The organism is Brevibacillus reuszeri (genome assembly GCF_001187725.1).
GTDB lineage: Bacteria > Bacillota > Bacilli > Brevibacillales > Brevibacillaceae > Brevibacillus > Brevibacillus reuszeri.
In genome coordinates this window covers 1,722,507-1,780,177 of record NZ_LGIQ01000009.1, presented here as the reverse complement: position 1 = coordinate 1,780,177, position 57,671 = coordinate 1,722,507, and the positions used below count along the sequence as shown (strand labels likewise).

49 protein-coding genes (1 of these 49 only partly in view) are annotated in these 57,671 nt (G+C 48.1%); 18 read left to right on the top strand and 31 right to left on the bottom strand.

The annotated features are described in order from the left end of the window. The first annotated feature begins 75 nt into the window (after positions 1–75). The 6 genes from ADS79_RS35740 to ADS79_RS22780 all read left to right on the top strand — a co-directional run bounded on the left by ADS79_RS35740 (position 76) and on the right by ADS79_RS22780 (position 10,541). Positions 76–225 (top strand): hypothetical protein, encoded by a 150-nt coding sequence (locus tag ADS79_RS35740; protein ID WP_162839546.1) that lies wholly within the window; start codon positions 76–78, stop codon positions 223–225. Then, positions 222–1,160 carry a hypothetical protein gene (locus ADS79_RS22800; protein ID WP_049740639.1) on the top strand — a complete coding sequence of 313 codons (939 nt, stop codon included), beginning with the start codon at positions 222–224 and terminating at the stop codon, positions 1,158–1,160. The genes ADS79_RS35740 and ADS79_RS22800 overlap by 4 nt, the downstream gene beginning before the upstream one ends. A gap of 11 nt (positions 1,161–1,171) precedes the next feature. Beyond that, a complete protein-coding gene (locus tag ADS79_RS22795; protein ID WP_049740638.1) occupies positions 1,172–2,938 on the top strand; it encodes an SH3 domain-containing protein in 1,767 nt (588 codons plus the stop codon). Positions 2,939–3,081: 143 nt separating this feature from the next. Further along, a complete protein-coding gene (locus tag ADS79_RS22790; protein ID WP_049740637.1) occupies positions 3,082–3,723 on the top strand; it encodes a YHYH domain-containing protein in 642 nt (213 codons plus the stop codon). A 434-nt stretch (positions 3,724–4,157) separates the two neighbouring features. After that, positions 4,158–4,766, top strand: a complete 609-nt coding sequence (locus ADS79_RS22785) for a class D sortase (RefSeq protein ID WP_049740636.1) — start codon at positions 4,158–4,160, stop codon at positions 4,764–4,766. Between the two features lie 81 nt (positions 4,767–4,847). Then, a complete protein-coding gene (locus tag ADS79_RS22780; RefSeq protein WP_049740635.1) occupies positions 4,848–10,541 on the top strand; it encodes a SpaA isopeptide-forming pilin-related protein in 5,694 nt (1,897 codons plus the stop codon). A gap of 106 nt (positions 10,542–10,647) precedes the next feature. Here ADS79_RS22780 and ADS79_RS22775 read toward each other — a convergent pair whose 3' ends face one another. Then, positions 10,648–11,601: an esterase/lipase family protein gene (locus ADS79_RS22775; protein ID WP_049740634.1), complete on the bottom strand. Its 954-nt coding sequence runs from the start codon at positions 11,599–11,601 to the stop codon at positions 10,648–10,650. Between the two features lie 196 nt (positions 11,602–11,797). On the opposite strand from ADS79_RS22775, the gene ADS79_RS22770 reads away from it, so the two are divergent. Beyond that, entirely contained in the window at positions 11,798–13,456 is a 1,659-nt protein-coding gene (locus ADS79_RS22770; RefSeq protein WP_049740633.1) for a family 10 glycosylhydrolase, read from the top strand. 106 nt (positions 13,457–13,562) lie between these two features. On the opposite strand, the gene ADS79_RS22765 is transcribed toward ADS79_RS22770, so the two are convergent. The 3 genes from ADS79_RS22765 to ADS79_RS22755 all read right to left on the bottom strand — a co-directional run bounded on the left by ADS79_RS22765 (position 13,563) and on the right by ADS79_RS22755 (position 16,258). Continuing rightward, entirely contained in the window at positions 13,563–14,498 is a 936-nt protein-coding gene (locus tag ADS79_RS22765) for a hypothetical protein (RefSeq protein ID WP_049740632.1), read from the bottom strand. After that, entirely contained in the window at positions 14,464–15,048 is a 585-nt protein-coding gene (locus ADS79_RS22760; RefSeq protein WP_049740631.1) for an RNA polymerase sigma factor, read from the bottom strand. The genes ADS79_RS22765 and ADS79_RS22760 overlap by 35 nt, the downstream gene beginning before the upstream one ends. A gap of 115 nt (positions 15,049–15,163) precedes the next feature. Beyond that, positions 15,164–16,258, bottom strand: a complete 1,095-nt coding sequence (locus ADS79_RS22755; RefSeq protein ID WP_049740630.1) for a nitric oxide synthase oxygenase — start codon at positions 16,256–16,258, stop codon at positions 15,164–15,166. Between the two features lie 178 nt (positions 16,259–16,436). Here ADS79_RS22755 and ADS79_RS22750 point away from each other — a divergent pair, with 178 nt between their 5' ends. Beyond that, on the top strand, positions 16,437–16,814 hold the full coding sequence (locus ADS79_RS22750; protein WP_049740629.1) for a response regulator: 378 nt from the start codon (positions 16,437–16,439) through the stop codon (positions 16,812–16,814). 126 nt (positions 16,815–16,940) lie between these two features. Here ADS79_RS22750 and ADS79_RS22745 read toward each other — a convergent pair whose 3' ends face one another. The 20 genes from ADS79_RS22745 to ADS79_RS22650 form a co-directional block, all read right to left on the bottom strand. Then, entirely contained in the window at positions 16,941–17,309 is a 369-nt protein-coding gene (locus ADS79_RS22745; protein WP_049740628.1) for a response regulator, read from the bottom strand. Beyond that, positions 17,302–19,023, bottom strand: coding sequence for a hybrid sensor histidine kinase/response regulator (locus tag ADS79_RS22740; protein WP_049740627.1), 1,722 nt, complete (start codon positions 19,021–19,023; stop codon positions 17,302–17,304). Before ADS79_RS22740 ends, ADS79_RS22745 begins: the two co-directional genes overlap by 8 nt. A 4-nt stretch (positions 19,024–19,027) precedes the next feature. After that, positions 19,028–19,558, bottom strand: coding sequence for a heme NO-binding domain-containing protein (locus ADS79_RS22735; RefSeq protein WP_236700089.1), 531 nt, complete (start codon positions 19,556–19,558; stop codon positions 19,028–19,030). Between the two features lie 5 nt (positions 19,559–19,563). Continuing rightward, positions 19,564–20,637, bottom strand: a complete 1,074-nt coding sequence (locus tag ADS79_RS22730; RefSeq protein WP_049740625.1) for an HD domain-containing phosphohydrolase — start codon at positions 20,635–20,637, stop codon at positions 19,564–19,566. Positions 20,638–20,837: 200 nt separating this feature from the next. Then, on the bottom strand, positions 20,838–22,889 hold the full coding sequence (locus tag ADS79_RS22725) for an ATP-binding protein (RefSeq protein WP_049740624.1): 2,052 nt from the start codon (positions 22,887–22,889) through the stop codon (positions 20,838–20,840). A 331-nt stretch (positions 22,890–23,220) separates the two neighbouring features. Further along, the gene (locus ADS79_RS22720; RefSeq protein ID WP_049740623.1) at positions 23,221–23,559 is read right to left on the bottom strand and encodes a cupin domain-containing protein; all 339 of its coding nucleotides are present in this window, start codon (positions 23,557–23,559) and stop codon (positions 23,221–23,223) included. Positions 23,560–23,599: 40 nt separating this feature from the next. Then, on the bottom strand, positions 23,600–24,592 hold the full coding sequence (locus ADS79_RS22715) for an ABC transporter ATP-binding protein (RefSeq protein WP_276525294.1): 993 nt from the start codon (positions 24,590–24,592) through the stop codon (positions 23,600–23,602). Further along, positions 24,585–25,580, bottom strand: a complete 996-nt coding sequence (locus ADS79_RS22710) for an ABC transporter ATP-binding protein (protein WP_049740622.1) — start codon at positions 25,578–25,580, stop codon at positions 24,585–24,587. The genes ADS79_RS22715 and ADS79_RS22710 overlap by 8 nt, the downstream gene beginning before the upstream one ends. 13 nt (positions 25,581–25,593) lie before the next feature. Continuing rightward, positions 25,594–26,913 carry an aspartate aminotransferase family protein gene (locus ADS79_RS22705; RefSeq protein WP_049740621.1) on the bottom strand — a complete coding sequence of 440 codons (1,320 nt, stop codon included), beginning with the start codon at positions 26,911–26,913 and terminating at the stop codon, positions 25,594–25,596. 13 nt (positions 26,914–26,926) lie between these two features. After that, positions 26,927–28,114, bottom strand: coding sequence for a hypothetical protein (locus tag ADS79_RS22700; RefSeq protein ID WP_049740620.1), 1,188 nt, complete (start codon positions 28,112–28,114; stop codon positions 26,927–26,929). A gap of 6 nt (positions 28,115–28,120) precedes the next feature. Continuing rightward, complete coding sequence (locus ADS79_RS22695) at positions 28,121–29,056, bottom strand: succinylglutamate desuccinylase/aspartoacylase family protein (protein WP_049740619.1); 936 nt, start codon at positions 29,054–29,056, stop codon at positions 28,121–28,123. 16 nt (positions 29,057–29,072) lie between these two features. Then, a complete protein-coding gene (gene nikC / locus ADS79_RS22690) occupies positions 29,073–29,912 on the bottom strand; it encodes a nickel transporter permease (protein ID WP_049740618.1) in 840 nt (279 codons plus the stop codon). A 12-nt stretch (positions 29,913–29,924) separates the two neighbouring features. Continuing rightward, complete coding sequence (locus tag ADS79_RS22685; RefSeq protein WP_049740617.1) at positions 29,925–30,908, bottom strand: ABC transporter permease; 984 nt, start codon at positions 30,906–30,908, stop codon at positions 29,925–29,927. 54 nt (positions 30,909–30,962) lie between these two features. Continuing rightward, on the bottom strand, positions 30,963–32,579 hold the full coding sequence (locus tag ADS79_RS22680) for an ABC transporter substrate-binding protein (protein ID WP_049740616.1): 1,617 nt from the start codon (positions 32,577–32,579) through the stop codon (positions 30,963–30,965). 48 nt (positions 32,580–32,627) lie between these two features. Further along, positions 32,628–33,725 carry a M24 family metallopeptidase gene (locus tag ADS79_RS22675; RefSeq protein WP_049740615.1) on the bottom strand — a complete coding sequence of 366 codons (1,098 nt, stop codon included), beginning with the start codon at positions 33,723–33,725 and terminating at the stop codon, positions 32,628–32,630. A 308-nt stretch (positions 33,726–34,033) separates the two neighbouring features. Continuing rightward, a complete protein-coding gene (locus ADS79_RS22670) occupies positions 34,034–35,221 on the bottom strand; it encodes a M24 family metallopeptidase (protein ID WP_049741113.1) in 1,188 nt (395 codons plus the stop codon). 225 nt (positions 35,222–35,446) lie between these two features. Further along, positions 35,447–35,797, bottom strand: a complete 351-nt coding sequence (locus ADS79_RS22665) for a DUF3870 domain-containing protein (protein ID WP_049740614.1) — start codon at positions 35,795–35,797, stop codon at positions 35,447–35,449. 238 nt (positions 35,798–36,035) lie between these two features. Next, entirely contained in the window at positions 36,036–39,128 is a 3,093-nt protein-coding gene (locus ADS79_RS22660) for an efflux RND transporter permease subunit (RefSeq protein WP_049740613.1), read from the bottom strand. Then, positions 39,125–40,360: an efflux RND transporter periplasmic adaptor subunit gene (locus ADS79_RS22655; protein WP_049740612.1), complete on the bottom strand. Its 1,236-nt coding sequence runs from the start codon at positions 40,358–40,360 to the stop codon at positions 39,125–39,127. Before ADS79_RS22655 ends, ADS79_RS22660 begins: the two co-directional genes overlap by 4 nt. A 315-nt stretch (positions 40,361–40,675) precedes the next feature. Beyond that, entirely contained in the window at positions 40,676–41,269 is a 594-nt protein-coding gene (locus ADS79_RS22650; RefSeq protein ID WP_049740611.1) for a TetR/AcrR family transcriptional regulator, read from the bottom strand. Between the two features lie 217 nt (positions 41,270–41,486). Here ADS79_RS22650 and ADS79_RS22645 point away from each other — a divergent pair, with 217 nt between their 5' ends. From ADS79_RS22645 to ADS79_RS22600, 10 genes are all read left to right on the top strand, one after another. After that, positions 41,487–42,293, top strand: coding sequence for an SDR family NAD(P)-dependent oxidoreductase (locus ADS79_RS22645; protein ID WP_049740610.1), 807 nt, complete (start codon positions 41,487–41,489; stop codon positions 42,291–42,293). Positions 42,294–42,319: 26 nt separating this feature from the next. Next, the gene (locus tag ADS79_RS22640; protein ID WP_049740609.1) at positions 42,320–43,075 is read left to right on the top strand and encodes an SDR family NAD(P)-dependent oxidoreductase; all 756 of its coding nucleotides are present in this window, start codon (positions 42,320–42,322) and stop codon (positions 43,073–43,075) included. A 173-nt stretch (positions 43,076–43,248) separates the two neighbouring features. Then, positions 43,249–43,989: a (Fe-S)-binding protein gene (locus ADS79_RS22635; RefSeq protein WP_049740608.1), complete on the top strand. Its 741-nt coding sequence runs from the start codon at positions 43,249–43,251 to the stop codon at positions 43,987–43,989. Then, the gene (locus tag ADS79_RS22630; protein ID WP_049740607.1) at positions 43,976–45,484 is read left to right on the top strand and encodes a LutB/LldF family L-lactate oxidation iron-sulfur protein; all 1,509 of its coding nucleotides are present in this window, start codon (positions 43,976–43,978) and stop codon (positions 45,482–45,484) included. The genes ADS79_RS22635 and ADS79_RS22630 overlap by 14 nt, the downstream gene beginning before the upstream one ends. Beyond that, positions 45,477–46,157: a LutC/YkgG family protein gene (locus tag ADS79_RS22625; protein ID WP_049740606.1), complete on the top strand. Its 681-nt coding sequence runs from the start codon at positions 45,477–45,479 to the stop codon at positions 46,155–46,157. The genes ADS79_RS22630 and ADS79_RS22625 overlap by 8 nt, the downstream gene beginning before the upstream one ends. Before the next feature lie 77 nt (positions 46,158–46,234). Next, positions 46,235–46,951 carry a FadR/GntR family transcriptional regulator gene (locus tag ADS79_RS22620; protein WP_049740605.1) on the top strand — a complete coding sequence of 239 codons (717 nt, stop codon included), beginning with the start codon at positions 46,235–46,237 and terminating at the stop codon, positions 46,949–46,951. A gap of 189 nt (positions 46,952–47,140) precedes the next feature. Next, a complete protein-coding gene (gene efeO / locus ADS79_RS22615) occupies positions 47,141–48,034 on the top strand; it encodes an iron uptake system protein EfeO (protein ID WP_049740604.1) in 894 nt (297 codons plus the stop codon). A gap of 5 nt (positions 48,035–48,039) precedes the next feature. Beyond that, the gene (gene efeB, locus ADS79_RS22610) at positions 48,040–49,317 is read left to right on the top strand and encodes an iron uptake transporter deferrochelatase/peroxidase subunit (protein WP_049740603.1); all 1,278 of its coding nucleotides are present in this window, start codon (positions 48,040–48,042) and stop codon (positions 49,315–49,317) included. Between the two features lie 30 nt (positions 49,318–49,347). After that, positions 49,348–51,135 carry an FTR1 family iron permease gene (locus tag ADS79_RS22605; protein ID WP_049740602.1) on the top strand — a complete coding sequence of 596 codons (1,788 nt, stop codon included), beginning with the start codon at positions 49,348–49,350 and terminating at the stop codon, positions 51,133–51,135. A 254-nt stretch (positions 51,136–51,389) separates the two neighbouring features. Next, complete coding sequence (locus ADS79_RS22600; protein WP_049740601.1) at positions 51,390–52,439, top strand: alpha-helical endospore appendage domain-containing protein; 1,050 nt, start codon at positions 51,390–51,392, stop codon at positions 52,437–52,439. Here ADS79_RS22600 and ADS79_RS22595 read toward each other — a convergent pair. The 7 genes from ADS79_RS22595 to ADS79_RS22565 form a co-directional block, all read right to left on the bottom strand. Then, positions 52,436–53,113: a hypothetical protein gene (locus ADS79_RS22595; protein ID WP_049740600.1), complete on the bottom strand. Its 678-nt coding sequence runs from the start codon at positions 53,111–53,113 to the stop codon at positions 52,436–52,438. The two genes, ADS79_RS22600 and ADS79_RS22595, sit on opposite strands and share 4 nt — an antisense overlap. 87 nt (positions 53,114–53,200) lie before the next feature. Then, positions 53,201–53,587, bottom strand: coding sequence for a DUF5071 domain-containing protein (locus ADS79_RS22590; RefSeq protein ID WP_236700088.1), 387 nt, complete (start codon positions 53,585–53,587; stop codon positions 53,201–53,203). A 63-nt stretch (positions 53,588–53,650) separates the two neighbouring features. Continuing rightward, positions 53,651–54,442 carry a VanW family protein gene (locus ADS79_RS22585; RefSeq protein WP_049740598.1) on the bottom strand — a complete coding sequence of 264 codons (792 nt, stop codon included), beginning with the start codon at positions 54,440–54,442 and terminating at the stop codon, positions 53,651–53,653. 277 nt (positions 54,443–54,719) lie between these two features. Further along, entirely contained in the window at positions 54,720–55,193 is a 474-nt protein-coding gene (locus ADS79_RS22580; protein ID WP_049740597.1) for a 23S rRNA (pseudouridine(1915)-N(3))-methyltransferase RlmH, read from the bottom strand. A 19-nt stretch (positions 55,194–55,212) separates the two neighbouring features. Further along, complete coding sequence (locus ADS79_RS22575; RefSeq protein WP_049740596.1) at positions 55,213–55,992, bottom strand: AfsR/SARP family transcriptional regulator; 780 nt, start codon at positions 55,990–55,992, stop codon at positions 55,213–55,215. 117 nt (positions 55,993–56,109) lie between these two features. Continuing rightward, a complete protein-coding gene (locus ADS79_RS22570; RefSeq protein ID WP_049740595.1) occupies positions 56,110–57,219 on the bottom strand; it encodes a response regulator in 1,110 nt (369 codons plus the stop codon). Further along, positions 57,212–57,671 carry the end of a hybrid sensor histidine kinase/response regulator gene (locus ADS79_RS22565; protein WP_307725591.1) on the bottom strand. It continues 2,624 nt past the right edge of the window, so 460 of the gene's 3,084 nt are visible here — the last part of the coding sequence; the start codon falls outside the window, past its right edge; it ends in the stop codon at positions 57,212–57,214. Before ADS79_RS22565 ends, ADS79_RS22570 begins: the two co-directional genes overlap by 8 nt.

Genomic DNA, 57,671 nt, shown 5'->3' with positions numbered 1-57,671 from the left:
ATTGCCCCTACACCTAATACGATACCACATGATTCTTTGTTACAGGTTTCGACACTTTCAATTGGGAGAAATTTTATGTTAACTTACTTTCTTCTTTTTGCTGCTTTCGTACTAGTAGCCATCCGCTTCTTCAAGCTGCTTCGACTGAAAAGACGCAATCTCTCCAATGCCGAAATCGACCAGCACCTTCATGTCCTGTTGAATGAAAAGAGGGATCGGCCATGAGAAAAAGAGTCGGTGTCCAATTTCGCAAAAGCCGCAAAACAACCTATACATTCGAACGAATTCAAGGCTGCAAGCGATGCCATACCTACCATGTACTTTGGGACACACATTGCGAGAATTGCGGGAGAGCATACACGCCAATTCGACAACTCTCGACAGCGGTAACTCGCCGTTATGTGCAGACCCGTTTTCTGTTGCTCGGATTGTTCGTCTGTCTTGCCATTCTCTCTGCTGATACAATCTTGCAGCTTGCTCTCGCATTCGGGATTGGCATTCTCTTGTTTGCCCTGTTTTTTGTCATTCAAAAACGGTACGGCTCCTATGAAAAAGACGCGCAATTTGTACGCTTTCTTACATCTGAAAGAGAGACAATCAAACAGTCACTGGTCCATCATCTGGAAGACATCGGTGCTGATGTGAAGGCCGAACGAATCAAGGATGCTTATGAGAAAACAAGAGAAATCGGGCATTTCATCGAATCGGATACGATTAAGATTCGCAAAATCATGTTTTTGAACCACTATGTGCTGCGCAAGGACATGGAGCTGGAGCTGGATACCCTGATTCCGAAGACGTATGACAAGGATTTTATGGAGTATTTGCGTGAAGTCATCAAGGTGCAGCCTTGGCTTGTGAAAAAAGCCGTACTGGATTATGTGAAGCGCTACAAGGCACAGATTCTGCTTTTGGAAAACGGCGAGCAGCTGATTGGACAAGTAGCAGGTGCTGCGCTGCGCATGAAAACGTATGTGGAGCAGTATCAGGAGCTCATTATTGAGTTTATCGATTATTTGCCGCGCGAACGATTGCTGCGCCTGGCGAAAATGGCAAGTACACACCGTCACGATGGCTGGGATCGACTCTATGAAGCTGTGAAGCAGCGAGTTGATACCCACTACGCCTTTGATCCTGACTTTAAAGGTTTGTTCAATTAGGAGGACCTCTGATGATAATCTCTTCCTATCAAAAATCACTCTGGGTCCGTAATGCCTTGCTCGTGCTCTGCTCGCTTGCTTTCCTTGCCGTTTTGGCAAAAGCGGGCCTTAGCTATCAAAAAGTGACTTTATATGAAAAGGCGCATGCTTCTTACTCCGCTCATGATCTGATCAAAGCCGAGGAGCTGTTTGCCAAAGCTGCTGACATCACGGTCATTTCTTATGGCGACGAGCAATGGAATTCCTTGATGCAAGAACTTACGGCCACGCGTCAAGAAATGGAATCGATTCAACTCCAGGCGCGATCAGCCATTTCCCAAAACCAGGACGCGCAGGTGCTGGAGACATACGAACGCTATCAAGCCATGCGTCAGAAATACACGCAGCAAGGGGAACAAGCAGCATTTTTTCAGCAGCTTTCGAGCCATCTTGGCATGGAAAAAGAATGGGCGGAATATTATACTGCCGCTCTCCAGGAAGCGAAGGATCAATCCAAAGCGAACCTGGCACAAGAGTCATATCAGAACGAGACGTTTATTCGTACACTCGTGACCATCCCGGATGAATATTTCGGAGGAGGGCAGCAAAAGCAGAGCGAGCTCGCTGCCTTGTTCCAACACTATGAAAAAACCAAGCTCCGCTCGCTGACATCCTCTGCTCCGTTCGAAGACGTGGTCGCACGCACGGCCAAAAGCTTGCGGATATACCGGGAAATTGGCATGAACGCTGATTGGCTGATCTCGCAGCTGGAAAAATATGCACAAGGCGAGATTAATCTATCTATTCGCCAAAAAGATCTGACTGCCTTTATTTCACAGTCAATCGCTTATCGAAAAATCGAGGACGTGCTTCCTCGCGATTCCTCTGTACTTGCAGCAATCACGCGCCACCTGGAGAGTCGGGTCAAGCAAGCAGAGCAGTACATCCAGTCTCGTCAATTTACGAAGGCCACTCGGCTTTATCAGGAACTGAACGCGCTCATGGACACCACTTCACTGATTGCTACTGCTGAAGAGAGGTGGCTAGATTACGATCCGACACGTCTGCTTAATGTGAAATACCCGGATAAAAAATTCCGCTCCGTCTTCACTGGTACGGACCGTTGGGGAACAAAGCTCTACGCTTTCGGCTTGGAGGAATCTGAGCAGCGTCTCTATTTTGCAGCAAAAAAAGAGGATGATTCTCTGACTTATTTGGAGCTGGGACTAGACGATGTGGACATGAAGTCTGCAAAAATCAGCCTGTCTGATCTGCTAGGCAATAAAGAGGCTCCACTCATTATCATTGAAGCTTCTGGCAAGGAACGTCCGTTTTCTTATACGGGACTGCTGCCAGTACCTTCCGAAAACGTGATCCATAAACGATTTGCCATTGAGGCAGACGAGTTCTCGATTGAAGACTCCACGCACATCATCGTCAAAAATGCTCGGGGCAAAGGTGAACAGGAATTCGCCCTCTTTCAGCTCGATGACACTGGACTGGTATATGATAGAAAGGTTGCCGATACTGTTACCTCTTCGGAGGAGGAAGCAACTGATCCAGAGCAATCGAATCAAGGTGAGTATCCATCAGATCTACCGCCCGATATACCGTACGAACAGAGTGGGCAAAAGCCTCACAAAATCGCTGTGTACGCAGGTCCTGGAGAAGAATACGATCGAATTGGCCAAATCTCTTCAAATAGCTCTATTCAAGTAGTGACTGATCTAAACGGCTGGTATCAAATTATATTTGCAGGCAAAGAAGGCTGGATACGCGCACCACAACCAGCACCGTAAATGAAGAGCTCCCACGTAGCGAGAGTTTTACACTCTCTACGGGAGCTTTTCCTTTTGGATTTCGCTAGACAACCAAACATTACGCTTACAGAAATGGGATGGATTGGTATAATCGGTGGATATCTTGCTAAAGGAGGATGTCCATGAAAAGAATCACCAGCTTACTTGTACTTATGCTCTTTCTATTCCTAGTACCTATTCAAACGATTGATGCTCATCCTGGTAGAACCGACGCAAACGGCGGTCATACCTGTAGAACCAATTGCGAGAAATGGGGGTTACAGTACGGACAATATCACTACCATAATGGTGGTGGAGGCTCTTCTACGAGCACTCGTACGACCTCTTCTCCTGCAAAGACTTCAGCTCCGAAAGCACAGCAAAAAGCTGCTCCTGTTATCCAGAAGAAGGTCATCGTCGCTGTGGATAGTGCGAATGTGTTCTCTGCCCCTTCTGCCGATTCATCCGTTGCTGCTACATTATGGTACGGCTTTGAGATCAAGGATTCCGGGATGCATTCAGATTTTGCATCGATTGACAAAGGGTTTGTTTCAAAGAGCTTGCTTGTAACGTTCACTCCCATTACACCCAAGACTGTAAAGATTCAAGCGGAGAAGGGCTACTTCTTCTCTACAGCTTCCTCTGAAAGTACTGGCAGAGGCTTCGCTGCCAAGAATTCCTTGGTTCAAGTCGTGGGAGAGAGTGGAGACTGGTATTATGGCTCCACTAAAGATTCCAATGGCAAAGTACTCGTTGGCTTTGTTTCCAAAACAGTTGCCTATTAACGATCTTTTTCTGTGAAAAACGACTCGACGCTTTTCATATAAGTGGATGTGATCGCTTGCGGTCAAACAAAAAAGTCACGACCATTTTGTTTATTTATCAATCAAGACTATTTGCGGTGAATCTCCGCAGGTAGTCTTTTTTCATTTTTGAAGAAAAACTCCATTCTCCCCTATTTTCTTGTAGTTTCCTGTCAAAAATCCGATGCTGATGCTCTATATGCTGTCGAATTTGTTCAGAAGTTGTTCAGAAGGATTTCGTACACTAGGGGTCGGCATCTCTCACCCAAGGGACGAGTATCCGTAGGGGCGTTGATACTTATAAAAACAGCTGGACATAGAGATCATGCCGCGACATTTTTCATACGCATAAAATCTAGGGGAGATAAGAGAGGAGAAGTGATCAACAACCAAGCCAAAAGAAGGGGGATAGTAGATTGCGAATTGCCTGGAGCATAGGTTTTATACTGATTGGCTTACTTTTGCTCTCCTATCCTCAAATCGAAAAGAAAGTTTCGGACGCGAAGCAAGAGAAGCTGATCGAAGCCTTCGAGCAATTAGGGAACTTAAGCGAGCAGCTTGAAGCTATGCCAACGACTACTGTAGATCCAATCCCGCCAGCACCTGAACAACTCACGATACTGGATGGAGCACGCGGCGTCATCCGCATACCAAAAATCGATCTGCAAATGATGATTTTTGAAGGCTCCACAGAGACGTCATTAAGTAAAGGTGTCGGTATGATTGAGCCGAAAAAACAATTTGGAATCAATAACGTTGGTCTGGCAGGGCATCGGGCTATTGCTTACGGCAAGCAATTTAATCGGCTAGATGAGCTAGCTCCTGACGATGAAATCGAGATCAAGACAAAAACAGATACATACGAATTCGTCGTTGTGGAGACGTTTGTTGTAAACCGTACGGAGGTTGAGGTCCTTTCCGACAGCAAAGAACCTCTCCTCACATTGGTCACCTGTACGCCAATCGGATCAAAGGATCCTGTGGATCGATTGATCGTGCAGGCAAAGTTAAAACCAAAAAGCTAGGGAGAACCCCTAGCTAAAGCAAATTAGTTTGCAAGTTTTTAGTAAGAAAACCTCTATCGAGGCTTGCTCAAGGAGGAGCATATGAAAAGAAAAGTAAGTTTGCTGATTTTTGCCCTCTTGCTGATCATGCAGAGCTTTTCCGGATTATTACCTAGTTCACACGCGGAAACGAACGATCCAGCAGGTGTGACAGATAATGGCGGAAACACTCCCGGCTCGGGAACGCAAGATGACGGCGCAGGGGCTAACCCGGACCCGGGTACTACACCGGATCCAGGTACTACACCGGATCCAGGCACTACACCGGATCCAGGCACCACCCCGGATCCAGGCACCACACCGGATCCAGGCACCACACCGGATCCAGGCACTACACCAGATCCAGGCACTACACCGGATCCAGGCACTACACCGGATCCAGGCACTACACCGGATCCAGGCACCACACCGGATCCAGGCACCACCCCGGATCCAGGCACTACACCGGATCCAGGCACTACACCGGATCCAGGCACTACACCGGATCCAGGCACTACACCGGATCCAGGCACGAATCCCAATCCCGGAACTCCGGCTCCTGGTACAACACCAAATCCCGTTCCAGCACCGTTACCTGCTCCTGGGGACAACACCATCTCAGAGAACATCATCACTGAAGTCGTCATTACAGATGAAGACGGGAATAACATTTCAGAAAATGACATTCGTACTGATCAAGGCGCGCGTGTCCAGATTGACTTTAAATGGGTTCTAGAAGCTGGACACAGCTATACCGACGGTGCGACATTTACCTTTGAGCTGCCGAAAAAGTTTCAATTGTCGAAAGAAGAATCTGATGAACTTACTGGTGGGGTAGGGACATGGGAAGTAACGAAAGACGGGACCGTTACTCTAAAATTTAACGACGATATTGAGGGTGGCGCAAGAGTCGAAGGAACTTTCTTTGTATGGAGATCCTTTGATGAAGGGAAATTTAATGGGGGTACAAAACAGGATGTTAAATTCGATCTCGACGGAATCGCTCCCATTAAGGTTCATTTTAAAAGCAAAAACAACAACGACCTAACAAAAAGCGGTGCAGCTAACAAGATTTTCAATCCAAGTCAGATCGACTGGAAGGTTGATTTTAACCTCGGTGAAAAGTCAATCACGAACGCAGTTTTTACCGATAAACTCCCCGGTGGCTTGCAGATTGATTTGGCTTCTGTTGAAGTATTTGCCCTAGAGATTCAGTTAGACGGCTCCGTTGTTGAAAAGGGAACGATAGACAAAACGGCTGATACTCAAACAACTACAGATGGCTTTCAAATTGACTTTGGCAATATTAACAGTGCTTATCGAGTCAAATACACAACCGATATTACAAACAAAACTGACACGACATACAAAAATGACGTAACAATCACTGGTGTTGGAGTATCTTGGACCAAAGATGACAGCGTACCAGTTCGTTTCAGCAAACCCTTAGCGAAATCATCTTCCTATGATGAAGCTGCACAAGTTATTACTTGGACCATTCAGTACAATTACAATGAACAAAAGCTAACACAAACGGAAGCCTGGATTGAAGACAGCTTCACCAATACTCAAGAGCTTGTAGGGACATTTGAAGTGCACAAAATGACCATTGGTGCTGATGGCAATGGTACACGCGCTGGAAAGCTCGACGAGAATACCGATTATACTGTTACTCCTTCTGACGACCGCGACAGCTTTAAACTGGTTTTTAACGATCCAAACGGGATTGACTCTGCATACGAGATTGTGTATAAGACAAAATCCAAAGATCGTATTTACAAAGAAGCTACGATCACAAATACTGTGACGATGCACAACCAGCCATCTGTAACAGACGATGAAAAAATCAAGCAGCGCATTTTCGCCAAATACGCCAATGGAATAAACTATGCGACCAAGACAATAGAATGGAAGATTCTTCTCAACCGCGACGAGTGGCCGATGGAGAACGTTGTCATCAAGGACCTTTTCAAAGTAAATGGCAAAAGCCAAGGACTTACATTAAAGAGTTTAGAAATCCCTGGACTCTCAGAAGGTCCCGACAATACTTCTGATTACACATTAACACCAGATGCTGACAACGAAGGATTCACCCTTACTTTCCATAAAAAGCTTGAAACCAACTATGTCATTACTTACACAACTTCTTTTGATCCTACAAGTATCAATCGTCCAAAGGATCAGTACCGAAACGATGCGATATTGACATGGACTGGCATGCCACACCCACTCACTGATTATGATACCGTGAAAATTGACAAATACACTACGAATAACGGTAACAAAGTCGGCTGGTATGATCCAAAAGACAAAGAAATTACGTGGCAGATCGACATCAACTACAACTTCCATACCATTAACGATGCGCTGATTCAGGATTTCTTCTCAGCTGATCAATCCTTTGTAAACGGATCTCTGGAAGTATACGAATTAGAGCTGACTGGCGGGACAGATGGTGTCAAAATCGTCGGTAATCCCGTTTCTCCAAAAAGCTTTGATTTAATTGGCACGAACGGATTTGATTTAAAACTTGGAACAATCACTGGTGCCTATCGCATTATCTATAAAACGAGCGTTGAGGGTCATCACGTGGTAGCCTCATACAGCAACAATGCTGCTTTGTATGATGGAGATGAAACAACACCACCTCTCTATAAAGGATCGACTACGGTAAATCCTTCATTCGGTGGGGCATACATTTTCAAAGACGGTGAGCAAGGTACAGGAGAGTTTGAAGAGTTTGCTACATGGACAGTAACGATCAATCCAAGTCAGTCTACCATCAATACAGGTGCAATATTGACGGATGAGCTGTCCTCTAATCACATTCTTTTGAAAAACTCATTCAAGCTCTACTCTACTGTCAATGGTACATTAACCAGAGGCAATGAAGTAAACCCAGATGATTACACACTGGTTGTAACAGGAAACAGCTTTACTCTGACATTCGAAAAAGAACTGAGCAGAGCCTATATCCTCGAATACCAGTCCTTTATCAACGCTAACCACGGCGAAACAATTAGCAACAAAGCCAAGCTCTCAGGTGCGGCCCAAGATGGCGAAGAGAAAAGCGATGAGGGCAGCTTTAAAGTCATCATGTCGGGTGCTGGCGGTGGTGGAATCGTACCTACAGGTGATCTCAAAGTTTTAAAGGTAGACGGTGAAGGAAAGCCGTTAGACGGCGCTATGTTCGCTCTCTATGACAAAAAAGGAGATACGCTGATCAAGGAAGCAGTTCCAACTTTAAATGGCGAAATCGTCTTCTCGAACCTGAAACTGAAAGCCTACACACTCAAAGAAATCTCAGCTCCATCCGGCTATTTGATCGATCCAGTGTACCAAGCCGGTAAAAAAATTACGCTCACGCAAAAGCCAGCTGGTCAAGTAACCGAGGATGAGGTTGCATGCGAAGACATTCCAGGAACGGGTATCGTTTGCACAACCACACCAATTACAAACAAGCTGCTTCGTCAAGGGTTCGAGTTTACAAAAGTCGATGAAGATACGAGAGCAACACTCGACGGTGCGATTTTTGAGCTTCAGTTTAAAGACAACACCGGAACGTTCGTAACAGTGAAAGAGTACACAACTGTTGGCGGAAAAATTGCTGATAGTGAACTGACTCCAGGACTGTATCAATTAGTAGAGACGAAAACACCAAAGGGATACAAGCTCGACCAAACTCCGGTTTCATTTGAAATCAAAGCAGATCAAGTAGAAATCGTTAGAGATACAATCACTAACAAAATCTATAAGGGCACTGTTGAGCTGGAGAAAGTCGACTATTTCACAAAAACCCCTCTAGGTGCGGGCGTTACCTTTGATCTCTATGATAGCAATAACAACAAGGTTTATAGCGATCTGAAAACTGATTCAAACGGTAAGATCATAATCAACGACTTGCCAGCAGGCAGCTATTCTCTCCGAGAAACAAGTACGCTTACTGAATACCAGTTGGAAACAGCACCTCTTCCTTTTGACTTCAATGAAGAAATAGCCACTGTAACGGCTGCAGGTGAATTAGAGCTCAAGCTCACCGTTCCCAACAAATTGATTCCAGGCGTAGTCAAATTGGTTAAATTCAGAGAAGGCTATCCAAACCACAAATTGGAGGGCGCTGAATTCTCCATCTACGATAAAGAAAAAGATGGAAACATCGTTAAAGACCAGGATGGCAAGGATTTGAAAGGTCTTACAACCGATAAGAACGGCGTCATTTTGGAAAGCAAGCTGAATCCTGGTGACTATTGGTTAGTCGAAACAAAAGCGCCAGCAGGTTATGTACGAGACAGCAAGCCGATTCCTTTTACGATTGAAAAAAGCCAGCAACAGCAAGTTGAAGTCTCGATGGCTAACAAAGTCGCCATAGGCCCAGTGATCCCACAACAAGGCTTCGAATTCATCAAAATCGATGCTGACAACCATGATAAAAAGCTGGAGGGCGCAGTCTTCAGCCTCGAGCGTAAAATCGGGGATGAATTCAAGTTTGTAAAGGAGCTCACTACTGACTCCAGCGGAAAAATCTCTGAGCGCGATTTGGAGCCAGGCTTCTATCGTTTAGTAGAAACAAAAGCACCTGCTGGCTACAAGCTGGATGATACTCCTGTCGAATTTGAAATCCAAGACAAACAGACAGAAAACGTAACAGGTACGATTACAAACAAGATCAATCAAATCTACCTCACTTCTCTTGAAATCTCGAAGGTAGACTACTACACCAAAAAACCTCTTGGTGAAGGCGTCACGTTTGACCTGTACGATAGCAAAGGAGCAAAGGTTCACAGTAATTTGACGACGGACGCAAAAGGTAAGATCGTCATCAACAATTTGCCAACAGGCAGCTATCGTCTGGTTGAAACCAAAACCCTTGCTGGCTACAAGCTGTCAAAAGAGCCTCTGCAGTTTGATCTGAATGAAGAAACAGCCGTTAAAACGGATGAAGGTACGTTAACGCTCAAGCTGACCGTTACCAACAAATTGATCCCGGGCTCTGTCACACTGATCAAAGTAAATGCAGAATCTCCGAAAGAAACACTGGAAGGTGCCGTATTTACCCTCGAAGATGAAAACGGAAATACAATCGAGAGTGGGCTTACGACCGATAGGAATGGTGAGCTGACAGTAACGGACCTCAATCCTGGAAACTATCAGTTCATCGAAACAAAAGCGCCAAAAGGTTATGAAAAGGATCGTACTCCGATTCCATTTACGATTGAGCGCAGTCAAAAAGAAGTGGTAGTGAAAACGGTAAAAAATAAGAAATCTACTGGTAATCCTGGCGGACCTGGACCAGGTGGCCCTGGAGGACCTGACACCCCAGAGAAACCAGAAAAGCCAGACAAACCGGATAAGCCAGAACCAAGCAAGCCTGAGCAACCTGGCAATCCTGGACAACCTGGCAACCCTGGACAACCTGGCAATCCTGGACAACCTGGCAATCCTGGACAACCTGGCAATCCTGGACAGCCTGGCACTCCTGGGCAACCTAGCAACCCAGGTCAGCCTAGCAACCCTGAACAAGGCAACAACGCTGGCCAGACAAACAATGCCGGACAAACAAACACACCGGGCGGTAATGGCAACCCTTCTGGAGCTGTCGCATCCAACAACGCGAACAATAACAGCAATATAGCTCCTTCACGGAATGTTTTACCGAAAACAGGTGAGGAAGTAAATGTAGGTATTCTCATTGCCGGAATTGCTTCCATTGCGATTGGTATCACCATCCTGCTATATCGCAGAAAAAGAAACGCGTAATACGCGAAAAGGACTATCGTCAGGTTCATTCCTGAGATAGTCCTCTTTTTTTTGATTTCAGCCTCAGCATGGCAAAGATCGGCTAACCGAAGTATGGAAATTTACTTTACCGCTCGAGTACCTGCCTGATAATCGACTCACTCTTATACAAAATATCCAAATGCGTTGCCTGCACGACGTACTTTTCGCCAATCATGGCAAAAACACTGCTAGCCATCACATTCCCGTCCCCAAAGCTGCTGTTGATCGCACCGACTGCCCTGCCATCGACCCATCTTTTCGGTGAAAGCGACGGAACGGTTTGCAAATACTGAATGGTTTCATTACCGATCCCGGCAATTAAGGTTACAGAGATGCTTCTCTCCCAAATCAATTCCATCGTACTATTCAATTGGTCCAAAAATTGATTTTGTACCACCATGGTATTGTATGGAACAAATTTTTCAATCCCATCTTGCTTCTCCAGCAAATAATCCCCGTAAGCATAACCCGGCACCAAATCAATCAGGCTTGCAAAATGCTTTTGAACAGCCTCCACTTTGTTGCGAGGAATACTTTTCTCCAGATAAGCCAAATACACATTCATGTATAGCTCTACGACATTCTTTTTAGGCGAAACCGTACGAGGCAGCCTTCCCCCAGCCCAATAACAGTAGCTGACGGGGGAGCCTGCATTGGGCGTAGCCAAAAAAAGCAATTGATCTACATCCCACTGATAGTTGTCTCCTTGAACGTACGCCCTCGATACAAGCCCTCCCATACTATGACAAATCAGATTCACTTGGCTGCAACCCGTTTTTTGCTTTGCCAATTCGATGATAGGAACCAAATACTGTTCTGCACAATAAGCGATTGGCTGTCTCCAATCATAAAACGCTATAAAAAGCTCTTCATTTAATCGATAGCCCATCTGTTCCAAAATGCGAATAAATGGCTCATAGGCAGTTCGTGCAAACCCAAAATTCCAATTCCCTGTCCCCGGAATAATTTGATTGCTCATGGAGCCAAACAATCCTGGAACAAAGACAATAGGCGTCTTTCCTGGGAGATAGGTGTCCATTATGTTGTTCCTCTCCATCGAATTCCTCTCTAGTCTTTGCCTATTCTCCAACAGCTTGTTTGGTTCCACCTGCTTTATCCGCAAATCTATGTGAATGAAATTATCCTCCCTATCAACCGAAACAAAGCGATATAATAAACGTCTAACGCTTAGTGAGAGTTTTATAGCAAATAATACCTGTCGGAGGATTCGCAAAATGAAGGTACGTAAGTGGTTTTTGCTTTTGCTGATGTTCGTACTCGGTAGTATTTCAGCAATGGGGGGTTCGGTGCAGGCGGCACAGACTTCTCCTGGTATCAGCATCTTTTTGGACGGCCAACAAATCAAAAGTGACGTCGCTCCGTACATAATCCCAAAAGTAAACGTTACAATGGTTCCGTTTCGTGTCATTAGCGAAAGCCTCGGAGCCGAGGTTTACTGGGACCAAAACTTGCAAACAGCAACCATTTTAAAAGAGAATACCGTCTTATCGATGGTCGTTAACCAGAAGTACGCTCTAGTAAACGATAGCAGTATTCCATTGGATGCTTCTGTTGAAAACAAGCAAGGAAGAGTCATGGTTCCGCTCCGTTTCGTTTCCGAGCAGCTAGGCTTGCAGGTTAATTGGGAACAGACGACACGCACAATTACATTACTCACAGGCAGTGTCGCTGTTACACCACCGCCTCCTCCTCAAGACATTATCGGAGGCGGAACGAGTGGATCAGTCACAACACCGAATGATAATTCGAATGTTCCAATCCCTCCGGTAAATACGGCAAATGGCCTGCGCGGTGTATGGGTATCCACAGTTTACAATTTAGACTGGCCTTCTACGGGCTCTTATGGCAATCAAGCCAAGCAGCAGCAGGAATATATCCAGCTGCTGAACGAGCTGCAAACGATGGGCATGAACGCTGTTTTTGTACAGGTTCGCCCTTCTGCCGATGCCCTGTATCCATCTTCACTTGTTCCGTGGTCCAAATATTTGACGGGAACCCAAGGGAAAGATCCTGGCTATGATCCACTCACTTTCATGGTAGAGGAAACACACAAGCGCGGCATGCAGTTCCACGCTTGGTTCAATCCGTTCCGTGCCAATGTTGATGCGAAAACAGACCAGCTTGCAGCCAATCACGTCGTGAAAAAACATCCTGAATGGATCGTTAATTCCAGCAACAAGCTCTACATCAACCCGGGGATTCCACAGGCACGTCAGGCAATTATCGCTGAGATTACTGAGGTTGTGCAGCGCTATGATGTCGACGGGGTTCACTTGGACGATTATTTCTATCCTTCCAACGGAATCTTTAATGACGAGACAACCTTCAAGACGTATAACAGCAAAAATATCCCCACCAAAGCAGATTGGCGTCGCGACAATATCAATTTGTTCGTTCAACAGCTCAACCAATCTATTAAAAACACCAAGCCTCACGTGCAGTTCGGAATCAGCCCATTCGGGGTATGGCGCAATATCGCTGTTGATAAATCAGGCTCCGACACAAAAGCTGGTGTAACCGCCTATGACAACATGTATGCAGATGTGCGTACCTGGATCAAACAAGGCTGGATGGATTATGTGACACCGCAAATCTACTGGAGTCTCTCTTTTGCTCCTGCCCAATACGACAAGCTCGTAACCTGGTGGTCGAGCGAAGTACGTGGCACCAATGTGAAGCTGTACATTGGACACTCTCCGTACAAGCTCGGAACAACGGAAGCAGGCTGGCAAAACTCTCAGGAGATCATCAACCAGCTGGATTACAATACCCAGCACCCTGAAGTACAAGGCAGTGTCTTCTTTAGTGCAAAGGACTTGCGGAAAAATCCGTTAGGACTTCTTCAGGCGCTTAGTAGCTACTACAATCGCTAAGAAAACCTGATCAGAGCATAAGCATTTGTAAAACGACAATCCCCCTGAGCCAGTAGCAGTGAAAAAGCTGCGGCACAGGGGGATTGATTATTTACAGGACCTTTTCTTACTTTGTAGCAGGTAAAAAGGCTTTTACAAACTTATCCACGTTATTTTTGTTCAGAACCTCTCCCCTCGAGGATACTCGATACTCCACTTTTTTCCCCGCTGTTTCCATCACCCAGACGATTTCCTTGTATACGTGGTCACTCTGGTCTTCCTCGGTATACAAAACTTCAAGTTGACCCACTTTCACTTTTTCCTTTTTCTGTCTGTCGAGGTTCACCATATAGACGGTGTTCCCCACGACATCATCAAAATTGGAGATGCGGACCTTCATATATTGCTCGCCTGCTTGGTAATTTATATCTACATAGTTCATATCATTCGTTCGCTCTAACGGTTGCTCCACATATCCTTTCTTGCTGCTTTCCGCTTGCTGATACAACGCCTCTTTCTTGTATCCTCGCTTGATCACAGTCTCGACTCTTCCATCTAAAAAGACAAAGTCTCCGGGTAACTTCTCAGGAACAGCTGCTTGATCTCCAAGCTTTTCTCGTAATCCTGCAAGACTGGTGTATTCGAACGGTTTCGAAAGATCGACTATATGTTTCTTCGGGTTATTTGCCACGATGTAAACGGCAAAGGCATCCCCAGGCTGCAAGCTATCATTAATTTCCCACTGCTTTTCTATAAAGGCCTGCGTCTCGGGGTCTGGTTTATCCATGATTTTGACATTCGCATTGGAGACATCCTGTTCTTGATAAATAACCTCTCCCTGCGGATTTTTCAATTGGTAGTATTGTACAGCGGCATAGCCTGTTGTAATGCTTGCCAGAAGCCCGATGGCGACTAAAATACCTACTTTATACTTCACAAAAAAGCCCTCCTTGTTTTGTTTGATTTGATCCATGATCACAGTGGTGACGTCGATTTGCTGCGGTATGCGCGGATCGGTAAAGATCGCTTTAATACTCTCGCGCGACTCGTTTGGACTCTTCATGCGTCACCCCTCCCTTCTCATACGGAGAATAAGCGGCACGGAATTTGGCAGCCGTCCGTTCGAATTTCTTTCGCAGGCTCGCCCCGTTTTTGTTCATAATCAAAGCGATTTCGTCGTAAGTCTTTTCCTCAACCCCGCGCAGTATAAGGAGTGCACGCTCTTCTACAGAAAGAGTAATCATGGCGTTATATACAGCCTCACTAAAATACGCATTTTCAATATGCTGCTCGATGTCTGACAGATTTTGCTTGGCCTCCAAAAAGGGTAGCAGGCGGAGCCATTTCCTTTTTCGAACGAGATCAATGCAGTGATGATAGGCAATTTTATAAAGCCATGCGGCGAATGGAAAATCCCGATTATATTTGGTGATGTGGCGATACGCTTTGATAAAAACCTCTTGTGTGGCATCTTCCGCTTCATATTGATTTCCCAGAATGTGATAGCAATAGTGGAAAATTCGCCCTTGAAACCTTTGCAAGATTTCAGCATAGCGATCTTCGGCGCCTTGGATAATCGCATCGAGAAGCTCGTTTATTTCATACCGTTCCACTCTCTCCCTCCTTTCAATTGATATAACGTTCCATACAATCCTTCGTGTGACATCGACTAACAAAAAAATACTGCGAACAATAAAATGCTCGCAGCAATCGTTGTACTTTATTGATTTATTCCTTGAGACTCGGTCTTTCCTGGTAAAAGAAATTCGGTGTCTGCATCGTGTTGTCATAAGCACGATGAAAAATATGGGTAGCAGCTGGGGATACGGGAGGGATCAACCAGGTCCAATCGCCTGTAACCGCTCGCCCGCATTTCTCTTCCCGTTCTTCAAATCTCCTAAACTGCTGACTAGCCGTATGGTGATCAACAATAGAAACACCCTGCTCTTTAAAAGAGTGCAAAACCGCGACATTCAACTCCACCAGCGCCTTATCCCTCCATAGTGTTGCTTCCCTGCTGGTGTCGAGTCCCATGAGCTCGGCTACTCTTGGCAGCATATTATATCGCTGCTGGTCAGCCAGATTACGTGCACCTATCTCGGTTCCCATGTACCAGCCGTTAAAGGGCGCCGTTTTATAATGGATGCCCCCGATTTCCATGCGCATATCGGAGACGATCGGAACCCCGTACCATTTCAGCTCGAGATCAGCAAAGCCTGCGATCTCAGGATGAGTAATCGCGACCTCTGCTACCTGCTCGTGCGGGATTTCAAAAAACTTCGGTCTCTGTTCACCAATCTGGACAACAAGCGGCAGTACATCATAATTTGTTCTTGCCCCATGCCATCCCAGACTTTCACACAGCTTGGTCAGCTCGATAGACACAGGATCACCGATTACACCGTACTCCGTCTCATAGCCTGCATACCTGATCAACTGGTTGTTCCAGATTCGGATTTGCGGTTTTCCCTGTATCGTCGGAGCAAATACGGTAATCGTAGGGCGAATCTTTCCTCCATTGGTGGCGAATTCAATATGACGGAGAAGTGCCTGTGCTATCTGTTCTTCTGTTTCAGCCTGTCGTTCATCAAGTATCTGAAGCGATTCCCAAAAAAATCTACCAATGCATCGATTGCTGTTGCGCCAGGCCATTTTCGCACCGTGACGCAGCTCTTCAGCTGTGTGCTCATAATATCCTTGTGAGGCAATCAGCTCGCGCACTTCCTGCACACGCTGCTCTGTCTCATCTATCGACTTGTCTAATTCGCTATAGCATACGCGGATAAACTGCTCCGCATCTTTTAACAATTGATCATGCTCCATAGTACCCTCTTTTCCCGCCTAAAGGTGCCTCGCTATTTTCGTCGATGAACATATACCTTCATTATAAAATACTGAGTAGCTATTACCAATCTCCCAGACATTTGGTCACAGATTCTCCCCTTTTTGGACATAGTAGTGACATGGAAGCCTGCTAATGTATGGGAAAAGAGGTGATGCCATGAAGCTGTTACTGATTGAAGATGATCGTCATTTAGCGGAAACGATACGGGAAACGGTTCAAGACATGTTTGAAACCACCCAGGCATTCGATGGTCATGAAGGCCTGTTTCTCGCTTCGCAAAATATATTTGATGTCATTATCCTCGATATTATGCTGCCGCAGATGAACGGCTATGAGGTGCTGGAGCAGCTACGCGCCCAAAACATCACTACACCTGTCATCATGCTCACAGCCAAGGACGGGATTGACGACAAGATACATGGCTTCAAAAAAGGTGCCGAGAAGCGAATGCGGACAACATGCGCCCACCGCAAATGGGCGGAGCTCCAAATACAGGCAGTGCTCGTATCTCGACAGGTACCATCATCATGCTGATTACGACTTCGTGTCTACTCATCGAAGCGATCCTTTTTGTCATCTCATTCTCACGTCGCAGAGGATAAACAGAAAACAGGGAAGAGGCAGGTGCCACCTACGCACCTGCCTTTCTTCATGGTCATCCTATTCTTCTTTCAGGTGTTGCTGCAGCTTTTCCAGCAAGCGACTCCACTCTACCGGCTTCGTGTCAAAATCGTCACACCCCGCAGCCAGTGCTGTTTCCCGATCACTTGCCATGGCATGGGCAGTTAGCGCGATGATCGGAATATGCTTCGTCTGCGCGCATGCTTTTATCTGACGGGTCGCATCCCAGCCATCGAGGACGGGTAAGCTCAAATCCATCAGGATCAGATCGGGCAGCTCTTTTTTGGCTGCTTCCACCCCTTCTTGGCCATCGACTGCGAGCATGACCTCGTATCCCTTTCGTATCAAACGCCGTGAGAGCATGTCGCGGTTCATTTCGTTATCCTCTACAAGCAGTATCTTATGCATCCTTATCCTCTGTTATCGTATTTTTGTTCTCCTGGGAGGCGAGCATCAAAGCGCGGATTTCATGGAGCAGGGCTTCTCTTTCGAAGCTCCCTTTTTGTACAATTCTCTCCACGTAGCCATTGAGTCGCAATCGATCCTCAGTGGATATATTTTTAGCTGTGACGACCACAACGGGAATGGCGCGCCATTCTTCGCGTTTGCGCAGCTCAGTAACGAACTCAAAGCCATCCATATTCGGCATCATTAAATCCAGCAGAATCAATTGAGGAAGCGCATCTGCCACGCTATCCAAAGCAATCCGTCCATCCGCTGCACATTTGACCCGGTAGCCTTCTTTTTGGAGCATTTTCGCCATCATTTGACTGGTCGCATCATCATCCTCAATTACCAGCACAGTCTTGGTGTGGCGCTCCGGCAGATGCTTGTCCAAAACGGAAACAAGCTTGTTGCGATTGACAGGCTTTATCAAAAATTCAGATGCGCCCAAAGCATAGCCTAAATTCTTGTCATCGGTCATGGAAATCATGATTACCGGGATGTCCGCCAGCTCCGGATCGTTTTTTAGTGTAGTCAAAACGCTCCAACCATCCATACCCGGCATCAATACATCTAGTGAAATCAGGGTCGGTCGCAGCTCTCTTGCCAAGCGAATCCCTTCTTGCCCATTTGACGCAAGCACGACTGAACAATCTTCTTTGCGCAAGAAGCGCTGCATCAGCTGGAGCATGGTAGGGTCATCATCGATTACGAGTACGATTTGGCTCCCGGCCTGAACCTGCGCGGAGAGCTGGGTAGCAATGAGCAAAGCGTCGTCGGCTTGCTTGCTTTGGGTCGGCAGCCAAACAACAAATGCCGTCCCTTTGCCAAGCTCACTATCGACGGTAATGTTGCCCCCCATATACTGGCATAGCCTTTTACTGATCGCGAGGCCCAGCCCCGTGCCGCCAAATTTGCGCGTCGTTGACGAATCAGCTTGCTTGAATGCCAAGAAAATATGCTCGATTTGCTCTTGTGACATGCCAATTCCGGTATCGGTTACCGCTATACTAATTCCTGCCGTCCCTGCCTGGGCTTCATGTCTGACAGTCAGTGAGATCGTACCGTTTTGGGTAAATTTGCTCGCATTGCTCAAGAGATTGAATAAAATTTGTCTGAATTTCGTAATATCTGTTTCCAGCGTTCCTTGTGGATATTCCACTTGCAATTGATTGTGATTCAATTCCACTAAAGGAGAAACGGTAGCCAGCACCTCTTGGATCATCTCCGGAATGTCGACAGTTTCCAAATACAGCTCCATTTTTCCAGCCTCAATCTTGGAAAGATCAAGGATGTCATTGATGAGTGAAAGCAGATGCTTTCCAGCATGATGAATTTTCCCCAGGTCATCTGCAAAGCCCTGCTCATTCATGTCTTCCGCTTCTTCTTTCAGCATTTCACTATAGCCAAGAATCGCGTTTAATGGCGTGCGCAATTCATGGCTCATATTGGCTAGAAACTGGCTTTTGATTTGACTGGCCGCAACTGCTTCATCACGCGCGTTGGACAGCTCTGCCGTACGCTCCTTGACTAACTCCTCCAACTGATCATTCAATTTTCGCAGCTCTTGATTGACGTAAAAAATTTCCCGTGTCTTCTGTTCCGCAATGGCTTCCGCTTCCTTGCGCGCCTTTTTCTCACGCTCAAGCTGTCTGCGCAGAAGGTCTATTTCCTGCATCCTGTCACTTCCGTTCTGAGAGGATAAACCGGGCGGCTGTTCCTTCCTCCAGGTCTTCCCGCCGCAAAGCGATCTCCTCCCCGTAATGTTGGATACATCCCATAATCAATCCCTCTGCCAAGTCGGCAAAAGGTCGCGATGAACGATACGTCATAATCAGCGTACCTGGCTCGGATGTGTCATAGCTAAATCGAGGCAGCTCGGCCTCTGGATACAGCTTGTTTACTTCCACGTGAATATACTTGTCGACCCTCAGCAAAAATGCAAAGACCGTACTATTTTCCGCTGCAAAAGCCGGATGGCTCTCCATCAGGTGCACAAACAAATACTCGCCAAAGCTTCGCACTAGATCAGAAGCAGGAATCCCTGTCTGTTCACTCAGTTTGACCACCAGTTGAATCATCTCATGGTGATCATACGTTCCAAGTGTCGTATAGCTGCCCCCGGATGCCAAATCAGCTGAGCGTATAATCGTATCGGCCACCCGTAATGAAAACTTGTTTTCGACCATTTCGAGAAAAGTAGTAAAAATCATTCCCTTCACCGTTGTAACGCCCTTTCCTCCTCCGCAGTCGAAAACTGCTCATCTTCCCCCACAATCTCAAGGAAAACGTCCACGATCATCGGATCAAAATGTGCTCCACGTTGCTTTTTAATTTCCGCAATTGCCTCCTGGCGCGTCCAGGCGCGTTTATAGGGTCGCTCATTCGTCAGAGCGTCGTAGAAATCTGCCAAGGCGACAATCCTGCCCGCCAATGGAATTTCTTCTCCCTTGAGTCCATTTGGATATCCAGTCCCGTCCCACTTCTCGTGGTGGGTTATTGCGATCGTCTGCGCCAGCTGCAACACAGAAAACTGGCTTCCTTCCAAAATGCTCGCACCAATAGTCGTGTGCTCCTTCATTCTCAGGAATTCTTCAGGAGTAAATCTGCCTGGCTTCAGCAAAATTTCATCAGGGATGCCGATTTTTCCGATATCATGCAGCGGGGTTGCCCGATTAATCAATCTCACTTCCTGTGGTGGCAAGCCCAGCGCGATTGCGATTTCTTCTGCCATCTGCGCTACACGCACCGTATGCTGACCCGTATCATCATCACGAAACTCGGATGTGCGAGCGAGCAGCTGCAGAATTTCATTCTTGGCTTTCTCAAGCTCCGTAGTTCGCTCCTGCACACGCTGCTCCAAGCGCTGATTTTGATCCTGCAGCTGAATATTGTAAAATCGGGTTCGCAGACAGTTGTTGATTCGAAGCACCACTTCCGTTTTATCAAGCGGCTTCGTCAAAAAGTCATTTGCTCCCAGATGAAGTGCTTCTTTCTTGGCTTCCTGCGTCACATCAGCCGTAAGCACCAGAATTGGCAAGTAATCTCCCTCTGGTTTGAGCTCCTGCAATCGCTTCAAAAGGGTGAATCCATCCATCTCGGGCATATGTAAATCAATCAGGATAATATCTGGCTTTAGCTCGTCATACAGCTGTTCCATCTGCTTCGGGTCAGTCGTGCAGTGCAAATGCGTATATCCCGCACGTCTTAAAATGCGTTCCAGCAAACTAAGATTGTATTCCTGGTCATCCACAATCAGAAAGGTCGCGTTTGCTCTCCAAACTTCATTCATGTCTCATCCTCATCCCATCTTGGTCTCTATCTTGTGAACTAGGATGCTAGTCTATTAGACGCATGTTAGACATAACCAAATGCTGCCACTTTCACGTTTCTCGCTCTGATTATAAGCGATTCCCGGGACTTCTTACACAGATTTTTCCTCATAAAAAAAAGAGACCCCTGTCACAGGTCTCTCCCCGTATTTAGTCTTGCTTAACTATCTGTATCTGTCATATTTCTCAAAACTTCTGTAACATTAGCGACTGCGCTGTTCAAATGTCGATAAAAGGTCGCTCTGCTCATGTTGCATGAACGAGCAGCGGCAATCGGATTATCGAGATGAATCAGATAAGCAGCATTTAGCAAATCACGGTCTTTACTCGACAATAAGACCGATTCCTTGGATAAAAGGGAAATGATTTTATCCGATAAATCCGCTACATTTTCTATGTCATGAAAAACGGGTACAAAAGCTTGCAGCTCAGCCGGTTCATGTAAGGAGGATAAGAGCTTGCGGACCATTTTATGATCCAATTTGCTAGATGGCTTTGGCTTTTCGGAGAAATAGGACAGGATCCATTCTCCAAACTGTCCATGGCGGAAATCGAGCTCCAAAATATCTGCCTGCGCGTAGGACGTATCACAATCACTTGTTCTTGTTGGTCGGATCAGAAAACCTAACTGCTGCAAAAATACTTTTAAATCGGAGTTGGTTGCCACCAGCATGACTCTCGCTCCTTCTCCAATGAGTGACAGGCGATCGAGCGTGAGAAGCCCGACCAGCTCCTCTCTGCTGAATCCGGGAAGCTGATTGGTAGCCGCCCCGAGCACTGCATAATACGAATCTGCCTGGTCGTGTTCACACAGCAACTCATCTGGCTCATAGCATTCCGCCATTTCTGCCGGAAAATATTTGATCATAAATTCGCTTGTTTCTTTATGGATGAGTAACCCAATGAACATTCCAATAGGGAGTCCATCTACTCCACGCAGGACGGCAATGCTCTCTGGAAAGCGAACAGCCAATTCACTTAGAAATGCATGGTAGTTCTCACTCTGCCATGAATCTACACTGTACTCGCACCATTGACGTAATATCTCGTGCAGCACGGGCAAATCTTCCTCGGCACGAATCGATTCCAGAGGGGAGATTAGAGAGTCAACCGACAAATCAGCGTATAGTCGATGAAGGGGAAAAGAATCCTTGCTAAGCTGCAGCATCTGAGAGGTGATGATTCTCTTATTTTCCGGCTTCGCCTGTTGTAATTGCTCATATAAAATCGACGCGGCTCTCGCTCGCAGCAGATGCAAGCGCTGCGGCTCACGCTGCCGGAAATCACGCAGCAGATGCATCCGGGCCAGATCGTGCAGAGACAACCCTTCTGGTGTAGAACGGACAAAGGACTTTCCCTTCAGCTGCTGATAGTCCGCTAATGTTACGGTCTCATCCAAAACAAGCGATAGGATCTCCTGATTGGCATACTGCAAAACGACAAGCACATCAACGAGTGGCTGCAGCTTCGCAAGCGTCAGTTCGCGCAGGATATGGGCGCTTATCGTTTGGGAAACAATCTGCTTATCCTCCTCTGATAAGCGTTTTTGCTGAATCAGCGCTTCAACGGACAATGCCAGAGCTAGCGGGTGTCCGTCAGTCGAATGAGCCAGTTCTCTTGCCATGTCCTTTTGAATAGAACCTGCCGATAAAATGTAGTCAGTCGCTTCTTGATGGGAAAAATGGACGAGCGGCAGCTCTTGTAGATGCTTTCCCCACTGAGAGTGAGTTTTCCATGCCGTAGATAAGACAGATCGTGATGCTAGAATCACTAAAATGCCGGTAGATTGCAGCTTGGGCAAGAAAGCTTCGAGCAGCCAGCCTTCCAATAGGGAGAGGTTATCAAAATTGTCAATGCATAGCACGATCCGTTGCTGCGGACTTGTCTGCAAAAGAGGTTCGAGCGGATGAGAGTAGGTCCGATCCCAAAATTCCAGGGAGACGGCTGCTGATATATATTCGAGAAAACCAACTGGCGTCTGCGCGCAAGAGCGTCCGTCCAGCCACAAGCCTCTGGCACTTCGTTGTCTTGCGCTATGCAGCATTTCTGCAAGCAAGCTGCTTTTTCCGATCCCGCCGATCCCCGTTACGGAGAATATGCGCAATGGAGCCTCAGGGTTATCTAACCACTCATTCAGTGAATCGCGTTCTTTTATTCTGCCGACGAATAGCTTCCTGTTTCCCCCTGACCGAACCTCTTGTGTCGGATTCATCTATTTCCACCATTTTCATTTAATTTTGTCTCGTCTGAATAATTGTATCATTTCCTGATTTATCTGTACGTAGAAACATTGAGACAAAGATGAGACTACGCTGAGACTCTCGATCTATTAGAAGTATAAGCGGATAGTGGGCAGATTTCTGTAACCGTCGTTACAATCAGTAAAATCGTTTTCGGATGAGGTTCTAAACACAGTTCCCTGAGCCTGGAACAAATCCGCCCACACATAGCAAAAAGTGGCCCGCAAAAGGCCACTTCTCCACATACTACAAGTTGCTCCCTTCCATACTCCCAAGGAAACAAACAAGGTTCTATTTCGATTTCTATGAACGTTTGACTAGCGCCCAAACCAATACGCAATCTCCCTCGCCATCGTTATAGACGGCGTGCGCTTCTCCCGCTGGTATGAGCGTCGAGTCTCCGGCATGAATGCGATGCACGGTTTCTCCAATGGTTGTAAGCATCGTGCCTTTGATCAGGATCGAATACTCGTCTTCATCATGTGGCGCGAGCCCAGAGACGGGAATTCGGGAGCCTGGAGGGATGGTTACGATGCCAAAACGAGTCTTGCCGCCAACAATGATGTCAAAGGGCAGCATCGTTTTGAGCACGACATCTGGTACAGCTTCTGCCTGCACTTCCTGTCCACGAGCGATCAACATACACAGCACTCCTTCTTTTCTCCTGACAATTGTCCTTACTCTATGTGTACAAATGACAAGCTACCAGCTGGCCATCAGCTGCCTTTTTGAGTACGGGTATCTCTGTTTTGCAAATCTCCATGCAGCTTGAGCAGCGGGTGTGGAACGTGCAGCCTGTTGGCGGCTTTGCAGGACTTGGTACGTCTCCGCGCAAAATGATCCTCTCCCGCTTCTCTCCATCTACCTCTGGCACAGCAGACATCAGCGCTTGTGTGTATGGATGCATAGGCGTTTCAAACAGCTTCTCCTTCTCCGCAAGCTCAACAATTCTGCCCAAATACATCACAGCTACCCGATCCGAGATATGACGCACCACCGATAAATCATGGGAAATAAACATGTAGGTGAGCTTGTACTGCTCCTGCAAATCCTGCAAAAGATTGATGACCTGTGCCTGAATGGAAATATCCAGGGCAGATACTGGCTCGTCAGCAATGATTAGCTGCGGCTGTAGAACGAGTGCGCGTGCAATCCCGATGCGCTGCCGCTGTCCACCGGAAAATTCATGCGGATACCGCTTGGCGTAGCTCGGATTTAGCCCTACGTTGCCCAGCAGCTCCAGTACCCGGTCGCGTTGCTCCCCCCGCGAGCCCATGCCATAAACCAGCATCGGTTCCATCAACGTGCGCTCAATCGTCCAGCGCGGATGCAGCGAAGCGTACGGGTCCTGAAAGATCATTTGCATGTCCCGGCGAACACCTCGCAGCTCGCCTTTCGACAGGGACGTCAGCTCCTTTCCAGCAAAACGAATCGAGCCCTCGGTCTCCTGCAATAGCCGAATCACCAACCGAGCTGTTGTCGATTTGCCACAGCCTGACTCCCCGACAATACCGAGCGTTTCCCCTCTCGATACCGAAAAGCTGACGCCATCGACTGCCTTAACCGTACCAACAGTGGAGGAGAATACTCCCTTTTTTATGGGATAGTGCTTTTTCAGTCCATTTACCTCAAGCAAGATGTCATTTTCCATTGTCGCTTTTGGCTGATCATGCATGTTTTTCTCCTCCTTCCTCAACGACGAGCCAGCAAGCGGCCTGTGAAGCTGGTCCTGCGGCAAACAGTCCCGGCAACTCCTGATGGCAGCGATCTGTTGCATGCGCGCAGCGATCCACAAAGCGGCAGCCCTTGCCCCATTGCAACGGAGGAGGTACCTGTCCCGGGATATAATTCAGGCGATGATTTGTCTTCGCATTTTTAGGCAGAGAGGCCAGTAGCCCCTGCGTGTATGGATGTTGGGGATTGTCCAGGATTTCGCGCACTGGCCCCTTTTCCACAATCATCCCAGCGTACATGACGATGACTTGATCGCACACCTCAGATACGACGCCCAAATCATGGGTGATCAGCATCATCGACATGTTGTGCTTGTGCTGCAGCTCTTTCATCAGCTCGAGAATTTGAGCCTGAATCGTCACATCCAGTGCTGTTGTCGGTTCATCGGCGATCAGCAGCTCCGGATCGCAAGCCATCGCCATTGCGATCATGACACGCTGCCGCATGCCCCCGGAGAGCTGATGGGGGTAATCTGTGATGATCTCCTCCGCGCGGGGAATCCCCACCATTTTCAACAGCTCTACCGTGCGCGCCTTACGCTCCGCTTTCCCCAGCTTCGTATGAATTTTCAATGCTTCCATGATTTGATTGCCGACGGTATACACCGGATTGAGCGATGTCATCGGCTCCTGAAAAATCATCGAAATCCGGTTTCCGCGAATTTCACGCAGCTCCTTTTTACCGAGGGAGAGCAGGTCCTTGCCCTTGAACAGAATCCGTCCGCCGCTCACCTGACCTGGCGGCTTGATCAGTCCCATGATGGAGAGGGACGTGACACTTTTGCCACATCCCGACTCGCCGACCACACCAATCGTCTCGCCCTGTCCGATTGCAAAGGATACCCCATCTATGGCATGAAACGATTGCCCCTGCGAACGGAAGGTGGTTCTCAGGTCCCTGACTTCCAAAACAGGTTGTTGGCGCTCCATAGTCCTCCCCCTTTTACTTCGCTGCTTTTGCGATCGCTACTTGCTCCAGGCTCTCGTCCATATCCGCTACAAACTGTTCCAGTATCGCATCGTCATGTGCCATCGAAATGGCATGATGCAAGAGATAGTTTGGCAGGCAGTATACTTGCTTGCTGCTCAAATGATTGATGAAACGAGCATAGTCTGTTTTATCAGACGCTTGTGCCTCCCGGTAGTTGGCAATGGACTCATTGGTAAAGTACCAGTGGAAGTGCCCTCCGCGTCCCTGCATTCTCGCCGCTACCCCGTGCTTTTGCGCCAAGCGATCAAATTCACTGATTAACTGCGCAGTCCGTGCCTGCAGTGTATCAAATACGCGTTTTTCCTTGTACAGCTCCATGAATGCCATGGAAGCAGCCAGTGATACTTGATGCCCATTGTAAGTTCCGATAAAAGAGCAGGTTCCTTTTCCTGGAGTGACGGTTTCAAAGATTTTGGCTTTTCCTGCGACGGCTGCCAGCATGTACCCGTTGGCAATCGCTTTTCCGAACGTAGCCAAGTCAGGAACGACCCCATAATGCTGCTGTGCTCCACCCTCGCTGTCGCGGAAGCCCGTCAGCAGCTCATCAAAGACAAGCACGATATTCAGTTGGTCACACAAGCGACGCAGCCCTTGCAGATATTCTTTTTTCGCCGGAATATATCCAATATCAATCATCGTTGGCTCAATGATCAGAGCCGCAATCCGGTGCTGGTTGGCTGTCAGGAGCTTTTCAGCTGCCTCCAGGTCATTGAATGGAAGAACCAGCGTAGTTTCTACGATTTCTTTCATTAATCCGCTTGTACCTGGCAATGAATTCGGAGCAGAATGATCTCCAGCTTTGGTCATGTCTGGCCACGTGCTGACGTACACTGCGTCATGCCAACCGTTATAAGCGCCCTCGATGACTGCCACATGCGGTTTTCCTGTATAGGTGCGCGCCATCGTCATCGTGTGCATGGTCGCTTCTGTGCCTGTGTTCGTGTAGCGTACCTGCTCCGCTGTTTTCACGAGTGAGAGGAAGGTTTCCGCTGCTTTTACGCTTAGCTCGGTTTCCAATCCCGTCACGATGCCACTTGTCATATAGGAAGCCATGCGCTCATTGAAATCTTTATCGTTATGCCCGAGGATGACAGCGCCATTGCCCATGACTACATCGAGATAACGGTTGTTGTCGAGATCCCAGATATAGGCTCCATCGCCTTTTTTATAATAGAGCGGGTGCGGAGAACGAAAACGGGAGTTGGAATGAACACCGCCAGGTACCGACCGGTTTGCTGTTTCGTATAATTCCTTTGATTTTGTGAAATCCATGTTGACCACCTCTTTAGCCATATTGTTTTACTGTGTCAGCCGACAGCATGCTTTTATATAGGAATTGATAGAATTGGTTATGCTCGCTTGGAGCCAGTCGGCTGTATGCTTCGTATACTGCTTCATTGCCACGCCAGTAGCTGTAGATGAAGGGTGCTCGTAGAGAATGAGTAACAAAGCGCAGACGAGAAGCTATCCAGTTGTCCTCACCAAAAGCGAACTCTTTCAGATAGCGACCTGCCTCCTCGGTACTCTTGCCCTCGGCGTGAATCATATGGGCCGCATTCATTCCTGAAATAGAGCGTATTTGTTGATAGATTTCATAAATATGATCATCGACAGAGTAGCCCCAGCTAATAAAGCGCATGCCGTTGTCTGCGATTCCTTCGAATACAGAGCTGGAGGCGGTATTGGTGATGACGAGTCCGGCATCCAGCGGCAGCTCGCCTGCTTTTACCCCAAGCTCGCGAATGTACATATGTGTGGTATGGCCCGGGAAGCACTCATGCGTGACGAGGTGTTTGAGTCCCTCATACGTATAGGCCAGATCGCCATTGAGATACATCTTGCCGTTTACGTAGTCGCAGTAGGCATTGTAAGGCACGCCATATACGATTTCAGGCGTCACTTCTACATCTGCCATTTGCGGAAACATCCGCTCTGCTACGAGCGCCCTTGCTGTCGCCAGCATTTCTCGCAAGACCGAATCGAGTTCTTTTGTCGGAACTCGTCGATCTGCCTCCCATGCCGCTACCTTTTGCTCTAGCGTGCCTTGGTAACCACGCTGTGACAACGCTTTGTCCAGACGCTCATGCAGCGTTTTTTGCTCTATACTCGTCACGGGGTTTTCATTTACATGCAAGAAGCCTCGCACTTTTTCCCTGAAGGGGATGTCCACACCCGCGCACCAGTTTGCCAGCGCTTCGAGCGAGCCAATCTGCTGCTGCATGTAATTGCGGCGCACCTCGTCAGTGATTTTGGCATAATCGACAAGCAGCCCACGCAAATCCTCGCGCACCTCACTCCAGCTCGTATAGGAATGAGGAGTGACATCCGTCAAATTAATCGGCACAAGTCCCTCTCGATCAAAGGAAGCCTCGTTCGTTGCGCCATTTCCATTTCGATACAGATTGTCCATCCCCAGAACGATACGGCAGTAGGTTTCGGACAACTGCATATCCCGCTCATCTCGCAAAGTCACGTAGGTTTACGCCTCCTCGGCTGTATCGAGATTTCCAATCATGAAGCCGTAGTCGCCCGGATTTACCTTGTGCAGATTGCCGCGCATCAGAATCACCAGATTGCGCTCAAAAGGAGTATGAATGACTTCCAGCTCCTCAAAGGTTTGCGGATTGTATGTGCGAGACAATACTTGCTTGCCCTCGATCACAGAGCCTACAGCACTGAAATCGAAGCCTGGCACCAAAAGTCCGCCTTGTGTCGGACGAATGATCTCGATTTCGGTCATGACGACTTGCTTCGGTGCAGGTACGACTTCACCTGGCAGCATTTTCAGATGACGCATGCAGTTGAAAATCCCTTCTACACCGCGCTCTACGGCATGCTCGTAGTTAGGACCTCCACCTACCTCTACGGTCACGCTTGGTATGCCTTTTGCCGATGTGTACGTAGCTGTTGTTCCTTCGTATGGATGAGCCGGACGGTACAGAACCGGGAAGTTAAAGGCACGAGACAATGCTTCATCATTTTGAATGTACACATAATCAACAATTGGCAAAGCACCACCAGCATGCAGATCAATATAGGCATCGATTTTATCGAGGAAATTGGTCACGATCGCATGTGCGATTTGATCAGTCACCCAGCCTTCTGGATCGCCAGGGAATACACGATTGAGGTTGTTCATGTCCAGCGGCGTGTTGCGTGTCAACGATTCGAATGCGAGCGGATTGGCTACCGGCATGATCAAAACTGTACCGGACAGCTCTTCTTCATTCAGACGATCATAGACACGGCGCAGGATTTCAGCGCCAATGATTTCATCACCGTGAATGACAGCTGACAAACCGAGGACTGGTCCTTCTTGCTTTCCATAGATGGTATGCAGCGGCAGTGTTACTTTGGCTCCGTTGGACAGGTGAGTAACCGGGATTTCGTTGTATTCGCGTTTTGCTTGGTTCATGGGTAAAACCTCCTCATTATTTTCGTTTCAATTTGGTATCTGTCAGGTCACGGATGCCATCGCCTAAGAGATTGAAGCCGAGCACCGTGAGCATGATCGCCACACCTGGATAAATGGAGAGGTGAGGCGCATCCTGCAAAAATTTCATGCCAAATGCCAAGGTCCAGCCCCAGCTTGATTCAGGTGGTTGTATTCCGAGTCCCAAAAAGCTGAGTGTCGCTTCTGCCACAATCGCCTGACCAAGTCCCAGCGTCGCAACGACGATGATCGGCGCCAAGCAGTTGGGCAAAATGTTGTACACGATGATGCGAAAATCGCTGGAGCCGATGGTACGTGCAGCCTGGACATACTCTTCCTCCTTGATGGAGAGGACCGTAGCCCGCACGAGCCTCGCGTAGCTCGTCCAATAGACCAGAGCAAGCGCGATAATTACATTTTCTATTCCTGGACCAAGCGCTGCGACAAAGGCAATGGCAAGCAGCAGTACCGGAAAGGACAAGACGATATCGACAAAGCGCATGATCACAGTATCAATCCAGCCGCCATAGTAGCCAGAAATCAATCCGAGCGTCACGCCGATGACCAGCGCCAGACTGACAGAGACAATCCCTACCTCCAGCGAGACCCGCGCCCCATACAAAATACGCGTGTACAGATCGCGCCCAAACTGATCGGTTCCCAGCAAATGACCGCCTTCCAGCGGATCAAGCAATCTCTCTCTAACATTCATTTCATAGGGGTCATGCGTGGATAACAGTGGTGCGAGAATCGCCGCCACCACAACGGCAAGCACGATGATTCCCCCAATCAACACAGCCTTGCTTTTGGCTGCGGTGCGAAGCAGATTGACGTTCATCAGCCTCCCTCCTTATCTCTGCTGTATCTTGGGGTTGACGACAGCGTACAGAATATCGACGATCAGATTGGTGAGCGCAAACAGGAAGGCGATAATAAAGACACTGCCCTGCACCACCGGAAAATCGCGCTGGCTGATCGCTGTAATCACCAGTCGACCAATACCTGGCCAAGCAAAGACCGTCTCCGTAACGATCGCGCCACCCAGCAGATTGCCAAACTGGAGTCCGACAATCGTAATAACTGGAATCAGCGCGTTGCGAAACGCATGCTTGACGATCACCATGAATCCGCTTACACCTTTTGCCTCAGCCGTTCGCACATAATCCTCTTTGAGTACCTCCAGCATCGTAGAGCGAACCATCCGGGTAATCAGCGCTGCGCTCATGACCCCGAGCGTCAGGGCCGGCAGGAATAGACTGCGGATGCTTTGGATCAGATCGTAGATGTTTCCTGTCGTAATCGCTGTCCATAATGCTTCGGTAAGAGGCTCGCCACGCCCAAAGGAAGGGAACCAGCCAAGATTCACAGATAATCCGATGATGAGCAGCATCCCCATCCAGAAAACCGGAATCGACACACCCAGCTGAGCGAAAAACATGCTGATGTAATCGACCCAGGAAAACTGCTTTACCGCAGACAAGATCCCAAGCGGAATGGCAATGACGAGTGCGATGATCATCGCAAGAAATGCCAGCTCCAGAGTGGCAGGAAGATGCTTCGCAATCAGTGACAAAACAGATTCATTCTGGAAAATGGAATGACCCAGGTCACCCATCGCCACGTTTTTCAAAAAGGTAAAAAGTTGAACGTACAGTGGCTCATTTAAACCCATCAGGTTGCGCAGCCGCTCAATCTCACTCTGGCTGGCATCCTGTCCAAGCAGCACCATCGCCGGATCGCCCGGAATCATGTGCAGGAGGAAAAAGACAATGATGGAGATACCAATGACAACCGGCACCATTTGGAACAATCGTTTTATGAGATACGTGACCAAAAGGATCGCTCCTTACGCTGTAAGTGAAGCGGGGGAGAAAATCTCCCCAGCCACTTATTTATTCACTTCCACATCTTTGAGGTTGTACAGGCTACCTTTCGGGTGTTCCTTGAAGCCAGTGAGCTTGTTGGAGTGCATCGCTACATAGCCCTGATACAAAACAACATCGTAGGCTACTTCTTCCGTAACCGTTTTTGCTATTTCCTGATAAATCTTGGCACGCTCTGCCTGATCCAGTGAAGCGCGTCCTTTATCCAGAAGCTCGTCAACCTTTGGATTGTTGTACTTGCCGTAGTTATTTTCACTTTGAGACTGGAATTGTCCATACATCGCACGATCAGGATCAACCAGGCTGAGCCAGCCGAGCAGTGCGATATCAAATTTTTGCGACATCATGTTTGCGGAGAATGTCGGCCACTCTGTTGTGGAAACCTTCGCGTCTACTCCCGCCTTGGCGAACTCATTTTGCAGGAACTCTACGGTTTGAATCCGGTTCGGGTCTTCTGTATGCGTAGACAAGGTTACGGTCAGCTTTTGGCCATCCTTGTCCAGGAAGCCATCGTTGTTGGTATCCTTCCAGCCCGCTTCATCAAACAGTCTTTTTGCTTCAACTGGATCATAGGAGAAGCCTTTGATGCTCGGATCAAATGCCCAGGATGGAGGAATCAACGGCGTTTCGCCCGGTTTATCCATTCCTGCGTAGAGACTTTCGGAAATCAGCTTTTTGTCTACCAGATGGGCGAAGGCTTGGCGTACTCTTACATCAGACAGAATCGGATTGGTCGTGTTGTAGTTGAGGTAAGTAAAGCCCAGTCCTTCTGTTTCGATCACGGTAAAGTTGTTATTGTTTTTGATTTTGGTGATGTCCTGTGGCGAGAGCGGCGAATGAACGAGATCGACATCGCCTGCTTCCAGGGCGGATACGCGTGTCGTATTGTCCGGAATGATGAAATAGGTCAGCTTTTTGGTTTTGGCAGGGCCTCCCCAGTACTGCTCATTTGCTTCAAATGCGATCTTGCTGTTTTTGTCCCATTTCACCATTTTGTAAGGACCGGTTCCCACGGGATTGAAAGAAAAGGCTTGCGGGTCCTTCTCCGCCAGATGCTTTGGAACGATGCCCAGATCGAGGTAGCTCAGCAGCGGACCATATGGCTGCTTCAGCGTAAATTTGACAGTGGAATCGTCAATCACATCTACGCTGGCGATCGGTGCATACAGCTTTGCATACGGTGCCTTGAAGTTCGGGTCAAGCAGCGAATCATAGGTGAATTTCACATCTTGTGCGGTAAAAGGCGTACCATCATGGAACGTTACACCCTTGCGCAGTGTGAACACCCATGTAGTCGGGTCTGGATTCTCCCATTTCTCAGCCAAGGAAGGCAGCGCTTCCATCTTGTCGGAGAGGCGAATCAAGCCATCGAAGACAAGATCGGTCACGCGAGCCGCTGTAGTATCGCGGGAGAGTCTTGGGTCCATCGTTCCGGCGTCTACATCCAGACCGACCTTCAACTCATCCGACTTGGCTGCTTGCTCGCCTTTACCCTCTGTAGTCGTTTGCGGCGTACCCGCTTGGGAGCTGCTGTTCTCTGGTGCTTTGTAGCTGCATCCAGTCATCGCTGCTGTCACTAAAAAAGCAATCGAAACCAATGCACATAAGCCTTTCTTTTTCATCTCATGAGATCCCCTTTCTAAATGGACAATCTATTTCTCTGTTGCTTGTTACCCCTCGCGAATGTCGATGTAGCTAATTTCTTTCGGGCTTTGCGTCAGTATCTCGCAGCCACCCTCTGTCACTACGACGATATCCTCAATGCGGACTCCGAACTCGTCCGGCAAATAAATCCCTGGCTCGATGCTAAACACCATCCCCGCTTGCATTTCATCCTCGTTGTTCTGATGCAAGAACGGTCCTTCGTGCAGTTCCAGCCCCAAGCCATGGCCTGTTCGGTGCGTGAAAAAGCGATCGTAGCTGACTTTGGCAAATTCGCTTCGAATCATGCGGTCCACGTCTGCGAACCTGACTCCCGGCCTGATCATCGCAATCGCCTTTTCCTGTGCAGCGCGTACGATTTTGTAAATTTCCTCAAAGCGTTGGTTCGGCTTGCCGTAGTAAAGCGTTCGGGTAATGTCGGAGCAGTAGCTATGGTAAATCCCTCCCATATCGATCACGACCGCCTGCTCTGGTATCAGGCTGGTCATGCCGATCTCATGGTGAGGATTAGCACTGTTTTTCCCGAAGCCGATAATTGGCTGAAAGGATAGATCATGCACCGAATGCTCCCCGAAAAAGCTGCGGATCGTCTCAGCCATTTCGCGCTCGGTTGCCGGATAATACTGCAGCTCGACCACCTGGTGCATGACCGCATCGGCTATACGCGCGGATTGACGCAGGATATTGATCTCGCACTCATCCTTGATTTCGCGCAGCTTTTCTACCACGTAGCTTTTGATTGGCTGAAGATCGGTACGGATGCGCAGCAGATCAATCAAATAGGAGCTAGACCAGCTTTGGTCAATTCCAATTTCCCCGCTCGTTCCCACATGCTCCGCCAAAAGAGTGACGGGATCGTTTTCATCTGACCAGAGAACGACCTCAATCTCTTCCGGCAAAGCGAGTTGACCTGCGAACATTTGGTGGATAAACAGCTTCGGCTTGTTCTCCCCGTCAAAATAAAGACAGCTGAGTCTCTCTCCCGTGGAGATGTGTTGACCAGTAAGGTAGTACAAATTCGCTGTGGAACTGACGAGTAATCGGCTCATCCGCTCTGACTGCATGGACAGGATGCAACGTTGAAGTCGTCCTGTGAAGGGTTTCATAAAGGGATGCTCCTTTCATTTGCTGCCACACGCATGCACGAAAAAGACCAAGCCAAACACTCGTCCCCAAACATGGCTGGGAGACAAATGATCAGCTTGGTCGTAAACTCCGAGTGTATGAATAGGGGCTGCCTATCCACAGGAATTTAGGCTTGCTGTGCACATCTGTTGTCGTTCAGTTATAAATATTCTTACTCTTTTATGTTATCCCACTTTTAATAAAAGTGCAACTATTTAGTTTCATTAAAAATAATCTTATCGTGTAGCAAAGTTTACGTCCTTCATCGTTAAACAAACTTGCCCACTTCCTAGCAGATCAATGATTCCAAATCTCTTGGATAGTACGTCAGCATCTCCATGCCATTTTCCGTCACCACAATCGTCTCTGCATGACGGAAGCCGCCAAGGCCATTCACATAAATGCCGGGCTCCACCGACATGACCATTCCTGCCTGCAAAATGGTTTCTTCCCCGAGATCAAAAAACGGTGCTTCGTGATTCATGAGGCCAAGGGCATGTCCTGTATGGTGACGAGTCAAATGGGTGACACCATTTTCGCGGAAGTAGCGCTGCACTTCTTCCTCTACCCTGCGTGCCGGAATTCCCGCCCGTATGGTGGCAAACGCTGTGTCCTGTGCGCCAAGCATGAGCTGAAAATACTTTTCCTGCTCCTTGCTCGCTTCTCCGACAAACATCGTTCTCTCCAGCTCGCTATGATAGCCCCATACCGCAGCATCTGCTCCAGTCACGAGCGTATCACCATGCTTGAGCATGATGCTTTGTGTCACCGCATGAGGCACAGCGGACATCGGACCTACCTGTCCACGAAACACCGCAATCACATTGTGCCCATACCCGCCATACGGCTTGTATCCGGGCCCAAGCGCATCGAGCATCATCATCGAGGCTTCGTGACTGGCACAGCCTTCGATTTCCATCGCATTGACCCCTGCTTTCGAATATTTCTGCAGAAGCCGGTGCGCCAAGTGCGACCAGCGCAATGATTCTTTGATCAGCTCCAGCTCATTTGCCGATTTTACCGCACGCGCCTCTTCTACCCAGCCTCGCAGGGAGACAAACTCTTTTGCATCCAGTAATTCACTCACTCTCGGTCCGCGATACCCCATCGCCGAGCCATAGCCATCCGCGTCCAGACCGATCGTTTTGCCCTCAAAACCCGCAGCGATCAGCTCTTCCTTCAAGTATTCCATTGGATGCCGCAAACCGGGATACTCTGGATAGGAATGCACCTCGTCGACTTGCGCAAACATCTCGGCGTGCTCATGCTCCAGCGCCGGAACAAACAGATGGGACTTGCTATTCGGAGCCAAGAACAGTCCAATGGGGCGTTCTGTGGGATGAAAATGAAATCCGGTCAAATAAAAGATGTCGGTTACCCCAAACAAAATGGCAGCTTCTACTCCATGCTTCTCAAGTCGTGTCAAAAAGGCTTTTTGCCTCTGCAAAATTTCGTCGGTTGGAATCGCCAAAAGCATGCGTGGTCCCTCACTTCCTGTTTTTCGGTAGGTTTTTGTCAACGTAAAAAGGACCAAGCCAAAACAATCCGCGACGCAAAAAAGCGTCTGGATCATTCAGCTTGGTCCGTACGTCCCGTCTGGTATGAACAGGGGATGCCTGTCCACTGGAACAACGACTTGCTGGTTTTATCTGTTAGGGGTCATTATAAACGCACTCGACCCAATTTTCAATATACTCTGTTTTTATTCAGACGCTGCCTCTGCATATGTCATGGATTTATAAATTTCGAACTGATTATAGGCATCGCGAATCGCAGAAACGATGGCTTTTTTCCCGAGCCCAAAATACCGCCGCTCAAACTTTTGAATGGGAAGATCAACGCCGTTTTTTAAATCGTGTCCCACTAGAATGCTTTTGATAAAATCATTGCACATGTTGGTGACAAAGGTACAAGAAGCGTTTACGATTTTGTCTGATTCGGGGTCAATCTCAAAACCGACGCCCATGACTCCGTACAAATTCTTAGCAGCCATTCCATCAGGCAAGCGGGAATAGCCTGTACAAAAAATAGTTTCGTCATTTCTTACGCCCATGGTGAAATCCTCCCTTCGATGCCTACTATCAGAATTATTTTACTTTGTTTAAGGACAAATGCCTACGGTGAAAAACAGACAACTTCACTGGCGATCCCAACGAATCTGATTCTAGCATTTACCTGGGAAAAAGGAATCAAGAAAAAATGGATGCGGCGGACGGGCTGCTGTGGGGGAGGAAACCGGATAAACCAAAAACCCGGACATTATTTTGCCCGGGCTTCTATCCTCATCGTGATTATCCACTTATATTTTTCGCCAGCTTTTGATTCCGCTTCTCTTTTTGCCTCATTCGCCGTTGCTCCATAACCGTGTAGAACGACGGGACGACGACCAACGTGAACATAGTCGAGAAAAAGAGGCCGGAAATGATGGTTACCGCGAGCGGTCTGAACAGCTCGTCTCCCGAAATAGCGAGTGGAAGCAGTCCCGCGATAGCCGTCATCGAGGTTAGCAAAATGGGTCGAAACCTTGCTTCTCCTGCCTCAATGACGGCTTCTTTGAGTGCGAAGCCACGCTTGCGGGCTTGCTCGATAAACTCTACGAGAACGATGCCGTTACGTACGACAATACCGGACAAAGAGACGATTCCCATCATCGTCATGAAGCCGAGTGGTGTCCGCGTCACAAACAGGCCAATCAAGCTTCCTGAAATAGCCAGATAAACGGTACTCATGACAAGCACCGGAATGCGCAGCGAGTAGAATTGCATCGCGATCAGTATGACGATGAGGAACACCACAATAATCGACAGCTTCCCCATATCGATGAAGACCTCCACCTGTGCCGAGGTTTCCCCGTCATACTCCAGAAAATAACCATCGGGCAAAGGCATCTGCGCTAACAGCGGCTTGATTTCCTTCATGACCTCTGTAGCCGTGCGCCCTGATAATTCACCTGTAATGGAAATCGTTCGATCCAGATTTTTGTGAGGAATATTTTGCACGCTAAACGAGGGCTGTATCGTAACCAGCGAAGTCAGCGGAATCAGCTCTCCCTTTGCACTCGGAACAGAGAATTGCTGAAAGGCATCGATCCCGGCCTGCTCGTCTTTTTGCAAGTATAGCGTAATGTCAGTTAGCTGCTTGCCATCATCAAACTCACTGACCTTGATCCCTTCACTCACCAATCGCAGAGTACGCGACAAGTCTGCCGCTGTCACACGATAACGCTCCATCATTGCCTGATTGGTTTCAAACGCAATGGAGTAGCGGTCTATGCCGAGGTCGTCCTGAACGTCAGAAATCCCTTCGACTTTGACCACCTGCTCCTGAATTTTCTGGGACAGCTCTCGCAGTGTCGTGATATTTTCCCCATACACACGGATCACCACAGGCTTGCCCACGGATGGTCCCGTCTGCAAGCTGCGCGGTACAATGACTGCTTCGGGGAACTGCTTTTGGATGGCAGCCATCGTTTCATTTTGCAGGGTTTGGGTGGTTGTCTTCTGCTTGTCAAAGCGAACGATCAGCTGTCCGATGTTGATACCATTGCCCGCCCCCGTATTGCTTCCGAATATTTTCGGAGCGCTGCCTCCGGCGAAGGCGCTCACGTTCCATACCCCTTCGGCTTTGGAAAATTTCTCGGACGCCTGCTGCATGACCTTGTTTGTTTCTTCCAGGCTGCTACCATATGGCAACTTCACGTTGACCAGAAGTACATCGCGATCTGCGACAGGGAACAGCTCAATTGGCGTCAACGGAATTAAAAAGTAAGCCAGCGTACTGATCAATACCGCGATCATTCCGGTACGCAGTGGCTTCTTCAGCAGCCGTGGAAGCACTCGCTGCGAATACCAGCGCGAGAGCTGAATCAGTTGTTTCCCCAACAATCCTGCAGGCTTGCGCTCATCCAGCTTGACGCGTCTGCGCTCCTCGCTCCACCGCCGAAAAATCGGTATGATCGTCAACGACATGACCATCGAGGCTACCATCGAAACAATAATAATGACAGGAATCGGACGTACAAAAGCACCGGAACCGCCACTCAGAAACAGCAGGGGACCAAACGAGGCGACCGTCGCCAGCGTAGCAGTCACAATCGAAATGGACACTTCCTTGGCACCCAGTGCTGCTGCGCGGTACGGCTTTTCCCCCAGCTTGACGAGACGGCGCTCGATATTGTCATTCACCACAACCGCATCGTCAACGAGAATGCCCAGCACGATAATCAAGCCCACAATCGTAATCTGGTTCAACGTCACCTCGAAAAACGGCAGAAAGATCATTCCTGTGGCAAGTGAAATTGGAATCGCCAGTGCAACCATGAGTGAGGTTGTAAAATTCAGCCCCAAAGTGCAAACGACCAGCACAGCTACAACGGCAATCAGCAGTTCACGCCACAAGTCGCTGAAAATTTCATTGATGCGCTCGTTTTGTGTGTAGAGGGACTCTGCCTTTGCCCATACAGGCAGGGTGGACGTCAGCTTTTCTACCTGCACATCAATTCGTTTTTGCAGACCGGGAATATTCGTTTTTTGTTCCGCCATCAAGCTGATGGAGAGCGCTGGCTTGTTATTGTGATAGACGCGATAGTCTGCATCCTTGGTCGTGTGGCTGACTTCAGCAATTTGCTTCAAATAGATCGGGTTTCCATTTTTTCCGTAGCCAACAACGACCTGCTCCAGCTCACTTAAATCTTTGAGCTCGGTCATTTTCATTTCATAGGTACGATAGTCGATCGTATAGTTGCCGAGTGGTGCGGTTTCGTTGGCTGATTTGATCGCTGCTTGTACCTGTGCCCAGGTGAGCTTTTCAAATTGCAGCTTTTTCGGGTCGAGCTTGATCTGGATCTCCTGCTCGGGGAGTCCCTCAACTGTCACATTGGACACACCAGGAATTTTGCCGAGCTGATTTTTCCAGACCGTCATCGTCTCCCGCAATTGTCCAAGCTGGCTGAACGAATCGGCTGTAATCATAAAGGTCTGAGCAAACATCCTGCCCATATCGTCATTGATTACTGGCTGTCTGGCATCAACGGGTAAAAATGCTTCTGCATCCTTTACCTTTTTACGCAGCTCATCCCATTTTTCTTTGGGGTCTACTCCGTTATTGGTCTCCACCGTGATGACAGAAATACCTGGCTGTGACCCGGAAGTGATCGATTTGAGTCCCTGAATTTCTTTGATTCTGACTTCAATTTCTTTGGTGACAGTCTGCTCTACGCGCTCTGCGGATGCTCCTGGCATTGCGGTTGTAACGGAAGCGCGATTAACGGCAATCTCGGGAATTTCTTGATGGGGCAGCTGAAAAAAGCTCAGCACTCCTACAAGAATAATCATGATAAAGAATAGTAGCGTGATTTTTTGTTTGCGGATAAAAAATTCGATCATGGCCGATCACCTTGCATCACTTCGAGATCGTCTCCATCAAAAAGCTGATCAACCCCTTTTGTAATGACCATCTCCCCTACGGACAGTCCAGATTCGATCTGCAGCTGATTATTTGCCATTACCCCCAGTGTGACAGGGGTTTTCACCGCTTTATTTCCTTTCGAGACAAAAACATACGGCTGCCCTTCACCCTTACTGAGTACAGCCTCTACAGGGACGAAGATGCCTTTCGGTCCAGAGCGCTCACGACTTGCTGTCACTATTTGACCAACGAGCCAATCATGCTGTGGATTCGGAATCATCACCTCGACGGAAACCGTTCCGCTCTGCTGACTTACAGCCGGCAAAACGCGCTTTACTTCCCCTACACGCTCTTGCTCGTAGAGGCTTACTTTTACTTGATTTCCCTTTTTCCATAAACCAATTTCGCGATCTGGGACAGAGAGTTCAACGAGCAATGTATCAACATTTCCGATTCGATAAACGCTGCTCCCTGTGGATGCCAGCTGTCCGACTGCCGTCATTTTTTCCAGCACGATCCCAGAAATAGGTGCTGTCAGATTTGCTTTTGACTGCGATAAGGCGGCGCGCTGCTGTCCCACCACTGCCTGCTGGAATACACCTGCTGTTTGCTGCTTTACTTCCTTGCGCGGACCATTTTTTACGAGTACATAGGCTTGCTCGGCATTTTCCCAGTCCTTTTGGGCGAGAGCCATGTGGTTTTGAACAGTCTCCAAATCGTTTTGCGATAATGCACCCTGACGAAACAACTCTTCGGATCGCTGCCAATCTGCCTTCGCTTTCTCCAGACTTACGTTGGCCTTCTCCAGCGTATTTTGGGACTGGATGAGTTCTTCTTCACGCGCGCCGTTGTTGATCTGTGCAAGCTGTGCCTGTGCTTGCTGTACCGATGCGGCGGCACTTGCTGCCTGCAAAGAAAGATCGCGATTGTCTACGCTGGCAAGCAGGCTGCCCTGCTCTACATAATCTCCTTCCTCCACCGCAAGCGAGACGATTCGACCATTTGTTTCAAAAGCAGCCTGCGTCTCCTCGCTCGGCTTCAAAACGCCTGACCATTTGGAGACCTGGACCGGTGAATCCTCCTTCACTTGTATCACCGCGACCCGTTTGCCAATCGACTGCTCGACTTCCGCTTCTTTCGGGGCAGGACCACATGCGCTTAGCAGCATGACTGCTACCAGTGCAATCACACCTTGTTTACGTTGCTTCAATCTCGATCCCTTCCTTCCCTATAGAAAACCTGTCCACAAAAGACATGGAGCCACCTCAGAAAAAAACCGAATGTTCGGAATCATTTACTCGGAAGCCCGTTCTGCAGACTGTTCATTTCAACATTTTTAGCATGATATGTTTCCTTTTATATATGTAAATTATAGGATTCCTCCCTCAAAAGTCTATGTCTTCCTTGTGTCAACTTTGTCCCGATTGAATACAACACTTACTGACACTTGTGTCGGAACGAACAAAAAAATAAAGACACGAATGTCAGTGCAATTATTTCACACTCCCGACACTAGTGTCAATTTCTACGTTGTAGCAACATTGTGACCGTCTGGTAGCCCATAGCCTTCCAAAAGCACGTTAAAAATCAGGCTGTTCCAATCCGTCTCAGAGGTCTCGCGACTTTTTGGAATTTGGATGGCTTGAAACAACAGGCTGGCCACAAGTGAACTCGGTACATCCGCACGTATCGAGCCGACTTCCTTGCAGTTTTCAATTACATCCGTCAGCATCCGATTCAACGTATGATGCTGTTGCCGCAGTGTCGCCATCGACTTTTTGACATTGGCTGACGCGTCCCCATTTACAAACGGCGCAAACAACAAAATCTGGTGGATATGCGCGTATTTCATAAATGAATCAAAAATGTGCCGCAGCTTTTGCATGGGCGTCTCCACATGCTCCAAGCCCTCGTATTCCGCCATAATTGTATCCATCAGATGAACCATCAAGGACGCAATCAGCTCATCCTTATTGGAAAAGTATTCGTAAATGGTGCTTCGGCTCACATTTAGTTGATCAGACACCAATTTGAAGTGAAAGCCTGCATAACCTTTTTCAATCAGGATTTTACCCGTCACCTCATACAGCTCATCTATATGTAGTTTTTGCCTCGCCATTCGCTACGCCCTCTTTACTCACTTAATACGACGATTCTCAATTAGGAACAGTTTACACAAGCTTCTGGATAACCTCAACCCCTCGTACTGCTCCTATTCGCAGTCGATGGAGCCTGCTTTCTTAATCTAAAAGGAAAAATGACGTCAATTCGCTCTTGATAGTGACGTTACGTCACCTCTTATACTGGCAGTATTCCTTCTGAAAGGAGACGTAGCAATGAACCGTGTACGTGACAAAGTCGCGATCGTAACCGGCGGAGCTTCTGGCATCGGTCTTGCTTCTGCCAAGCTGCTTGCAAGTGAAGGTGCGAAGGTGATCGTCGCTGATTTCAACCTCGAAGCCGCTCAAAAGGTTGCCAGGGAAATTCGTCAGGCTGGAGGCGTAGCAGAAGCGGCCTTTCTCAATGCCGCAGATGGAGATTTGATTAAAGAAATGATTGATACAGCCGTAGAGAAATTCGGCTCCCTGCATATTCTCGTCAACAACGTCGGTGGAAACAATCCGCAAAAGGACCTGGATGTCGTCAACATCGATATCGAGGAATGGGACAGACAGATGAATGTGAACACCAAAAGCGTGATGCTCGGCTGCAAATACGCAATTCCTCACATGATTGCGGCAGGCGGTGGCTCTATTATCAACACAGCATCGATGGCAGCCTTTGCCGGGGATGCCGTTCGTACTGCTTATGGCGCAACCAAGGCAGCCGTAGTGAATCTGACCAGATACGTGGCGACCCAATATGGACACCAGCGCATCCGCTGTAATGCCGTAGCACCTGGGCTGATCTTGACCCCGGCTGCCAAGGCTCATATTTCACCTGAGGTAATGGACATTTTCTCCAAGTACAATGCACTGCCCTATCATGGTGAGCCCGAAGACATCGGCTACACGGTACTCTTTTTGGCTTCCGATGAAGCGAAATTCATTACAGGTCAAACCATTCAGGTCGAGGGTGGACATTATATAGGAAACCCTACCGTACCTGATTTCCTCTCACTGGCAAATACGCATGCCAACTAATCGACCCAAAAAAGGAGAGATATCATATGAAGCGTCTGCAAAATAAAGTTGCGATTATTACTGGGGCTGGTAGCGGTATGGGCAAAGAAGAAGCACTGCTTTTTGCCCAAGAAGGTGCTAAAGTCGTCGTGACCGACATTCAGGAAGAAAAAGTGAATCAGGTCGTAGCCGAGATCAAGGAGCAAGGCGGCGAGGCGATTGGATTGTTCCACAATGTCACTTCCGAGGAAAACTGGGTACAAGTAGTAGAACAAACAGTGAAGGCTTACGGAAAAGTGGATGTCCTCGTGAACAACGCAGGAATTCCAAGCTCAGCGACTCCCCTGCATGAATCCTCGCTCGAAAGCTGGAATCGCACCATGGACATCAACCTGACAGGCACCTTTCTCGGAATGAAGCATGTCATCCCGGTCATGCTGGAAAACAAGGGCGGCTCGATCGTCAACATCTCCTCCATCGCAGGCTTGACAGGTGGTAGTGGCGCAAGTGCCTACACCGCTTCCAAAGGTGGCGTACGCTTGCTGACCAAAGGAACCGCCATTCAATATGCGAAGGAAAACATTCGCGTCAACTCCGTCCATCCAGGCTTCATTGAAACCCCGATGACCACGGATATGTTTGAAAATGACCAAATGAATCAATGGTTCCGCTCCCTCACCCCGCTGCCTCGTCTGGGCAAAGCTCGCGAGGTAGCAGAAGGGGTGCTGTTCCTGGCTTCCGACTCATCTTCTTTTATTACCGGAATTGAGCTACCGGTGGATGGCGGATATTCCGCTCAATAACTAGCAATCTCCCAGGACAACAGGACAACAGGGCAACCAATAACCCAAGCCAGCAGACCGCTTTTTCATACGGTTTGTTGGCTTTTGTTTGTTTTCGACTTTTCAGACTATTCAACCCTCAACTTGTATGATAAGCTGATAAGTAAATTGATGACATAGGAGAAGGTGAAAGCGTGAAGGTCTCTCTGTTTATTACCTGCCTCAGCGATGCTCTGTATCCACGTGTAGGAGAAGCCATGGTTCGACTGCTTGCGCGATACGGCGTAAGTGTTCATTTCCCTGAGGGACAAACCTGTTGTGGTCAGCCTGCCTTTAACAGTGGCTACTGGGACGAAGCCCGCAAATCAGCCAAAACATTGATCGAAGCCTTTGATGAGAGTGATTTTGTCATCTCCCCATCCGGTTCCTGTACAGGTATGATTCACCATTACTATCCCAAGCTGTTTGAAGACGACCCTGTACTCGGCAAAAAGGTAGAACAGCTTCGCGATAAAACGTACGAATTCACTCAGTTTCTCGTAAACGTACTCGGGGTAACCGATGTGGGAGCTGTCTTTCCACACAAAGTAACCTACCATCCCTCCTGTCACGGCAGTCGCTTGCTCGGGGTTAAACAGGAGCCGCTTCAGCTCATGCAGCAGGTCAAGGGACTCGATCTGATTCCGCTCCCTTTTGCCGAGGATTGCTGTGGGTTCGGTGGCACCTTCGCTGTGAAAATGTGCGATATCTCCGGTGCGATGGTGACGGAAAAAACAGATCACGTGCTAGAGACAGATGCAGAGGTGCTCGTCGGACTCGACCTCGGCTGTTTGCTCAATATCTCTGGCAACCTGCACTTTCGCGGCAAGCCTGTGAAAGTCATGCATTTGGCTGAACTATTGTACGAAGGGGTGATGACTGGTGAGCACCGCTAAAGGCACCTCCGTCATTGAAAGAGCCAAACAAGCACTGGACGACGAGTTTCTCCGCAATGCGGTCAAATACACGACTGAGCGCTTGCGTGACGGCAAAAAAAACGCGTCCGCAGAGCAAGGATACTGGGAGGAGTGGCGTGAGCGAGGGCGTCAAATCCGTTTACATACAATTGCCCATCTGGATTACTACCTCAACCAGTTTATCGACAACGCTCGGGCAAACGGTGTCCATATCCATTTTGCCTATACCGCCGAAGAAGCGGCAGCAATCACCCTGGACATTGCCAAAAAACGGGGAGCGCGTACCGTAGTCAAATCAAAATCGATGGTCTCAGAGGAAGTGCATATTAACGAAGCGCTGGAGCAGCAAGGTATCGAATCGATTGAAACAGATTTGGGTGAATACATCATCCAATTGGCTCATGAGGCCCCGTCACACATTATCATCCCGGCAATCCACAAAAATCGGGTGCAAATCGCAGAGCTTTTATCCAAGGACGCTGGGGAAACCCTCGCCCCTGATACAACGATCCTGGCTGGCTTCGTACGGAAAAAGCTGCGCGAGAAGTTTCTCGAAGCAGATATCGGCTTGACAGGCTGCAACTTTGCCATTGCGGAGAGTGGCTCTATCGTCTTGTTTGAAAATGAAGGCAACGCACGCATGGTCAGCACTGTCCCCAAAACGCAGATTACGCTCATGGGCATGGAAAGGATCATTCCGTCGTGGGATGATCTGGAGGTCATGGCGACACTCCTCCCCCGCTCCGCCACAGGGCAAAAGCTTACCGTCTACATGTCGGGAATCAGTGGCCCACGCCGCGCGCTCGATAGTGACGGACCGGAAGAAATGCATATCATCATCGTGGATAACGGACGTTCTTTGCAGCTCGGTGATCCTGAGTTCCAGGAGCTATTGAACTGCATACGCTGTGGTGCCTGTCTCAACGCTTGCCCAGTTTATAGACACATCGGCGGTCATTCCTACGGAGGTCCTTACAGCGGGCCGATAGGAGCCGTTCTAGGGCCAGCCCTTCAGAAAAATGTCGCGGAATGGGATGATATCGCCAACGCCTCCAGCTTGTGTGGCGCCTGCTATGAAGCATGTCCTGTCAAAATTCCGCTGCACGATATGCTCGTCTATTTACGCAATCGCAAAGTGAAGGCGGGACATACCAGCCCCGAGGAAGCACTTGGAATGAAAGGCTTCGGCTACATCATGTCCAATCACAAACGGCTCAAACGAGTCCTGAGGCTTGGCAAATTGGGGCAAAAGCTGGTCTTAAAAGACAATGTCATCAAGCTGAAGCTCGGTCCACTCAAAGGATGGAATCGCTATCGCCATACACCGGCATTGCCAGCAGACTCGTTCCGCGATAAGTGGCCTATGCTCAGCCAGGAGCTCCGCGACAATCCGCGTAACATGGAGACTGCAACACAGGCACGACTAGAAGAAGAACTGCGCCGACGCGCGAAGGGAGCCACCAGCCATGAGTGAGCAGCAAAAAGCTTTTATCCAAAACATCACGAATCGTCTTGGCCGCCCGTTGGCAACTACCGCACCACGGCATCCCTTCAAAGGTGCTCCCGACTTCTGGCATAACTATGAATTGAATCTCGAAGACCGCATCAGCTTGTTTTGCGACAACTGGCAAAAAGCCGGCGGCCATTGTTTCCGCTTTCCCACGACAGAAGAGGCGAAGCAATTTATCGTCGAAAAAGCAAAGGAGCTAAAAGCACAGACACTCCTTTTGCAAAATCAACCAGAGCTTCTCGCTCTCGGCCTACCTGACAGCCTGCCAGAATCCCATTTTACAGTCTGGCATCCTGACAATCGGGATACACTACTCGCCAAGGCTGCGGGTGCCGATATCGGGATCTTGATCGTAGATCACGGTGTCGCCCATACGGGAACCGTCGTCGTTACTTCTTCGGGTGATACCGGGCGCTCCGTCAGCTTGCTGCCTACTGTATTTATCGCGATTCTCCCTGTCAATCGTCTCAAAACCAGACTGGGTGAGGTCCTGGCTGGTTTTGACGGAAAACCACGAGAAGATTTCCCTGCGGGGATTCATTTTATCTCCGGCCCCAGCCGTTCTGCCGACATCGAAAACGACCTGACAATTGGTGTCCATGGACCAGGTGTCGTATTTGCCCTCTTGGTCGGATAAGCGTTCATCATGCTGTGCCGCTATTGCTTATGTTACAATGGCTGTAGATGAATAACGGATTGTACAGGAGTGTTGAAATGGATCTCTCCAGGCTTGCGAAGAAAAACCATTATGAACACATCACAGAACAACTCAAACAGCTTATCCTGAGCGGTGAATTACAGCCCGGAGCCAAGCTTCCCTCGACCAAGGAGCTGTCTGAGCAATTTGGCGTTGGTCGTTCCACTACGCGTGAAGCGCTGAGTGCCTTGAAGGCAATGGGACTGATCGATATTCGTCAGGGCGGCAACTGCACAGTCAAAAGCGTACCGTCTTCTGGTCAGGACTTCCTCCCAGATTTGCAAAACCTGCTTACTAATAAAGAGACCATCCTCGAGCTGCTGGAAGCCCGGAAATCGCTTGAGGTATCGAATGCAGCTCTCGCCTCTCTCAAGCGTGACGAGCAGGATCTGATCGCACTCGAACAAATCTTGCAGGAGATGGCCCTACATGCTGGTGACGAGGAGATTGGCGAGCGTACCGATCTATTGTTCCATCTGACATTGGCAAAAGCGACCCACAACTCGATCATGGTGCGCCTCTTTGAAACCATTTCCGCACAAATGGAGATTGCCATCCGGGAGACGCGCAGAGTCGAAATCTACTCCAACCGTTCTGTCTCCGAGCAATTTTATTCAGAGCATCAGGCGCTTTTTGCAGCGATTCGGGATCAACAGCCTGAGCAGGCACAAATCAGAATGAAGGATCATCTACTCCATGTGGAAACGATTCTGATGAAATACTTAACTGATTAAAAGCCGTCGAAATTCGACGGTTTTTTCTGTTTTTTACACCGTTTTTTTGCTTCCAAAAATATCATCGAAGCCTTTTCCAAAAAAAGATTGCAAACCTTCCAAGAAAAGAGTACGTTATTTTCTGACTGATAATGATTTTTATTCTCGATATATAAACGAGCACTTATATGATAAGGGGATGTTTTCAAAATGAGTAAGCATTGGGTATATCCATTTTCAGCAATGGTACTTACTTCTTCCCTGCTACTATCCGCATGCGGAAGTGCAGAAACACAAAAAGAAGAGAAGAAACCGGAAGCAGCACAGCCTGACAAGCCTGCTGCAACAGAACAGCCTGCTACGGCTTCTGCAGTTAGTCCTGAGCTGCAAGCCTCTATCGATGAATACCAAAAATGGGTAGTCTCCCAAACCGACCTGTTTGTTAAGGCAACAGAGAGCTTCACCAATGCAGTCAAAGCTGGGGATATCGAAAAGGCGAAAAAAGAGTACGCTCCAGCACGCACCTACTTTGAAAAAATCGAACCAATTGCAGAATCTCTTGGCGATTTCGACCCGTGGATTGACGCCCGCGAAGGTGATGTCCCTGATAACGAATGGCGAGGCTACCACAAGCTGGAAAAAGCCCTGTGGGAAACGAAGTCCGTTGCTGACCAGGAAAAAGTAGCTGACCAGCTGCTGCAAGACGTGAAACAGCTGCGTGTGAAAGTAGAGAGCGTAGAGATTGATGTTAAAATGCTCGTGACCGGTGCAGTTGAACTGTTAAACGAGGTTTCCTCCAGCAAAGTAACCGGTGAAGAAGAGCGTTATTCTCACACCGACCTGTATGACTTCGCTGCTAACGTGGAGGGTGCCAATGAAATCTTTAAAGTACTCAAATCCACTGTAGAAGCGAAGGATGCCGCACTGGCAAAAGAAATCGAGACACGCTTCAGCGATCTCGACAAGGCTCTTGCTCCTTATCGCAAAGATAACGGCTATGTTCTGTACACCGAGCTGAAGGAAGACCAGGTGAAAAAGCTGAGCCAGGCAATCGATGCCTTAGCTGAACCATTGTCCAAAATGGGAACAATCATAGGGGGATAACTAGGATGGATACGAAACGTCTCGAAGAAGCCGCCAACAAGAAAATGACTCGTCGGGACGCTCTGAAGCTTGCAGGGGTCGGCGGAATTGGTTTACTGCTTGGGGCTGGAGGAATGAAGACCTTTTTTCCAGCCACCTCCACAGCAAAGCAGGCTCCCCCTGCTCCATCGTCTGTTGATGGGACTATTCCCTTTTATGGAAAACATCAGTCGGGCATCACCACACCTATGCAGGACTTTATTTGCATGGGTGCTTTTGATTTAACAACGACTTCCATTGACGATGTACGCAAGCTATTTCAGAGCTGGACGAGTGCAGCAGCGCGCCTAACAGAAGGCAAAAGCGTCGACGATGAGAGCGAGAACCCTCATCTTCCGCCAGTAGATACAGGAGAGAGCATGGGGCTTGGTTCCATGCGGATGACGATTACCTTTGGCCTTGGTGCCAGCTTTTTTGATGAGCGCTTTGGTCTGGCTGGCAAGCGGCCTGCTCCATTGGTAGATTTACCGCGCTTTAACAGTGACGAGATTCGCAAGGAATGGTCTGGCGGAGATATTGTCGTACAGGTCTGTGCCAACGATCCGCAGGTTGCTTTTCATGCGTTGCGCAATCTGGCAAGAATTGCTCGTGGAAAAGCAGTATTGCACTGGCTGCAGGATGGCTTTCAGCGTACAAGTGCAGCAGATCCGTCCGGTTCGACGCCACGCAATCTCATGGGCTTCAAGGATGGGTCCAACAATCCGCAAGTCAGCGACGCCAAGGTAGCTGACGAAATTGTATGGGCACAGACCGAAGACAATCCAGCCTGGATGGCAGGCGGCAGTTATATGGTGATGCGGCGAATTCGCATGAGGATCGAGGTCTGGGACCGCTCCTCTCTGGACGATCAGGAAAGCACATTTGGCAGACATCGTCAGTCTGGTGCACCACTTGGGAAATCCGGGGAATTTGACGAGCTAGAGCTGGATCGAAAAGACTCTGCTGGAAAGCCAGTCATTCCAGCCACTTCTCACATTGCTCTCGCACATATGGAAGGCAAAATAAAAATTCTTCGCCGTGGCTACTCCTACTCCAGTGGGATGGACGTCAAAACAGGACAACTTGACGCCGGACTATTGTTCATCTGTTTTAACCGTGATCCGCGCAAGCAGTTCATACCGATGCAGCAAAAGCTGGCAAGCGTCGATCAGCTTAATGAATACATCACTCATGTTGGCAGTGGCCTGTACGCATGCTTGCCTGGTGCAAATGAGGGCGGATACATTGGCGACAAGTTATTTTAAACCCAAAATCGGGGATGGAGTGAACACACCTTGAAACGCTATTTGTTCATCATCTGTATGTGCTTCCTGCTGGTGACGTCCGGCCTGCAGGCTGCTCTGGCTGCTACTCTACAGCCCGATCAGCTCAAACAACTGATCGCCCTGTCCAGTGACGCTTTGATTAGCAGCGGAGACCAAAATTGGGACGAAGCCAAAAAGGCTGTAGCCGATATGAAAACATTGTGGGACCAGAATGCAGACGAAACTTCTGTGGAAGCAACGGCTCTGGGAACAGCTATTTCCGATGCACAGCATGCGCTCTCGGAAGTTGCTGCAAACCCACAGGCTGCTACCGCTGCCATTTCCAAACTGGCAAAGGCAACAGACCGCTTTGTAACAGCCAAGGAAGACACGGGACAGCCGAAGGAAAAAGCCCATAAGCAAATTGCGGCCCTGCTTCCCCACCTGCAAAAAAGCATGACGGCTATCACCAAGCAAAATTGGGATGAAGCAAAGCAAGCCTACAACAGCTTTGTTACAGGCTGGTACAAGGCAGAGAGTCTCGTCCGCAACGAAAACACCTCGGTATATGGCGACATGGAAATTAAAATCAGTGGCGCTCGGATTGCTCTAAACACAGAGCCCCCTGATCCGCAAAAAAGTACCGAAAAGATGCAAGCACTGATCATAGCCGTCGAGGACTACCTTTCCGGTAAAGCCGTCCAAAACGCTGAAACAGCTCCTGTGATTGGGGACCAGCCATCTATCGCTTCACTCATGCAGCTTTTGGAATCCGTCGAGTCTGATATCGCCAAGCAGGATGCCGATAGTGCTGCAAGCAAAATGGACACCTTTATCTCCACATGGCCATCTGTAGAGGGCGTCGTAATGACCAAGTCGCCTGAAACGTATAGCAGTGTCGAGGCGAAAATGGTTTCTATCCCGACCTTGATATTGTCCAATCCTCCAAAGTGGGAAAAGGCAGCAGGTCTGCTCGCAGATATGAAAATGGAGCTGGAACCGTATACAACAGCTTCTTCCTATACAGCCTGGGATGCTGGACTGATTTTGTTTCGTGAAGGTCTCGAAGCCATTTTAATTATCATCTCCCTCCTCACCTTCCTGAACAAATCAGGCAATGCCCACAAGCGCAAGTGGATTTGGTCCGGTGCGGCAGCTGGTATGGTCGCTTCCGCAATCCTTGCCGTTATCTTGAGTATCGTCTTTTCCAACCTGTCAACTGGCAGCTCGCGTGAAACCATCGAGGGTGTGACGGGACTCATCGCCGTCTTGTTCATGATCACAATTGGCGCCTGGCTGCACAGAAAGTCAAACCTACAGGCATGGAACCGTTTTGTCGAACAGTCCATTGGTGCTTCCTTGGCAAAAGGAGCTCTGTGGTCACTTGCTTTTACCGCCTTTCTCGCTGTTGTACGCGAAGGTGCGGAAACGATTATCTTTTACATGGGGATGGCAGCTACGATCTCGATGACCGATCTGCTTGTAGGGATTATCGGAGCACTCGTCGTCCTGGCCGTGATTGGCTACGCCATCATCCGACTTAGCACACGGATTCCGGTTCGCCCGTTTTTCCTCGTTGCTGGTCTTCTGCTTTACTACATGGCCTTTAAATTTGTGGGCGTCAGTGTTCATGCGCTTCAGGTTACGGGACATCTCTCGGCGCACAGCTCTGATTTCTTGTTCCACATACCTACTCTGGGCATCTACGCAAACTGGGAAACGACCGTGCCGCAGGTTATTGTACTGGCCATTGTCATTTTCAACATCATCCTCAATACGCGTAAAAAGACCGTCAAACCGATTCCCCAAATCAACTAGTGTTCTAAGTAAATAAAGTTGTAAACTGCCCCCAATAAATGAAGCAGCGGTGACCTAAGACCAGAAATAAAGTCTTAGACTCACCGCTGCTTTATTATGCCCCAATGTACATACAAACACATTTTTCAGGTTTAATAGACCTATTCGTGTACGGATGAAGAATGATTTCATATGCTATTGTAGTTTTTTGCTGCTTATTCGCATTCACCATTGAAGGGTCGGATGAAGAATTTTCAAAATAGGAGGAGTTATTGTTGTCACAAGCTAATATTCCCAATATTACGCCTACTATATCCATATCGAGAGATGATGCTTTAAACTTACTGTTATCCTCAATTGCAATGGAGGAATTAGGCTTAAGCCATATTCTCAATGCAGAAGGGGAAAAAATTCAATTTGCTCTCGGTACATTGCCAGGCGTAACCTCGCCACCAGCAAGTATTAGTGAACTTATGCTCATCAATGAAAGTGTCCGAGGGACGATAAATGATATAACGAAAAAAGAAATATTGCTACAATCCAAATTAGAAACGGTTTTGTCAGCTCCGTCGTTAGTTGGTCCTACCGGGCCTACAGGACCTACAGGAGGGGCTGCTGGGGCTACCGGCGCTTCGGGGGCTACCGGCGCTACTGGGGGTACTGGCGCTACGGGGGCCACCGGCGCTACTGGCGCCACCGGCGCTACTGGCGCTACCGGCGCTACGGGGGCTACCGGCGCTACGGGGGCTACCGGCGCTACTGGGGCTACCGGCGCTACTGGCGCTACTGGCGCTACTGGGACTACCGGCGCTACCGGCGCTACTGGCGCTACCGGTGCTACCGGTGCTACCGGTGCTACTGGCGTCACAGGGGTAACAGGGGTAACAGGGGTAACAGGACCGCTGATCACTTCCAATTTTGCCATAATAGACGGAGGCTTTGAACCAGCGCCGATTCCTCCAGGAGGAACTGTGCCATTTAACATGGAGCCAGTTATTAGCGGGACATTGATCACGCAAACGCCGCCTTCGCCAGACATCATGCTTGCAGGTGGACATAGCTATCTGGTCAATTGGGAAGCATCGGAAATAACAATAACCTTACCACAATCTGCATCCATTCAATTCATATTGACATTGAACGGCACCGAAATCCAATTCAGCTTTGTTTCAGCCCCTCCGAATTCGCCAGTTGGTATCCATACATCAGGGACGATGATTGTGACCACCCCGCCAGGACCGGATAGCGTGCTGAATCTGGTTAATACTTCTACGTTCCCGATAAATAACTTGGGAGTAACGTTCACAATCGTAGCAATCACTTAATCTGGATTTTCATCTGCACCTGGTATAGATATTTCGCTCTTGATAGAAAGAACCGACATGGGGAGCACTAGAAGCTTAGCTAGTGGCTCCCCTCTTCGGATTCGACATTCCTTCAAGGGTTCAAAAGCCAGCGGCAAGCCTAATCTCTCTTGAACTCTTGTTAACGTAGGCCCGTGCAGCATGCCCGGGTATATGATAAAGCGCCCGTCTTGCGTTTCGATTGGTTGTATAAGGATGAAGTGGTTTTTTGGAACTTCTACGCTCCAGCCTTGTCTCCATTCAAAGGTTCCTTCTCCATTCGGAAGCAGCATGGGATAGTACAATCCGTGGTATTTGTACTCGTGAATTTTATACCAACCTGCGGGTGTCACGCCGATAATGACATCTTCTTTATGTACCCAATCCTCCATAGGAACCATATGCTTGAGACGCGCAAGCTCTGTTAGATTCTCAATGGAAGTCTGGATTTCCTTTACAGGCTGTATATCAATGTCAACCGGGCAGTGAATAGTCCAACCTAACTCCTTCGCCTTCCGGTATGGCCAACATATGCCTTTGACGCGCCTCGTTTTGATCCATCTAGAGCTATTATCAGGCCATCTTGTATCCGCAATTTCTTCATGAGCAGGCAATATTGCAAAGTCCAGCAGCTGATTAAACTTTATACTGATCATAGGCTACCTTCTTTCTTAGAACTGCCATTCGTGATGAATCTATGCATGGATACAAGAATTTATGAATGTGCTAAATCGTAGAGAATTCTATTTTTTCCCTATGATTTGCAATGTTTCTCTTGCTAATAAGTGAATTTCTTCAAGAATTTCTGACGGAGTAGGGTTATCTGCAATTTGTTGAATGGTATCCCTAACAAGAAGAGACGATTCTTTGGATAATTCTCTTATGAGATATTGCAGCAAACTAAATTGCCACTGTGGATCTCCACTCCTCAATGCCTTCTCAATATGCGGAATCAAAATATCCCCATATTTAGGAAGGACCTTCGTTAACTCATTAGCAACAGGCCAATTAATATCTTGCAGCCATTCGAATAATTCAGGCAAAATCTCAGAGATTTCTTCTGCGGAATGTTGTTGTAATCTCCAAATGGAATCCAGATCATGTTTATCCTTCGGGATAAGATCCCTCATACTCAAAAATCTCACTCCTTTCTCAAATCACTCCAGCTAGATAACAATATGGACATGAATTTCTCATCTTTGTATTTCATACTTCACTTCAGAATAATTGTGAATCATTAATTCTCGCTGTATAACATTCCCGGTTCGTTTATCAATGACCCTTCTCCATATCTCGTTTTCTCTAAAGTTCTTTCCTTCTCTATGATGAAATTGATGATTTCTTTCTTCCAAATGATAGGAAAATGGTAATTCGTTATCACAAAATACAATGCCTTTTAGATGTTGGTCGGTTAACCAAACATGAAATTGAAACTTGTGATTGGTGGGATTACAGAAACGTAAATCTATGTAATTATAAAATACGCTTGCACCACTTCCAAAAGGTAGGACTCTCTGCTCATCCGGAAATGGATCAAAACTATGATGATGTCTTTCTTCAATTTCTAATGGTGTATGTAAGGCAAGCCAAAAAAGCAAATTAGCTAATTGACATAACCCTCCCCCAACACCCGTTTTCACTTCACCTTGGGATAGCAACAATCCATCAATATATCCTTTGCTTGCTCTAGGCTTCCCAATTAAATGCCAAAAAGAAAATGTTTCACCTGGCTTTATTACAATACCGTTAATGGATTTTAAAGCGATGCTTACATTTGTAATTTTATTTTCCTGTAACACAGGATCGGATGTGCCTAACTTTCGCCTTAAGAGAGATTGATGACGTTTTATCACATAGGGAAACGGGTCAATCGTTCTTTCTCTCGCGAAATTTACGAAAACATTGCAAATCGCTCTCTTTATGCGAAGCTGAAGGATTCTAAGTCTATATACCAAAGGTAATTTAACTAAGACTTGTTTTATCATTAGCAGCCACCTATTACTAATTGATTTTTGCGTGCAATGGGGTTTCTGATAGAAAATATACCACATCATGTAATCTGTGCTGGATCTCCTTTTTAGCAAACAAACATCCGATCACGGCTAAATTGCGACCGTTTATGATTAACCTATGCTAACCGTTAGCTTGCTGATGCAATGTCCCTCTAAGACAATATTTATACAAAAAAACGCAGCTATTGCATGATTCATGCACATCGCTGCGTTTTTTGCATGCTGCTTCCACTCCCGCTGCAAAATCATGTTAGATGGATTCCCCCAAACTAAGCTGGAACGCACGATATACGCGCTCAAGCAATACCAGTCGCGCCAGCTGATGTGGAAACACTTTTTGAGAAATGGTCAGCTGCTCATTGGAACGATCCAGTACAGCTTCTGACAAGCCCAGAGCTCCAGCGATGACAAAGGCAATCTGACTCTGTCCCTTTGCCGACAGTCTCTCCATTTCATTGGACAGTCTTTTGGGTGTCCACAGTCTGCCCTTCATCGAGAGAGCCATGACGTAATGCTCTGGGGTTAGATGTGACAAAATGCGTTCCCCCTCATCGTTTCTACGCTTCTCGATGTCAGCGGCTTGCATCTTGTCTGACAGCTGTTCTTCCGGAATTTCAATGATTTGCATTTTACAGAAGACAGACAACCGGTTGCTATATGCCTCAATCCCTGCCCGCAAGCTTTGATCCTTCATTTTTCCGACAGTCAGCACAGTCATTTCCATTTTCCATACTCACTCTCCTTTACAACAAATAAGACTCGACCCACTCGCGAATCTCTTTCGGAAGCTCCTCCCCTTTTTCCATTTGATAGAGGGACGAAAACCATGTGAAGTGTCTCTCCATTTTCTGCAACTGACTGCTGCGCGCATATAAAAGAAGCATCGTCAGGTTCATTTCCTGATGCAGGGGATACATGGACAAATAATTGTATAGTCTCCGTTCTGCACGCTGCCATCTTTGTTCATCCATATCTCTTTGCAGCAAATGCCGGACAAGTGAGGTGTATTTCTGGCCATAGTGCTTCACCAGCGGATACTTCCAGCTGTAATTTCTTCTCTCCAGCAATGGACCTTTGTACCGATCACACAGTTGTTCAATCGCATCATGATTACTTTCTCGTTGCAATAACGATAAATCAAACCTTTGAAAAGCAAGCAAATCATAATCCTTACTGGTTGTTTCCAAAACGTATCCATTACTTTGTTTTTGTATGTCGACCGCCAGTCCATGCTCCTTAACCATTTTGATTAGACCGTTGATCGTAATGTGTAAGCTTTGCTTAACTTGCTCGCTATCTGTGATTGCCCAGATCGAGTCGACCAAGCGCCACTCACTCATTGCCTCACCATGGTGACAAAGCAGATAGGCAAACAACTCCTCCATCTTTTGTGTTGGCCAGTGGATGGGCTGACCTGTGCGATTCCGTACTTCGAACTCCCCAAAGCAATTGATGGATGCTGACGCACTTTTCTCTACTGCGTAAATTTCATCTTCCTTCTCGACAATCACAGCCTGAAACAACTTTGTGCCTCCCTAAGATGATTACGACATCTGTGCGATTTATTCGAATTCTAGCAAAACGGTCTCACAAACTTCTCTCAAAAAGAAAAAGGCAGAAAGAGTAGTCTCTTTCTGCCATCACGTATTCTCTCGCAGCCATTCTTGTATCTCGAGGGGTGGTTCCATTCCTAACTCTAGCTGATATGCCTTTGCGAATTTGGCATAATGCAGAGAAATTTTTTGTTGCTGTCCGCTTCGAGCATAAATGTCCATCAATCTTACGTTAAATTCCTCGTGTAAAGGGTACATTGATAAGCATGTATCCAGACGCTGCTCCGCACGCTGATAATCGAGGGCAGCTAGATCATGTTCTAGCAGGCTGCGGACCAACAGCGAATACTGCTTGCTAAATCCCTCCTCCAGAGAGGTTTTCCAGAGGTAATCCTTTCGATCCAGCAGGGGGCCCTTGTACATCGTGAGCAAATCCTCAGCCTTACTCAAGCCCTGTGCTTCTGTTAAAGAAGAAGCATCAAATTGCTGAAAAGCGAGCACATCGTACGTCTGTTCCAACGTTAGCAGCATATACCCTTCACTTGTCTTTTGAATATCCATACCGAGGCTTTGCTCTTTCATCAGCTTTTTTAATCGGTACATCGTATTGTGCAAATTATGTGTCGCTCTTTCCTCATCCATCTCTGACCACAGCAGATCCATTAAGTGCCATTTGCTCATATCACGCTCTGGATAGCAAAGCAAGAACGCGAGCAGCTCCTCGGTCTTTTTGGTAGGCCACCGAACCGGAAGACCCTCTGGATTGCGGATTTCGAAACCGCCAAAGCAAGCAATGGAGGCCCGGCTAACACTCTTTACGCTCCCTTCCATAGTTGGAAGCTGCTTCATTAGGCGTTGGGTCACTCTTTCAATTGCAGCCGGGGTGACGGGCTTCAGGATATAATCGACCGCATGAACCCCAAAGGCATCGAGGGCGTACTGCTTATGCGCTGTTGTAAAGATGATTTTCGTCTCTCCGCATAGCTCGTTGATTTTTTGTCCCAGTTGAAGCCCGTTCATTCTCGGCATTTCTACATCAAGAAAGGCCACATGGGGGCAAAGATCGGGAAGACAAGCCAACGCTTCCAGTGGAGAGGTAAAGGCTCCGACAATCGTATAATGCGGGTTTTGTCCAATGACATATTTCATTAAATCCAGAATCGGTTGCTCATCTTCCACGATCACTACCTTAAACAAATGTGTCCCTCCTCTCCGTTATCACTGCTTCGGCACCTTCCTTATTGATCGGAATAAACATCGTTACTTTTGTTCCATGTCCCAGCTCAGAATCGAGTGTAAATACGGCACCAGGGATGGACTCAAAGCGCTTCCGAATATTTTGGATACCAATGCTGCCACTTTTTCGTACTCCCTGTGTCATTTGGTACAGGAGGTCATCTGCCATTCCGACACCATCATCCTCAATCACGACCTGGATATAGCCATCTCCCTCGCGAATAATCAGCGTGACCGTACCACGATCATCCTTTTCAAATAGACCATGCCGGATCGCATTTTCTACAAAGGGCTGAATGCACAGCGATGGAATTTCCACATCCAGCAAGCTTTCATCTACGTACTCGACATACTGAAGTCTCTCTCCAAACCGTGCTTTCTCGATTTCGACATACGCCTCGATCAACTCCATT

Coding starts and splice junctions, on each gene's coding strand:
- ADS79_RS22755 (WP_049740630.1), bottom strand. CDS start 16,258: ATGGAGCATGATCAATTGTTAAAAGATGCGGAGCAGTTTATCCGCGTA.
- ADS79_RS22730 (WP_049740625.1), bottom strand. CDS start 20,637: ATGAATGAAGTTTGGAGAGCAAACGCGACCTTTCTGATTGTGGATGAC.
- ADS79_RS22585 (WP_049740598.1), bottom strand. CDS start 54,442: ATGATAAAACAAGTCTTAGTTAAATTACCTTTGGTATATAGACTTAGA.
- ADS79_RS22740 (WP_049740627.1), bottom strand. CDS start 19,023: ATGCAGGAAATAGACCTTCTGCGCAGACAGCTTGAGCGTGAGAAAAAG.
- efeB (WP_049740603.1), top strand. CDS start 48,040: ATGGATACGAAACGTCTCGAAGAAGCCGCCAACAAGAAAATGACTCGT.
- ADS79_RS22710 (WP_049740622.1), bottom strand. CDS start 25,580: ATGGAGCGCCAACAACCTGTTTTGGAAGTCAGGGACCTGAGAACCACC.
- ADS79_RS22640 (WP_049740609.1), top strand. CDS start 42,320: ATGAAGCGTCTGCAAAATAAAGTTGCGATTATTACTGGGGCTGGTAGC.
- ADS79_RS22665 (WP_049740614.1), bottom strand. CDS start 35,797: ATGGGCGTAAGAAATGACGAAACTATTTTTTGTACAGGCTATTCCCGC.
- ADS79_RS22675 (WP_049740615.1), bottom strand. CDS start 33,725: ATGAAACCCTTCACAGGACGACTTCAACGTTGCATCCTGTCCATGCAG.
- ADS79_RS22775 (WP_049740634.1), bottom strand. CDS start 11,601: ATGGACACCTATCTCCCAGGAAAGACGCCTATTGTCTTTGTTCCAGGA.
- ADS79_RS22780 (WP_049740635.1), top strand. CDS start 4,848: ATGAAAAGAAAAGTAAGTTTGCTGATTTTTGCCCTCTTGCTGATCATG.
- ADS79_RS22680 (WP_049740616.1), bottom strand. CDS start 32,579: ATGAAAAAGAAAGGCTTATGTGCATTGGTTTCGATTGCTTTTTTAGTG.
- ADS79_RS22670 (WP_049741113.1), bottom strand. CDS start 35,221: ATGCTTTTGGCGATTCCAACCGACGAAATTTTGCAGAGGCAAAAAGCC.
- ADS79_RS22745 (WP_049740628.1), bottom strand. CDS start 17,309: ATGCATAAGATACTGCTTGTAGAGGATAACGAAATGAACCGCGACATG.
- ADS79_RS22735 (WP_236700089.1), bottom strand. CDS start 19,558: ATGATTTTTACTACTTTTCTCGAAATGGTCGAAAACAAGTTTTCATTA.
- ADS79_RS22705 (WP_049740621.1), bottom strand. CDS start 26,913: ATGGATTTCACAAAATCAAAGGAATTATACGAAACAGCAAACCGGTCG.
- ADS79_RS22660 (WP_049740613.1), bottom strand. CDS start 39,128: ATGATCGAATTTTTTATCCGCAAACAAAAAATCACGCTACTATTCTTT.
- ADS79_RS22590 (WP_236700088.1), bottom strand. CDS start 53,587: ATGAGGGATCTTATCCCGAAGGATAAACATGATCTGGATTCCATTTGG.
- ADS79_RS22770 (WP_049740633.1), top strand. CDS start 11,798: ATGAAGGTACGTAAGTGGTTTTTGCTTTTGCTGATGTTCGTACTCGGT.
- ADS79_RS22595 (WP_049740600.1), bottom strand. CDS start 53,113: ATGATCAGTATAAAGTTTAATCAGCTGCTGGACTTTGCAATATTGCCT.
- ADS79_RS22650 (WP_049740611.1), bottom strand. CDS start 41,269: ATGGCGAGGCAAAAACTACATATAGATGAGCTGTATGAGGTGACGGGT.
- ADS79_RS22620 (WP_049740605.1), top strand. CDS start 46,235: ATGGATCTCTCCAGGCTTGCGAAGAAAAACCATTATGAACACATCACA.
- ADS79_RS22795 (WP_049740638.1), top strand. CDS start 1,172: ATGATAATCTCTTCCTATCAAAAATCACTCTGGGTCCGTAATGCCTTG.
- ADS79_RS22695 (WP_049740619.1), bottom strand. CDS start 29,056: ATGAACCAAGCAAAACGCGAATACAACGAAATCCCGGTTACTCACCTG.
- ADS79_RS22580 (WP_049740597.1), bottom strand. CDS start 55,193: ATGGAAATGACTGTGCTGACTGTCGGAAAAATGAAGGATCAAAGCTTG.
- ADS79_RS22645 (WP_049740610.1), top strand. CDS start 41,487: ATGAACCGTGTACGTGACAAAGTCGCGATCGTAACCGGCGGAGCTTCT.
- ADS79_RS22800 (WP_049740639.1), top strand. CDS start 222: ATGAGAAAAAGAGTCGGTGTCCAATTTCGCAAAAGCCGCAAAACAACC.
- ADS79_RS22765 (WP_049740632.1), bottom strand. CDS start 14,498: ATGAAGAGTCCAAACGAGTCGCGCGAGAGTATTAAAGCGATCTTTACC.
- ADS79_RS22725 (WP_049740624.1), bottom strand. CDS start 22,889: ATGAATCCGACACAAGAGGTTCGGTCAGGGGGAAACAGGAAGCTATTC.
- ADS79_RS22625 (WP_049740606.1), top strand. CDS start 45,477: ATGAGTGAGCAGCAAAAAGCTTTTATCCAAAACATCACGAATCGTCTT.
- ADS79_RS22720 (WP_049740623.1), bottom strand. CDS start 23,559: ATGTTGATCGCTCGTGGACAGGAAGTGCAGGCAGAAGCTGTACCAGAT.
- ADS79_RS35740 (WP_162839546.1), top strand. CDS start 76: ATGTTAACTTACTTTCTTCTTTTTGCTGCTTTCGTACTAGTAGCCATC.
- nikC (WP_049740618.1), bottom strand. CDS start 29,912: ATGAACGTCAATCTGCTTCGCACCGCAGCCAAAAGCAAGGCTGTGTTG.
- ADS79_RS22790 (WP_049740637.1), top strand. CDS start 3,082: ATGAAAAGAATCACCAGCTTACTTGTACTTATGCTCTTTCTATTCCTA.
- ADS79_RS22715 (WP_276525294.1), bottom strand. CDS start 24,592: ATGCATGATCAGCCAAAAGCGACAATGGAAAATGACATCTTGCTTGAG.
- ADS79_RS22750 (WP_049740629.1), top strand. CDS start 16,437: ATGAAGCTGTTACTGATTGAAGATGATCGTCATTTAGCGGAAACGATA.
- efeO (WP_049740604.1), top strand. CDS start 47,141: ATGAGTAAGCATTGGGTATATCCATTTTCAGCAATGGTACTTACTTCT.